Source organism: Clostridium senegalense JC122, assembly GCF_000285575.1.
In the GTDB taxonomy this organism is placed as follows: domain Bacteria; phylum Bacillota; class Clostridia; order Clostridiales; family Clostridiaceae; genus Clostridium_J; species Clostridium_J senegalense.
Genome location: NZ_HE611050.1, coordinates 372465 through 430135, shown reverse-complemented (window position 1 = coordinate 430135; position 57671 = coordinate 372465). Strand labels below are relative to the sequence as shown.

Annotated in this window: 59 protein-coding genes and 1 pseudogene (1 of these 60 only partly in view); 56 read left to right on the top strand and 4 right to left on the bottom strand. The window is 27.2% G+C overall.

The features are described from left to right. The 25 genes and pseudogenes from fliG to CSGHG_RS02500 form a co-directional block, all read left to right on the top strand. A protein-coding gene (fliG, locus tag CSGHG_RS02620; RefSeq protein ID WP_010292410.1) for a flagellar motor switch protein FliG crosses the window boundary here: on the top strand, positions 1 to 118 show its 3' portion. Its footprint begins 899 nt before the window's first position; the window shows 118 of its 1017 coding nt (coding positions 900-1017); its start codon lies beyond the left edge, outside the window; its stop codon occupies positions 116 to 118. Next, the gene (locus CSGHG_RS02615; protein WP_010292408.1) at positions 102 to 863 is read left to right on the top strand and encodes a FliH/SctL family protein; all 762 of its coding nucleotides are present in this window, start codon (positions 102 to 104) and stop codon (positions 861 to 863) included. Before fliG ends, CSGHG_RS02615 begins: the two co-directional genes overlap by 17 nt. A 17-nt stretch (positions 864 to 880) precedes the next feature. Next, positions 881 to 2194 (top strand): flagellar protein export ATPase FliI, encoded by a 1314-nt coding sequence (gene fliI / locus CSGHG_RS02610; RefSeq protein ID WP_010292406.1) that lies wholly within the window; start codon positions 881 to 883, stop codon positions 2192 to 2194. A 93-nt stretch (positions 2195 to 2287) separates the two neighbouring features. Then, positions 2288 to 2725 (top strand): flagellar export protein FliJ, encoded by a 438-nt coding sequence (fliJ, locus tag CSGHG_RS02605; RefSeq protein WP_010292404.1) that lies wholly within the window; start codon positions 2288 to 2290, stop codon positions 2723 to 2725. 5 nt (positions 2726 to 2730) lie between these two features. Then, entirely contained in the window at positions 2731 to 3981 is a 1251-nt protein-coding gene (locus CSGHG_RS02600; protein ID WP_010292402.1) for a flagellar hook-length control protein FliK, read from the top strand. Positions 3982 to 4023: 42 nt separating this feature from the next. Next, positions 4024 to 4815 carry a flagellar hook capping FlgD N-terminal domain-containing protein gene (locus CSGHG_RS02595; RefSeq protein WP_010292399.1) on the top strand — a complete coding sequence of 264 codons (792 nt, stop codon included), beginning with the start codon at positions 4024 to 4026 and terminating at the stop codon, positions 4813 to 4815. A gap of 26 nt (positions 4816 to 4841) precedes the next feature. Next, positions 4842 to 5237 carry a TIGR02530 family flagellar biosynthesis protein gene (locus CSGHG_RS02590; protein WP_010292397.1) on the top strand — a complete coding sequence of 132 codons (396 nt, stop codon included), beginning with the start codon at positions 4842 to 4844 and terminating at the stop codon, positions 5235 to 5237. Positions 5238 to 5329: 92 nt separating this feature from the next. Continuing rightward, positions 5330 to 6313, top strand: a complete 984-nt coding sequence (locus CSGHG_RS02585) for a flagellar hook-basal body complex protein (RefSeq protein WP_010292394.1) — start codon at positions 5330 to 5332, stop codon at positions 6311 to 6313. Positions 6314 to 6806: 493 nt separating this feature from the next. Then, positions 6807 to 6998: a flagellar FlbD family protein gene (locus CSGHG_RS02580; protein ID WP_010292393.1), complete on the top strand. Its 192-nt coding sequence runs from the start codon at positions 6807 to 6809 to the stop codon at positions 6996 to 6998. A gap of 12 nt (positions 6999 to 7010) precedes the next feature. Beyond that, positions 7011 to 7814: a motility protein A gene (locus tag CSGHG_RS02575; RefSeq protein WP_010292391.1), complete on the top strand. Its 804-nt coding sequence runs from the start codon at positions 7011 to 7013 to the stop codon at positions 7812 to 7814. Further along, a complete protein-coding gene (locus CSGHG_RS02570; RefSeq protein ID WP_010292389.1) occupies positions 7807 to 8535 on the top strand; it encodes a flagellar motor protein MotB in 729 nt (242 codons plus the stop codon). Before CSGHG_RS02575 ends, CSGHG_RS02570 begins: the two co-directional genes overlap by 8 nt. A 4-nt stretch (positions 8536 to 8539) precedes the next feature. Further along, a complete protein-coding gene (locus CSGHG_RS02565; RefSeq protein ID WP_010292387.1) occupies positions 8540 to 9046 on the top strand; it encodes a flagellar basal body-associated FliL family protein in 507 nt (168 codons plus the stop codon). A 9-nt stretch (positions 9047 to 9055) separates the two neighbouring features. After that, positions 9056 to 9355, top strand: a complete 300-nt coding sequence (gene fliO, locus CSGHG_RS19670) for a flagellar biosynthetic protein FliO (protein ID WP_010292386.1) — start codon at positions 9056 to 9058, stop codon at positions 9353 to 9355. Positions 9356 to 9439: 84 nt separating this feature from the next. Beyond that, entirely contained in the window at positions 9440 to 10252 is an 813-nt protein-coding gene (fliP, locus tag CSGHG_RS02555; protein ID WP_026022194.1) for a flagellar type III secretion system pore protein FliP, read from the top strand. 11 nt (positions 10253 to 10263) lie between these two features. Continuing rightward, complete coding sequence (gene fliQ, locus CSGHG_RS02550) at positions 10264 to 10527, top strand: flagellar biosynthesis protein FliQ (protein ID WP_010292382.1); 264 nt, start codon at positions 10264 to 10266, stop codon at positions 10525 to 10527. Between the two features lie 18 nt (positions 10528 to 10545). After that, the gene (locus tag CSGHG_RS02545) at positions 10546 to 12387 is read left to right on the top strand and encodes a fused FliR family export protein/FlhB family type III secretion system protein (protein ID WP_010292380.1); all 1842 of its coding nucleotides are present in this window, start codon (positions 10546 to 10548) and stop codon (positions 12385 to 12387) included. Between the two features lie 132 nt (positions 12388 to 12519). Next, positions 12520 to 14583: a flagellar biosynthesis protein FlhA gene (flhA, locus tag CSGHG_RS02540; RefSeq protein ID WP_010292378.1), complete on the top strand. Its 2064-nt coding sequence runs from the start codon at positions 12520 to 12522 to the stop codon at positions 14581 to 14583. Further along, positions 14583 to 15724, top strand: a pseudogene (gene flhF, locus CSGHG_RS19665) (flagellar biosynthesis protein FlhF). The gene flhA and the pseudogene flhF overlap by 1 nt, the downstream one beginning before the upstream one ends. Then, positions 15718 to 16587: a MinD/ParA family protein gene (locus tag CSGHG_RS02530; protein WP_010292376.1), complete on the top strand. Its 870-nt coding sequence runs from the start codon at positions 15718 to 15720 to the stop codon at positions 16585 to 16587. Before flhF ends, CSGHG_RS02530 begins: the two are co-directional and overlap by 7 nt. 10 nt (positions 16588 to 16597) lie before the next feature. Beyond that, positions 16598 to 17263 carry a flagellar brake protein gene (locus tag CSGHG_RS02525; RefSeq protein ID WP_010292373.1) on the top strand — a complete coding sequence of 222 codons (666 nt, stop codon included), beginning with the start codon at positions 16598 to 16600 and terminating at the stop codon, positions 17261 to 17263. Then, positions 17247 to 17978 carry a FliA/WhiG family RNA polymerase sigma factor gene (locus CSGHG_RS02520; RefSeq protein ID WP_026022192.1) on the top strand — a complete coding sequence of 244 codons (732 nt, stop codon included), beginning with the start codon at positions 17247 to 17249 and terminating at the stop codon, positions 17976 to 17978. Before CSGHG_RS02525 ends, CSGHG_RS02520 begins: the two co-directional genes overlap by 17 nt. Before the next feature lie 11 nt (positions 17979 to 17989). Then, entirely contained in the window at positions 17990 to 18478 is a 489-nt protein-coding gene (locus CSGHG_RS02515) for a DUF6115 domain-containing protein (protein WP_010292369.1), read from the top strand. A gap of 77 nt (positions 18479 to 18555) precedes the next feature. After that, positions 18556 to 18681 carry a hypothetical protein gene (locus tag CSGHG_RS24535; RefSeq protein ID WP_268869834.1) on the top strand — a complete coding sequence of 42 codons (126 nt, stop codon included), beginning with the start codon at positions 18556 to 18558 and terminating at the stop codon, positions 18679 to 18681. After that, positions 18678 to 19451 carry a flagellar hook-basal body complex protein gene (locus CSGHG_RS02505; protein ID WP_010292367.1) on the top strand — a complete coding sequence of 258 codons (774 nt, stop codon included), beginning with the start codon at positions 18678 to 18680 and terminating at the stop codon, positions 19449 to 19451. The genes CSGHG_RS24535 and CSGHG_RS02505 overlap by 4 nt, the downstream gene beginning before the upstream one ends. A 22-nt stretch (positions 19452 to 19473) precedes the next feature. Next, positions 19474 to 20259 (top strand): flagellar hook-basal body complex protein, encoded by a 786-nt coding sequence (locus CSGHG_RS02500; protein WP_010292365.1) that lies wholly within the window; start codon positions 19474 to 19476, stop codon positions 20257 to 20259. A 66-nt stretch (positions 20260 to 20325) separates the two neighbouring features. On the opposite strand, the gene CSGHG_RS02495 is transcribed toward CSGHG_RS02500, so the two are convergent. Further along, entirely contained in the window at positions 20326 to 21966 is a 1641-nt protein-coding gene (locus CSGHG_RS02495) for a putative manganese-dependent inorganic diphosphatase (RefSeq protein ID WP_010292363.1), read from the bottom strand. 1105 nt (positions 21967 to 23071) lie between these two features. Here CSGHG_RS02495 and CSGHG_RS02490 point away from each other — a divergent pair. Beyond that, positions 23072 to 25603, top strand: a complete 2532-nt coding sequence (locus CSGHG_RS02490) for a cation-translocating P-type ATPase (RefSeq protein WP_042316001.1) — start codon at positions 23072 to 23074, stop codon at positions 25601 to 25603. Between the two features lie 46 nt (positions 25604 to 25649). Here CSGHG_RS02490 and CSGHG_RS02485 read toward each other — a convergent pair whose 3' ends face one another. Further along, positions 25650 to 26078, bottom strand: a complete 429-nt coding sequence (locus CSGHG_RS02485) for a hypothetical protein (protein ID WP_010292356.1) — start codon at positions 26076 to 26078, stop codon at positions 25650 to 25652. Positions 26079 to 26346: 268 nt separating this feature from the next. Between CSGHG_RS02485 and CSGHG_RS02480 the strand changes: the two genes are divergently transcribed. Continuing rightward, the gene (locus CSGHG_RS02480) at positions 26347 to 28641 is read left to right on the top strand and encodes an AAA family ATPase (RefSeq protein WP_010292354.1); all 2295 of its coding nucleotides are present in this window, start codon (positions 26347 to 26349) and stop codon (positions 28639 to 28641) included. Beyond that, the gene (locus tag CSGHG_RS23000) at positions 28628 to 28804 is read left to right on the top strand and encodes a hypothetical protein (RefSeq protein WP_155844724.1); all 177 of its coding nucleotides are present in this window, start codon (positions 28628 to 28630) and stop codon (positions 28802 to 28804) included. The genes CSGHG_RS02480 and CSGHG_RS23000 overlap by 14 nt, the downstream gene beginning before the upstream one ends. A 65-nt stretch (positions 28805 to 28869) precedes the next feature. Here CSGHG_RS23000 and ychF read toward each other — a convergent pair whose 3' ends face one another. After that, on the bottom strand, positions 28870 to 29967 hold the full coding sequence (gene ychF, locus CSGHG_RS02470) for a redox-regulated ATPase YchF (RefSeq protein WP_010292352.1): 1098 nt from the start codon (positions 29965 to 29967) through the stop codon (positions 28870 to 28872). Positions 29968 to 30362: 395 nt separating this feature from the next. Here ychF and CSGHG_RS02465 point away from each other — a divergent pair, with 395 nt between their 5' ends. The 27 genes from CSGHG_RS02465 (at position 30363) to CSGHG_RS02340 (ending at position 54605) form a co-directional block, all read left to right on the top strand. After that, positions 30363 to 30581 carry a hypothetical protein gene (locus tag CSGHG_RS02465; protein ID WP_010292350.1) on the top strand — a complete coding sequence of 73 codons (219 nt, stop codon included), beginning with the start codon at positions 30363 to 30365 and terminating at the stop codon, positions 30579 to 30581. 702 nt (positions 30582 to 31283) lie between these two features. Beyond that, positions 31284 to 32207 (top strand): 16S rRNA (cytosine(1402)-N(4))-methyltransferase RsmH, encoded by a 924-nt coding sequence (gene rsmH / locus CSGHG_RS02460; protein ID WP_010292347.1) that lies wholly within the window; start codon positions 31284 to 31286, stop codon positions 32205 to 32207. 27 nt (positions 32208 to 32234) lie between these two features. Next, positions 32235 to 32726, top strand: a complete 492-nt coding sequence (locus tag CSGHG_RS02455) for a septum formation initiator family protein (protein WP_010292345.1) — start codon at positions 32235 to 32237, stop codon at positions 32724 to 32726. Between the two features lie 377 nt (positions 32727 to 33103). Then, the gene (locus CSGHG_RS02450) at positions 33104 to 35293 is read left to right on the top strand and encodes a stage V sporulation protein D (RefSeq protein WP_010292344.1); all 2190 of its coding nucleotides are present in this window, start codon (positions 33104 to 33106) and stop codon (positions 35291 to 35293) included. Between the two features lie 396 nt (positions 35294 to 35689). Beyond that, entirely contained in the window at positions 35690 to 37135 is a 1446-nt protein-coding gene (locus CSGHG_RS02445; RefSeq protein ID WP_010292343.1) for a UDP-N-acetylmuramoyl-L-alanyl-D-glutamate--2,6-diaminopimelate ligase, read from the top strand. A gap of 3 nt (positions 37136 to 37138) precedes the next feature. Then, positions 37139 to 38524 carry a UDP-N-acetylmuramoyl-tripeptide--D-alanyl-D-alanine ligase gene (locus tag CSGHG_RS02440; RefSeq protein ID WP_010292340.1) on the top strand — a complete coding sequence of 462 codons (1386 nt, stop codon included), beginning with the start codon at positions 37139 to 37141 and terminating at the stop codon, positions 38522 to 38524. A 1-nt stretch (position 38525) separates the two neighbouring features. Further along, positions 38526 to 39479, top strand: coding sequence for a phospho-N-acetylmuramoyl-pentapeptide-transferase (gene mraY / locus CSGHG_RS02435; protein ID WP_010292338.1), 954 nt, complete (start codon positions 38526 to 38528; stop codon positions 39477 to 39479). Positions 39480 to 39486: 7 nt separating this feature from the next. After that, the gene (gene spoVE / locus CSGHG_RS02430; RefSeq protein ID WP_010292335.1) at positions 39487 to 40611 is read left to right on the top strand and encodes a stage V sporulation protein E; all 1125 of its coding nucleotides are present in this window, start codon (positions 39487 to 39489) and stop codon (positions 40609 to 40611) included. Positions 40612 to 40864: 253 nt separating this feature from the next. Beyond that, entirely contained in the window at positions 40865 to 41278 is a 414-nt protein-coding gene (locus CSGHG_RS25000; RefSeq protein WP_081496263.1) for a cell division protein FtsQ/DivIB, read from the top strand. A gap of 29 nt (positions 41279 to 41307) precedes the next feature. Beyond that, positions 41308 to 41628, top strand: a complete 321-nt coding sequence (locus CSGHG_RS21675) for a cell division protein FtsQ/DivIB (protein ID WP_010292334.1) — start codon at positions 41308 to 41310, stop codon at positions 41626 to 41628. A 15-nt stretch (positions 41629 to 41643) separates the two neighbouring features. Next, positions 41644 to 42366, top strand: a complete 723-nt coding sequence (locus CSGHG_RS02420) for a DUF881 domain-containing protein (protein WP_010292333.1) — start codon at positions 41644 to 41646, stop codon at positions 42364 to 42366. An 11-nt stretch (positions 42367 to 42377) separates the two neighbouring features. Beyond that, a complete protein-coding gene (locus CSGHG_RS02415; protein WP_010292332.1) occupies positions 42378 to 42719 on the top strand; it encodes a small basic family protein in 342 nt (113 codons plus the stop codon). A 10-nt stretch (positions 42720 to 42729) separates the two neighbouring features. Continuing rightward, positions 42730 to 43446 carry a DUF881 domain-containing protein gene (locus tag CSGHG_RS02410; protein WP_010292331.1) on the top strand — a complete coding sequence of 239 codons (717 nt, stop codon included), beginning with the start codon at positions 42730 to 42732 and terminating at the stop codon, positions 43444 to 43446. A 359-nt stretch (positions 43447 to 43805) separates the two neighbouring features. Continuing rightward, positions 43806 to 44471, top strand: a complete 666-nt coding sequence (locus CSGHG_RS02405; protein WP_010292329.1) for a YggS family pyridoxal phosphate-dependent enzyme — start codon at positions 43806 to 43808, stop codon at positions 44469 to 44471. A 29-nt stretch (positions 44472 to 44500) separates the two neighbouring features. Further along, on the top strand, positions 44501 to 44968 hold the full coding sequence (locus tag CSGHG_RS02400) for a cell division protein SepF (protein ID WP_010292327.1): 468 nt from the start codon (positions 44501 to 44503) through the stop codon (positions 44966 to 44968). 15 nt (positions 44969 to 44983) lie between these two features. Then, positions 44984 to 45253, top strand: coding sequence for a YggT family protein (locus tag CSGHG_RS02395; RefSeq protein ID WP_010292326.1), 270 nt, complete (start codon positions 44984 to 44986; stop codon positions 45251 to 45253). A gap of 3 nt (positions 45254 to 45256) precedes the next feature. Next, the gene (locus CSGHG_RS02390) at positions 45257 to 46033 is read left to right on the top strand and encodes a YlmH family RNA-binding protein (protein WP_010292325.1); all 777 of its coding nucleotides are present in this window, start codon (positions 45257 to 45259) and stop codon (positions 46031 to 46033) included. A gap of 18 nt (positions 46034 to 46051) precedes the next feature. Next, positions 46052 to 46651: a DivIVA domain-containing protein gene (locus CSGHG_RS02385; protein ID WP_010292323.1), complete on the top strand. Its 600-nt coding sequence runs from the start codon at positions 46052 to 46054 to the stop codon at positions 46649 to 46651. Between the two features lie 178 nt (positions 46652 to 46829). After that, complete coding sequence (gene aroB, locus CSGHG_RS02380; RefSeq protein WP_010292322.1) at positions 46830 to 47918, top strand: 3-dehydroquinate synthase; 1089 nt, start codon at positions 46830 to 46832, stop codon at positions 47916 to 47918. A gap of 1 nt (position 47919) precedes the next feature. Next, on the top strand, positions 47920 to 48612 hold the full coding sequence (locus tag CSGHG_RS02375) for a 5'-methylthioadenosine/adenosylhomocysteine nucleosidase (RefSeq protein ID WP_010292321.1): 693 nt from the start codon (positions 47920 to 47922) through the stop codon (positions 48610 to 48612). 10 nt (positions 48613 to 48622) lie between these two features. Continuing rightward, a complete protein-coding gene (aroF, locus tag CSGHG_RS02370) occupies positions 48623 to 49417 on the top strand; it encodes a 3-deoxy-7-phosphoheptulonate synthase (protein ID WP_010292320.1) in 795 nt (264 codons plus the stop codon). A 12-nt stretch (positions 49418 to 49429) separates the two neighbouring features. Next, on the top strand, positions 49430 to 50743 hold the full coding sequence (gene aroA / locus CSGHG_RS02365) for a 3-phosphoshikimate 1-carboxyvinyltransferase (RefSeq protein ID WP_010292318.1): 1314 nt from the start codon (positions 49430 to 49432) through the stop codon (positions 50741 to 50743). 78 nt (positions 50744 to 50821) lie between these two features. After that, a complete protein-coding gene (locus tag CSGHG_RS02360; protein WP_010292316.1) occupies positions 50822 to 51427 on the top strand; it encodes a TraR/DksA C4-type zinc finger protein in 606 nt (201 codons plus the stop codon). 114 nt (positions 51428 to 51541) lie between these two features. Further along, the gene (gene lspA / locus CSGHG_RS02355) at positions 51542 to 51994 is read left to right on the top strand and encodes a signal peptidase II (protein WP_010292315.1); all 453 of its coding nucleotides are present in this window, start codon (positions 51542 to 51544) and stop codon (positions 51992 to 51994) included. Beyond that, complete coding sequence (locus tag CSGHG_RS02350) at positions 51994 to 52914, top strand: RluA family pseudouridine synthase (protein WP_010292314.1); 921 nt, start codon at positions 51994 to 51996, stop codon at positions 52912 to 52914. The genes lspA and CSGHG_RS02350 overlap by 1 nt, the downstream gene beginning before the upstream one ends. Positions 52915 to 52927: 13 nt before the next feature. After that, complete coding sequence (gene pyrR / locus CSGHG_RS02345; protein WP_010292313.1) at positions 52928 to 53464, top strand: bifunctional pyr operon transcriptional regulator/uracil phosphoribosyltransferase PyrR; 537 nt, start codon at positions 52928 to 52930, stop codon at positions 53462 to 53464. A 22-nt stretch (positions 53465 to 53486) separates the two neighbouring features. Beyond that, positions 53487 to 54605, top strand: coding sequence for a THUMP domain-containing class I SAM-dependent RNA methyltransferase (locus CSGHG_RS02340; RefSeq protein ID WP_010292311.1), 1119 nt, complete (start codon positions 53487 to 53489; stop codon positions 54603 to 54605). 44 nt (positions 54606 to 54649) lie between these two features. Here CSGHG_RS02340 and CSGHG_RS02335 read toward each other — a convergent pair whose 3' ends face one another. Further along, positions 54650 to 56389 (bottom strand): Rqc2 family fibronectin-binding protein, encoded by a 1740-nt coding sequence (locus CSGHG_RS02335; protein WP_010292309.1) that lies wholly within the window; start codon positions 56387 to 56389, stop codon positions 54650 to 54652. A gap of 456 nt (positions 56390 to 56845) precedes the next feature. On the opposite strand from CSGHG_RS02335, the gene dapF reads away from it, so the two are divergent. Further along, on the top strand, positions 56846 to 57667 hold the full coding sequence (gene dapF, locus CSGHG_RS02330) for a diaminopimelate epimerase (RefSeq protein WP_026022189.1): 822 nt from the start codon (positions 56846 to 56848) through the stop codon (positions 57665 to 57667). The last annotated feature ends 4 nt before the right edge of the window (positions 57668 to 57671 follow it).

Genomic DNA, 57671 nt, shown 5'->3' with positions numbered 1-57671 from the left:
AGTAAGGCTTGTTGAAGTTGAAAAAGCTCAACAAAAGGTTGTTGCAATAATAAGAAGATTAGAAGATGCTGGTGAAATACAAATAGCAAGAGGTGGAGAGGATGCAATCATCTTATAATATTATTAAAAATAAAGATGTTATAACAGAAGGAAAAAAAGAAATCTCTGCCATTAATTTCAAACTTATGGATAAAGAAAAAGAAAATATAAAAGAAAATAAGGAAACTATTAATATAGTTAATAATGATGAACTTTTAAAAAGTATGGAAAATATGGCTGATAGCATTATAAAAAATGCTCAAATAAAAAGCGACAAAATTTTAGTTAAGGCATTAGAAGATGCTAAAGAAATAGAGAACAATGCTTTTGAAAAAGGAAGTTTAGAGGGATATAATAATGGTTTTGAAAAAGGCTATAATGACGGAATGGAAAAGTCTTTAAATGAGGGTGCTCTTATAATAGAAAGTGCTAATGAAGTACTTGCAAATGCTAAAAAAGAATATAAAAAGTATGTTGAAGAAAAAGAAGAGCATTTTAGACAGCTTGTTTTAACTTCTGTGAATGAAGTGTTAAAAAAGGAATTAAGTAATGCTGAGGCATTAAATAATATTGTTTATGATATTCTTTCAAAGGAAAAAAATGAAAACTATTTTATTATAAGATGCAACTGTAAATATAAAAATTCATTAGAAGATGAAAAGCTTAATATGATTAACAGGTTAGCTTTTAATGGAGATATATTTATTGTAGAGGATAACTCACTAGAAGATGGAGTTGCCATTATAGAAAAAGAAAATGGAAAAGTTGAAACTGGTATTGATTATATTATGAGTAAACTAAAAGAATTAATTATGGAAAGATAGCTAAAAGGTGATATTAAATGTTAACTTTAAATTTTAACAAGCTAGAAGAAAAAATTAGAAATGCTGATTATTATTACAAAGAAGGAATAGTAGTAAATGTTATAGGTTTAACTATAGAAGTAAAAGGTATAAGAGCTTTTGTAGGAGAAGTGTGCAAAGTTTATAATCAGCTAAATGAAGCTGTTGCAAGTGAAGTGACTGGATTTAGAGGAGATAATGTAATATTAATGCCTTTAGGTGAATTAAAGGGTATTGCTCCAGGATGTAGAGTTCTTCCTACAGGAAAACCATTAAGTGTTAAATGTAGTGATGAATTACTTGGAAAGGTATTAAATGGACTTGGAAATCCATTAAATGAGTATGAAATTTCAACTTTTACTAATTATTCCTTAGAAGCTATGCCACCGGATCCTTTAAAAAGACGAAGAATAAAAGAGGTTATTCCAACAGGTGTGAGAGCTATTGATGGATTTTTAACCTGTGGTGAAGGTCAAAGAATAGGAATTTTTGCTGGTAGTGGTGTTGGTAAAAGTACAACTTTAGGTATGATTGCTAGGGAAGCGCAGGCAGAGATAAATGTTATTTGTCTTATAGGAGAAAGAGGAAGAGAGGTCCTTGATTTTATAGAAAAAGATTTAGGACCAGAAGGGTTAAAAAAGTCAGTAGTAGTATGTGCTACTTCTGACCAACCTGCCCTTGTAAGATTAAAAGGAGCATTTACAGCTACAGCAATTGCAGAATATTTTAGAGATAAAGGAAAAAAAGTAATTTTAATGATGGATTCAGTAACACGTTTTGCAATGGCACAAAGAGAAGTTGGACTAGCTATAGGTGAACCGCCGGCTACTAAAGGATATACACCATCAGTGTTTGCTATGTTGCCTAAATTATTAGAACGTAGCGGGATGTCTGATAAAGGTTCAATAACAGCTTTCTACACAGTGTTAGTAGATGGAGATGATTTTAATGAACCTATTGCAGATGCTGTTAGAGGTATATTAGATGGGCACATTGTTTTATCTAGGGCGTTGGCAGCTAAAAATCACTATCCAGCTATAGATATATTAAGCAGTGTTAGTAGACTTATGCCAGAAATATGTAGTAAAGATCATAAAAATGCTTCATCTAAAGCTAGAGATTTATTAGCTACTTATAAAGATGCGGAAGATTTAATTAATTTAGGTGCATATGTAGAAGGTAGCAATCCTAAAATAGATATGGCTATAAAATATAATGATGTTCTTATAAACTTTTTAAGACAAGGGATAAATGAAGAATCAAATTTTGATGAAAATGTGTCTTTTCTTGAGAATACATTTAGTCAGCTATAGAGTACAAGGTAGCTTTAAAACTTATATATTTATCAAATGATAAAATTTAAGATTTGTTTTGGTTAAGAATTGATTTTATATAAGGGGGAACCTATGTCATACAAATTTAAACTTCAAAAGCTATTAGATATAAGAGAAGAAAAAGAAGAGGGTAAGAAAAGAGAGTTTGTACAAGCTATGACTTCTCAAAACTTAGTTGAAAAGAAAATAAAGGAATTTAAAACTGATTATAATCAGTATAAAAATGTTCCTTTAAATTTAAGTACTATAGAAAGAAAAGTGATTCTTAAATATTTAAATACATTAAATATGGCTATAGAAACTGAAGAAAAGGAATTAAAAAAGAGAAAGGTAGCTACAGAGAATAAAAGAAAAGAGTTAGTACAGGCTCAAGTGGAAAGAAAAACTGTAGAAATCTTAAAAGAAAAGGATTATAAACGTTTTAAAGATGAAGAATCAATGAAAGAACAAAAGCAAGCAGATGAATTTGCTTTATATGGTCATATAAGGAAAGTTGCTGAAAGGAGGTGAAAAATATGGAATTGAATTTTTTAAATACCATTAGAAAAGATGCAATAGAAAATTTACCACAAAAAGAAAAAAGTGTATCAAAAGATAAAGAAAACTCTAATACATTTCAAAAACTTTTAGATAAAGGTAAGACTAATACAGATGAAAAGAAGATATGTAATAATGAAAAAGTATCTGGAAGTAATGAAGTGAAAAGCGAGAAGGTTGAAGAAAAATTAGAAGAAAAAGTTGAAGAATGTATAGAAAATTTAGATGAAAATTCTTTAGAAGAGTTAAAAAAGCAAATAGTAAATTTACTAGCTAAGGTATATCCAGATGAAATACAAGTTGAAAATATAAACAATAAAGAATTAAAAGATTTAATTTGTAAATTTATCAATGATAATTGTGATTTTAGTGAAATTTTAAATAAAAATTCTTTAGATGAATCCTTAACAAAGCTATTATCACAGTTAAATATGGATGAAAACATAAACGATAGCAGTATAAAGGAACTAATTGAAAAATCATTGAAAGAAGCTATAAATTCATTTAAAAAAGAAGTAAACAATGCAGAAAATAAAGAAATGCCTAAATTAGTAGTAGATATCAAAGAAAATTCTAAAGACAGTTTAAAGGACAATACTAAGGAAAATAGCAATAAAAATAACAATGATAGTAGTAAAAATCTTTTAAAAAGTGAGTTAATTAAAGAGGATAAATTACTAGAAAAAATAAGTGGTGAAAAACAAGAATTGCCTTTAAATAAGTTTAATAATCTTTTAAGCAAAATAAGTAATAATCCAGTGGAAGACATACCGAAAGATAATTTATTAATTAATAAAACTTCTTTTAATGAGGATATTATTAAATCTATAAAGTATATGAATCTTAATAATATTCAAGATCTAGTTGTGAAAGTCAATCCTAAGCATTTAGGTGAGATTGTAATAAATCTTACTATGGAAGGGGATATGATGAAAGCTCAATTAAAAGCTGTTAATAAAGAAACTGTTGCATTACTTAACGCAAATGTAAAAGAAATTATGGACAAGCTTACAAATGATACAATAAAAATTCAAAATGTTGAAGTATCAGTTTATAACGAAGATACAACATATTTTAATGATGGTAGTTATAAAGAAAATCAATCTAATGAGAATAATAAAGAAAAAAATAATAACATTAATGGTACAGAAAATATAGATGAATCAAATTTAAACAGTGAAAGTGAAAATCAAAATTCTAATAATGATATGTTAAATGTATTAGTGTAAGTTTTGAATTATTTTACTATAAAAGAAAAGGAGGTTTTAAAAGTGCCAAATGTAAGTTTACCTAAAACTGGTAATTCTAGTTTCCAAATGGATCAGTTAAAGAAAGATAGTAAAGCGTCAGCTACAGCTAGCAAAACTGAAAGAGGAACTAATGTTGTTAAACCTGGCGATGATATGAATAAAAATATGTTTTTACAAATATTAGCTGCTGAACTTGCAAACCAAGATCCAACTCAACCACAGGATAATACTCAATATGTAACTCAAATGGCTCAATTTTCAAGCTTGGAACAAATGGCTAATTTAAATACTACTATGAGACTTTCTGGTGCTCAAGGATTGGTAGGAAAGTTTGTAGCATTAAATGCGGCTAATACTAAGGGTGAGCAAGAGGTTGGTGTGGTTCAATCTGTTTATAAAAATGGATCCAATGTATATATAACAGTTGTAACTGCTGAAGGAGAGATTAAGAGCTTTGATTATAATGATGTGTTAGAAGTTGCTGAAATAGATGATCCAACTTTAGATTATATTAACTTTATAAATGGAGCAAATTTAATAGGCAAAGATGTTGAACTTTGGGATAAAGATGTAGATGGAAAAGATCCTGAGGAAGGTAATGAAGAAGGCGATGAAGAAGAAAAGCCAGTTGAAAAACCAGAGAAAAAGAGACCTTATGGTACAGTAACAGAAATATTTAGAGATGAAGAAGGCATAAAAGTAAAAGTACATCTTAAAGATGAAAATGGTAACTTAAAATATGATGAAAATGGGAAACCAGAGATTAAAGATTATCCATTCGATTACATTATGAATATAAAAAAACAACAATAAAATTATAAAAGATTAGAGGTTTTATAATGGGTTATAGAATTATAAATGGAGTTTTGTATCCCATAGGTGATTTTAGTAATTTACAGGATAAAAAAAATATTACTAAAAATGAAGCTAAGGAAAGCAAAAGCTTTGATGATATATTTAAATCAGAAAAAGCCAAAAACCAGGGATTTACTTTATCAAACCACTCTGCAAAAAGACTTAAAGAAAGAAATATAGAACTTAGTGGTGAACTTTTAGATAAAATCAACGAAGGAATAAATAAAGCAAGTGAAAAGGGAAGTAGGGAAGCATTGATTCTTTATAAGGATATGGCCTTAATAGCAAGTATAAAAAATAGAACAATAATAACTGCTATGGAAAAAAGTAAAGATGAAATTAATGTAGTAACTAATGTAGATTCTGTAGTTCTATTATAGTAAAAAATATTAAATAAAGGCTGGACCTTTTTAGGAAGCCTTCTATCTCAATGAACGATAGATTTGAGATGAAATTAAAGGAGGAAGTAAAGATGATAAAATCTATGTATTCAGGCATATCAGGAATGAATGCACAACAAAAAAAGTTAGACGTTATAGGTAATAATATAGCAAACTCAGGAACAACATCATTTAAATCATCAAGAGTTACTTTTCAAGATACAATGCGTGAAACTATAGGAAAAGGTTCTGGACCGGTTTTAGCATTAGGAGGAAGTAACCCAAAGCAAATAGGTATGGGCGTTAATCTTCAAAGTATAGAAGTAAATACAGGACAGGGAAGCTTAAACCCAACAGGAAGACCACTAGATAATGCAATTGATGGAAGTGGATATTTTATAGTTGCAAAAGGTGACATAGATGGTGAAATATCAACGGATACGGCAAAGCCAACAGATGCAGAAAAAGCAATGGAATCATATTATACCAGAGATGGAGAATTTAAAAGAGATAGTTTAGGAAATTTAGTAACACCAAATGGGTATAGAGTTATGGGATATGTTTCATCAGATGCTGGAAGAAAAATAGGTGAAAAATCAGGAAAAGTTGAGTTAAGTTTTGTTGATGCTAATCAAAAGGCTGAAGATTTAAATTTTGAAAAAAAATTGGTTCCATTAGCTATACCAGAAGAAATAGATGGAAAAAAAGTTAGTGGTTTTACTATAGAAAAAGATGGTTTAATAAAAGCTACACTAGAAGATCAAACAGTTACTGTAATAGGTCAAGTTGCTATGGCATCATTTGTAAATGATGGTGGACTTGAAGGGGTAGGTCAAAATATGTATGTTCCAGGTGCAAATTCAGGATCACCAGTAATAAGACCAGCTAAAAGTGAGAAAAGTCCAGCAGAAGAAGCTTATGGAAGTATAATAAATGGTATGCTTGAAATGTCTAATGTAGATTTAGCTGTAGAGTTTACAGAGATGATAGTTGCCAGTCGTTCTTTTCAAGCTTGTAGCAAGGTTATAACAACTGGTGATGAAATACTTCAAGAGCTAGTTAATTTAAAAAGATAAAAAATTAAATTATTAAGGATTTAAATTTAAGAGAAAATTAAAAAGCATTTAAAAGTTTTAATACATTGTCCAACCTGTAAATTAATTTACAGGTTGGATATAAAAATATAAATATTGTTATACATAATACTTATAAATAATATAAAAAGTTTAATAAATTTAGGTTTGAATGTAACACAAATATAGGAAAACAAGCTCCAATTTAAATTTATTCAACACTCTTAAAATATTTTTATGCAAAATGTAGTGTTGAATTCTAAGTGATTCGGAGCATGTCTCACTATTTTAGGTATCCAAGTTTTGGAATGGATAATTTTAAAAGTTAACTTGGAACCTTATAAGAGGAATAACTTAAAGTTAAAATTTATTTATCAATATCTTGTTATCAGCTGATACAAATTTAACATCTTCTAAAAGTGGACAAACTATCTATTAGATTATAATTCCTTTATTTTGTGTTTATATAAATTTGAAATTGAAAAGGGTGAGAGGTATGGTTGAAGTTACAACTTTAAATGAGAAAAAAGTTATTATAAATTGTGATCATATTGAAAAAATAGAATCAGTTCCAGACACAGTTATTACCTTAAGTAATGGTAAGGTTTATTTAGTAAAAGAAAATCGTGATGAAGTAATGAAAAAAATAATTGAATTTAAAAGAAAAATATTTTCAGGAAACTTTTAGGAGGACATAAATATGAAAAAGAACGATATGCTAACAATTATTGGCCTTATCGTAGCATGGGTGCTAGTTATTTATGGAATAATGGATGCAGGAGGTAATGCCAAGATATATATAGATGTAGCGTCTATTGCTATAACTGGAGGTGGATCTATAGGTGCAGTATTAATATCTTATGAAATGAAAGATATTAAAAGACTTGGAAAAGTTATAGGAAAAGCATTTAAAGAAGATGCTAATTCTAAAACAGATATAGTATTGAATTTTACAGAGATGTCAAGAAAAGCAAGAAGAGAAGGATTATTATCCTTAGAAGATGATATATCATCTATAGAAAATCCATTTACAAAAAAAGCATTAAGCATGGTAGTTGACGGAATAGAGCCAGAAGCGATAAAAGAAATAATGGCATTAGAAATTGAACAGTTAGAAACTAGACATTCCCAAGGCTCAGCAATGCTGAAATCATGGGGAGCATATGCTCCGGCTTTTGGTATGTGTGGTACTCTTATAGGGCTTATACAAATGCTATCAGACATGAATGATGCTGATGCTTTAACAAAAGGTATGGGTGCAGCACTTATAACCACATTTTATGGTTCATTAATTGCAAATTTAATTGCATTACCTATAGCAGCAAAATTAGATAATAAAACAGCTTTAGAAGTTGCAAATATGGAAATGATAGTTGAAGGAGTTATTGCAATACAATCTGGTGCAAACCCAAGAATTGTGGAAGATAAATTATTAGCATACTTATCACCGGCAGAAAAAGAAACATTTAAAGTTGAATCAGGTGGTGAGGTAGAGAATGGCTAGAAAAAGCAAAAAGGATATGAGGACTGATGAATGGCTTGGAACTTTTGCAGATACTATGACTCTACTTTTAACATTCTTTGTTCTGTTATATTCTATGTCAACAGTAAATGAACAAAAGTTTATGCAATTGTCTAATTCTTTCCAGCTTATGTTTAATGGTAGTTCATCACAAAATGTGTTAGATTTCAATACATCTAGTGGAGAAGTTCCAATTGTTGGACAACCTGAAATTACAGAAGGTGAAAAAAATAGTAGTCAACATATGCAAGATAATGTATATGAACAGGTTATGGAAATTATAATGGAAAATAATTTAAAATCAGATGTAAATGTTTATGAAGATGAACAAGGTATAAACATTCAAATGAAAGAGACAGTTCTTTTTAATTCTGGAAAGGCGAATCTTTTACCTGAAAGTAAAGAAATATTATCAAAAATTAACACAATAATATCTAACATAAATAATAAAATAATTATAGAGGGACATACAGATAATGTACCTATAAACAGTGATATATATCCTACTAATTGGCATTTATCTTCAGCAAGATCTATAAGTGTAATGCAGTATTTTATAAATGAAAAAGGGAATAAGAATCCAGAAAGATTTATGGCAGTATCTTGTGGTGAATATAGTCCTATAGTGCCTAATGATAGTGATGAGCATAGAGCTCAAAACAGAAGGGTAAATATAATTATTGTTACAAATAAAAAGGAGTAGAATTATGGCTAAAGAAAAAAACAAAAAAGAAAATATTGAAGGTAGTGAAAACAAAAAGAGCAATGTATTAAAAGTTGTCTTAATTATACTTTTATTTTTAATATTAGCTGGTGGATGTATGTTTGCAGGATATTTTTTTGGTACAAAAGATGATGTTCCTGTAATTGGAAATGGGCAACAAGTAATTAGTAATAATTCACTAAAAAATGAAGGATATTATGATTTAGATGAATTCTTAGTAAATTTAGCAGACGAAGGTAAACCAAGATATTTGAAGATAAAAATTTCATTAGGATATGATGAGAAAAACAAGGATTTACTACCAGAAATAGAAAAAAAGAAATCTGCAATTAGAGATTCAATAACAAATACTTTAAGAACTAAAAAAACTACTGATTTATCTCCAGAAGGAGAGGAACAGTTAAAGGATGAATTAATTACAAGAATTAATGAATTATTAAGTACAGGACAATTATACAATGTTTATTTTTCAGAAATATTAGTTCAATAGAGGTTTAGTATGGAAAGTGAAATTATAAAAAGCTTTCTACAACTTATAATATTTTTACCATGTATACTGATTCTCATATATTTACTTGGAAGAGTTACTAGTAAACTTTATGTAACTCCTCCAGGAAAATATATGAAAGTTATAGAAAAACTCTCTTTATCAAAAGAGGGTTCAATTTTAATAGTTAAAATTGGTGAAAAAGTGTGTGTAGTAAGTTCAACTAACAATGAAATAAGAATTCTAAGAGAATTAAATGATGACGAGATAAAACTTTTAGAAGAAAAAATAACAGCTATGAAGAAAGTATAAAAAAATATAGTGATATATGGAAAAATATACGAAAAAACAAAAAGTAATATTCTAAGAAAATTAAAATATAAAAGAGGAATTTATATGAAAAATAGACAAAAAAAATATGTTACCACAATTATGTTGGCGTTAATAATTTCCTTTATAGGATATAAGGCAGTAAGTGCAGCACCTAATAATACAATACCAATTCCTAATATAAACATTGATTTTAAAGGTGGAGAAAATCCTACTGATTTTGTAGAAAATATAAAGATATTATTAGCATTAACAGTACTTACATTATTACCATCAATAATAATAATGACAACAGGTTTTGTAAGAATTGTTACTGTATTATCTATATTAAAAAATGCTATAGGGATTCAGCAATCTGTTCCAAGGCAGGTTATAATAGGTCTTTCACTTTTCCTTACGTTTTTTGTTATGGCGCCTACAATCACAGATATTAATAATAACTCAATAAAACCTTATATGGAGAATAAAATTACCACTGAAGTGGCATACACTAATGCGATAAATCCAATGAGAGATTTTATGTTAAGGCAAACACGAACAAAGGATTTAAAATTATTTTTAGAAGTAGGTAATCTTGAAGATACAGTAAAATATGAAAAAGGAAAAGATAACTTAGAAGTTCCAATATATGACGATGTTCCTCTTTATGCTATAATGCCAGCATTTATGATAAGTGAATTAAGAACGGCATTTGAAATAGGATTCTTATTATTTATTCCATTTTTAGTAATTGATATAGTTACTTCAAGTGTACTTATGGCAATGGGTATGTTTATGCTATCACCAGTAATGATATCATTACCGTTTAAATTGCTATTATTTGTACTGGTAGATGGTTGGAACTTAATAAGTCAATCATTGATTATGAGCTTTAAGTAAGGAGTGATTATATGTCAGAAAATTTGGTTATAGCACTTATGAGAGAACTTATAAAAACTTCGCTTATTTTAGCAGGGCCTATGCTTATTACAGCAACAGTTGTAGGACTTGTTATAAGTATTTTTCAAGCTACTACTCAAATACAAGAGCAAACTTTAACCTTTGTACCTAAGATAGTTGCAGTTGCATTGGTTGGATTATTAACAGCAGGATTTATGGGAAATACTATGATATCTTTTACGAAATATATTTTTTCAGTAATTTCTAATATATAACCTTAGGTGGGATAAATTTTGATAGAATCAGTGAATTTACAACAATTTTTAATATTTATACTAGTATTTACAAGGTTAACATCTTTTATATTTTATGTGCCATTATTTTTTCCAAGTGGTGTTTCACAAAGATATAAGGTAGTTTTATCTTTATTACTAACATTTGTAATGGTACCTATAATCGGAAAAAATGCACCTGAAATTAACAATAATTTATATTTTATAGTTTTAATATGTAAAGAAATATCAGTTGGATTATTGTTAGGGTTTATAACTACTATAGTTTTTCAGATTGTACAAATGGCAGGTCAGTTTTTAGATTTTCAAGTTTCCTTTTCTATGTCAGCAGTATTTGATCCATTGTCAAATGAGACTGCTACAATATTAGGAAGATTTTTTTATATGCTATGCATGATTGTATTTATATTAATAGATGGACATCATTTAGTTATAGCTTCTTTGGCAGAAAGTTTTAACTTAGTAGGAATTGGAGCATTAAGTTTTAAACCAGAAATTTTTACATATATGGTACATGTTATTATAGAATTTTTTTATATAGGATTTAAAATGGCAGTGCCTATAATTTTTATAATAATAATTACAGATTTCACTTTAGGTTTAGTTGCAAGGGTAATGCCACAACTAAATATAATGATGCTAGGTATTCCTATAAAGATAATGCTTGGACTACTTACAGTATCCTTATCGGTGCCAGTATTAATGAAAATGATAATTAACAATTTAGATCAGATGTCTCAGGCTATTAAAGGACTATTTGATGTATTACCATGTATATTAGTATTTTTTGCAAGCGAAGGTGGAGAAAAAACAGAAGATGCTACTCCTAAAAAGAAAAGTGATGCTAGAAAAAAAGGTCAAGTAGCAAAGAGTAAAGAATTTACTTCCGCCATAGGGCTTTTAGGTGTTACCGCAGTAGCTATGTTTTTTCTTGAGGGAGTTTTAAATGGACTTAAAGAAATACTTATAATGTTTTTTTCTCAGTATACCAATATGGAGTTTACTTTAAACAATGTAAGCGGAGTTGTAAAAGTTGTAATTATAAAAATACTTATTATATTTTTACCAGTAGCATTACCAATAATGGTTATGGGAGTAATTGCAAACATTGCTCAAGTAGGCAAAATGTTTACTAAAGAACCATTAAAGCCAAAGTTTGAAAAAATAAATCCTATAAAAGGATTAAAGAATATGTTTTCAATAAAAGCTATTATAGATTTATTAAAAAACATAATTATCATAATTATTATCGGATATGTTGGTTATAAGTTTATAGAATCAAATTATTATCGTATATTAAATTTTACTAATTTAAGATTTGTAGCAATGACTTATGCATTAGGGGACCTTATAGTAGATATTTTGAAAAAAGTAAGTTTAGTAATGATTGTAATTGGAATAGCAGATTATGGGTATCAAAAGTATAAGTTTAAAAAAGATTTAAGAATGACCAAACAAGAAGTAAAAGAAGAATTTAAACAACAAGAAGGAGATCCTATTGTTAAGGGGAAAAGAAGGCAAAAGCAAAGAGAAATGGCTATGCGAAGAATGATGCAAGACATACCGGATGCTACAGTGGTAATAACTAATCCAACTCATATAGCAATAGCATTAAAATATGAGGAGAATAGTGGAGTTGCTCCTAAGGTCATAGGTAAAGGAGCAGATAATATAGCGATAAAAATAAAAGAAATTGCCAAAAACAATGATATCCCAATTATTGAGAATAAACCTTTAGCACGACTTATATATAAAGAAGTAGATTTAGGATTGGAGATTCCATATAACATGTATCAAGCAGTAGCAGAAATTTTAGCTGTTGTTTATAAAATGAAAAAGTAAAAAAGATATTAAATTTTCTCATTTGATAAGTGCGTAAATTTAAAAGTCAATTTATAACCCTATAGATTATTAAAATTATATTAAACATTAAGAAAGTTTCATAATGTTTAAATTAAAGTAGAGGATGATGGCATGGAGGCTTTAAAGAAATTTGATTTAAAAAAGAATATAGATATTATTATAGCTTTTGGTGTTATAGGAATTGTTCTTATGATTATAATTCCATTACCACCACCAATACTTGATATGCTTTTAGCAATAAATATTACTTTATCTGTTATTATTATACTAATTACAATGTTCACTACTAGTATATTACAGCTTTCAGTATTTCCAACATTGTTATTGGTAACAACATTGTTTAGATTAGCACTGAATATGTCCTCAACAAGGCTTATATTAGGTGAGGGATATGCAGGAAATATTATTGAGACCTTTGGACAATTTGTTGTTAAAGGAAATTATTTTGTAGGTATCATAATGTTTTTAATAATAGTAATTATTCAATTTGTTGTTATTACCAATGGTGCAGGTAGAGTATCAGAAGTATCAGCAAGATTTACTCTTGATGCTATGCCAGGTAAGCAAATGAGTATAGATGCTGATTTAAATGCAGGCATGATATCAGAGGAAGAAGCAAGAGTAAGAAGATCAAATCTTCAAAAAGAAGCTGATTTTTACGGAGCTATGGATGGTGCATCTAAGTTCGTAAAAGGTGATGCAATAGCAGGTATTATAATAACAATAATAAATATTGTTGCAGGAATAATAATAGGTGTATTAATGAACGGACTTACTGCATCAGAGGCAGCAAGTAAATATGTAATATTAACTGTTGGAGATGGTCTAGTATCTCAAATACCAGCACTATTAATTTCAACTTCATCAGGTATATTAGTAACACGTTCTGGTAGTGATGAAAACTTTGGTAAGCAATTAAGTGGACAAATTACAGCATTCCCAATGGTTATAGGAATGGCATCAGTAGTACTTTTTATTCTAGCATTAATAGAAGGAATGCCAACTATAGTATTTCTGTTATTATCAGCAGGTACAGCGTATAGTTCATATCTTTTATTTAAAGATGAAAAAGAAAAGACTATAAAAGAAATTGAAATGGAAGAGCAAGAAATAATAGAAACAGAAAAAAAGGAACCAGAAAATGTTATGAATTTAATTTCTGTTGAACCTTTAGAAATAGAAATAGGTTATGGATTAATTCCTTTAGCGGATGATGCCGCTGGTGGAGATTTAGTTCAGAGGATATCTTCTGTAAGAAGGCAGTGTGCTATAGAGATGGGAATAGTTGTACAACCTATAAGAATAAGAGATAATTTAAGATTAAAAAGCAATGAGTATGTAATAAAAATAAGAGGAACAGTTATAGAAAAGGCAGAGATTATGCCTAATATGTTTTTATGCATGGATCCAACCAGTGAAAGTATAGATATGGCTGGAATAAATACTATAGAACCTACTTTTGGAATACCAGCAGTATGGATTAACAAAGATCAACGAGAAGATGCAGAAATTAAGGGGTTAACAGTTGTAGATCCGACAACAGTTATGATAACTCATTTAACAGAAACTATAAAAGCTCATTGTCATGAACTTTTAGGACGACAAGAAACAAAAATGATTTTAGATTCTGTTAAAGAAAAATATTCTACAGTAGTAGAAGAATTAATACCAGATTTAATGACTATAGGTGAGGTGCAAAAAATTCTTCAAAACCTTTTAAAAGAAAGAGTATCAGTAAAGGATATGGTAACTATATTAGAGTCATTAGCTGATAATGCTAGAAATACTCAAGATATAGAGATATTAACTGAATATGTAAGATTTGCACTTTCAAGAAGCATATGTAGTGAACTTGTTGATGAAAGAAAGTCAATAACCGTAGCAACAGTAGATTCAGAGTTAGAAAATATCATAGCTAATAGTATTCAAAAGTCACCACAAGGTTCTTTCCCTGCATTAAATCCGGACATTACAACAAAAATATTTGGTGCAATTAAATTAGTGTTAGATAGCACTTATTTTAATAATAATATACCAGTAATGTTAGTGTCTCCTAAAATAAGACCGGCACTTAGAAAACTTATAGAGATGGTGTTTCCTCAAATTATGGTATTGTCTTTAAATGAAATCCCTAATGATGTAGAAATAAAAGCAGAAGGAGTTGTTTCATTGTAATGATAATAAAAAAATATACAGCCAATAATGTAAATGAGGCTTTAGGAAAGATAAGGCAAGAGCTTGGAAAAGATGCAGTGATAATTAGTCAAAAAAAATAAGAAATTCTGGGATAAAAGGATTATTTTCTAAAAAAATAGTAGAAATAACTGCTGCAGTAGAGTCCCAAGATAATAAAAAAAGTGTTATGGAAGATATAAGCAAAAAAAATCTACATGTATCAGATAATATACAGAATGATTTATTAGAAGCACTAGCAGAGAGAGCAAGTACTAATGAAAAAGAAAAATATGAACCTAATAATAAGACAGATAATAGTGAATTATTAAGTGAGATGGAACAGATAAAAAATATGATAAATACTCTAGTTTTAAATAAGGAAGATAGTTTTGAAAATAAAACAGAAAAACACTTAGAAAAACAGGATATATCAAGGGGAATAATAGAATACTTGTTGCTAAAAGTAAAGAATATTGATGATAAAGAAAAATTAAATAAAATAAAAGAGTTAATAAAAGAAGAGATAATACTAGAAGAAAACTATTTAGATAAAATTATGGTGTTTGTAGGACCTACCGGTGTTGGAAAAACAACAACAATAGCAAAGTTAGCAGGTAAATTAGCACTTTTAGAAAAGAAAAATGTAGGTCTAATAACAATAGATACTTATAGAATAGGTGCCGTTGAGCAATTAAAAACATATGCAGAAATAATGAACATTCCTTTTAATGTAGTATTTAATTTAAAAGATATGGAAAGTGCAATAAAATCTATGGAAAATTGTGATGTTATATTAATTGATACTACAGGAAGAAGCAGTAAAAATACAATGCAATTATCTGAACTAAGAGCTTATGTAGAAAAATCCAATGCTAAAAATATTAATTTAGTTTTAAGTTCTAGTGTTAAAAATACAGATATAAAAGTAATAGCTGATTCCTATAGAAATTTAGGTGTTAATAGGGTTGTAATAACAAAATTAGATGAAACATCAACTTATGGTTCTATATTAAATATATTAAAAGAAGTTAATGTACCATTAAGTTTTATAACTACAGGTCAAAATGTTCCAGAGGATATAAAATTTCCAAGTAAGGAGGAGCTTTTAAGTTTAATAATGGGAGAGAATAGCATATGTTAGATCAAGCATCTAAGCTTAGAGAATTAGCAAATGAGAGTAATAAAATAAAAAAAGATAAAAGTTTATCAACTAAAATAATAACAGTTACATCAGGCAAAGGTGGTGTTGGGAAAAGTAATATAGTAGTAAATTTAGCTATATGCCTACAAAAAATGGGCAAAAAAGTTCTAATATTTGATGCAGATATAGGTATGGGAAATGATGATATTTTAATGGGGTGCTTTCCAAAGTATAACATATTTGATATTATATTCAATGAAAAGGATATTACTGAAATTATAGTAGAAGGTCCATTAGGAGTAAATTTAATATCTGGAGGATCAGGTCTTGGACGAATGGATGATTTAACAGATATACAACGACAAAAATTTTTGAAGAATTTAGAAGGGTTAAGAGGATATGATTATATATTGATGGATACAGGTGCAGGAATTAATAAAAGTGTTTTATCTTTTATATCTTGTAGTGATGATTTCATAGTTGTAACTACACCGGAACCAACATCTTTAACAGATGCGTATAGTCTTATAAAAGCAGTAAGACATTTTAATATTAAAGATAATGGAAATATTATTGTAAATAGGGTATTAGATAATATAGAAGGTGAAAATACGTTTTTAAAACTACAAGGCGCAGCAGAAAGATTTTTAGATGTAAAGTTAAATTTTTTAGGAAAGCTTTCTGAAGACAGTAAACTATTGAAATCTGTAAGGGCACAAAAGCCAGTATATATAGGGTATCCTAACTCATATATTAGTAAAGATATAGATAATATAGCCATGAAAATGGAAGGACTTCTTATTAAAGAAAATAATTCAGGTATCCAAAAATTCTTTAAAAAAATTTTTAATATTATATCATAGGGGGAAAAAAATGAGCATTAATATAAAATTTCATCCAAATACCATACTAGAGGTTTTAACAGAGGAAGGTTATGCTAAAACTACAATTCAAGAAGTTGAAGAAGATACAATAGCAATATTTATACCAACTATAAACAATACTTATTTAACTATGAGACCAGATGAAAAATATGAAGTTATTTATAATGATAGAAAGGGTAAAGTTTATAAATTTAAAGTTGATGTTGTTGGAAGAAAGTATGATGAAGTTCCACTGGTGATATTAGGACAACCATATGATATTAGAAAAATACAAAGACGAAAATATGTAAGAATTAGCCATACAGGTATAGTAAATTATTATATAACTAAGAATTATCCTAAAAATAAACTTAATAGTTATGATATTTTAGATTTTAAAGTTGGATATACAGTAGATTTAAGTGGTGGTGGATTGAAAATTAGAGTAGCAGAAAAGCCACAATTGAAAGATTATATTATAATGCATTTAAATGTAACGGAAGAAATTATAGTTTTAGGGCAAATCGTAAGAATAGAAGAAGACTATGAGAATAAATATGTTTGCGGGGTAGATTTCTTAGAGATAGAAGAACAGGAAAGAGAAAAAGTCATTAGATATATATTTATGGAAATGAGAAGAATGCTTAAGACTTCGGGAGGTGACAATTTTGAATAACCAAACTGAAAAGAAACATGTAGTTGAACAATATATTCCATTAGTAAAGTATATTGCATCAAGAATTATTATGGGTAAAACCAAATATGTAGAATATGAAGACTTGGTAAGCTATGGGATGATAGGACTTATGGACGCATTAAATAAGTTCGATGAGAGTAAAGGTATGAAGTTCTCTACCTATGCAGCTATAAGAATAAAAGGATCAATGATAGATGAGTTAAGGAAAAATAGCCCCATATCTAAAGGGGCTATGGACAAACTAAATAAATATAATGAAGCTGTAGAAAGTTTACAAAACAGATTTTTAAGAGAACCAAATAGTCAAGAAATTGCAAAGGAAATGGGTATATCCTTAAGTGATCTTACTAAAATAGAAAACTATATAAATTATATATCGATTGTTTCTTTAGAAAGTTTAATGTTTAATGATGATGATGACATATCTTTAATAGGAACAATTGAAGATAAAAAAATAATAGGGCCAGAGAAGTCCTTAGAACAAAGTGAATTAATAGAATATCTGGGGAAGGCAATAGACTTATTAAGAGATAAAGATAGACTTATAATTACATTATATTATTATGAAAAACTTACGTTAAAAGAAATAGGAAAAATATTAGAAGTATCAGAATCAAGAGTTTGTCAATTGCATAGCAAGGCTATAATTAATTTAAGAAAAGCACTAAAAAAATTGAAATATGAAATTTATTAAGGGAGTAAAAAATGCTAATAATTTTAGTTTTCATAGCAAGTATAATTATAATTTTCAGTGTAAAGGATTTAAAAAAGAATAAAAATTTCTCTCAAATATTAAATGAAACTGAAGATTCTTTGGATGATATAGATGTAAAAATAGGAAAATTAAGAAGAGAATTTAGTGAAACAATATTAAACCTTCAATTAGAAATTGAAGATTTAAAAAATATTGTTGAAAAAGATTGTAGTAAAGAAGATGGTATTAGATACGATAAAATAAAAGATGAATATATTACTAAAAATGAGATTTATTCAACTAACAAAAATATGAAAAATACTGAACTTAACATAGAAACTAATAGTAATAATTGTACAGTTAGTTTAAGTGAAAATAGTGTGAAAGTTGAACAAATAAAAGCGCTTTATAGTCAAAACTTTTCTGTAGAAGAAATAGCGGACAAGCTAAAACTTGGAAAGGGGGAAGTACTATTAATAGAAGAATTATATCTAAAATAAAAAATACATTTAAGTTTTTATCAGACAAAAAAATATTATTAGGGATAGGTATTGGTATATTAATAGGAGCCTTTTGTATGACTATATCACAAGTTACATATTCATTAAGTGATTCTCAAGTAGAAATGAGAGCGAGAAAATTAGGTATGAAGTATCCTGATGAAGTGAAAGTTATGATTAATAAGGATGAGGTGAAAAAATGATAAGAGGTCTATATACAGTAGCATCTGGATTAATAACTAGTGAAGCAAAACAAAATTCAATAATGAATAATATGGCAAATGTTAATACACCTGGATATAAGGCAGAAAAATTAGCAATAAAGTCCTTTGATGAAGTTATGATTTCTAATAAAGATAAATTAGTAGCAAGAAAAAATTACAAAAACAATATTGGAACATTAAGCAATGGTGCAGAAATAAATGACAAGGTTACTTACTTTGAACAAGGATTTGTTAAGGATACAAGTAGCCCAACGGATTTTGCAATAGAAGGTAATGGGTTTTTTATGGTACGTCAAAGGGGAAATAATGAAGTAGCATACACTAGAGACGGACATTTTTCAATAGATGGAAATGGATATTTGGTAAATCAAAGTGGAGATGTTGTTTTGGGAAGAAGTTCTGCTACAGGAAATTTAGAACCTATAAATGTAGGAAAAGGTGATTTGAGCTGTGATAAGTTAGGTAACATTAGGGTAGATGGAAACTTAAAATATCAGTTTGAAGTTGTTGATTTTCAAAATTACGATAACCTAACTAAGATTGGCCATAATATATATTCTACAACAGAGACAGGAATAAGATCTAATGGATTTATAAGGCAAAAGGGATTGGAACAGTCAAATGTTAATACAGTTGTAGAAATGTCAGATATGATGTCTACAATGAGAGGGTTTGAAAGTAACATTAAAACGTTGAAAGTTTTAGATGAAACTTTAGGAAAAGCAGTTAATGATATAGCAAGAAGATAGATTTAAAGGTGGTGAATTATAAATGTTTACTTTGTTATCTACAAATAAAAGTGCTATGATGGCACAGCAAAATAAATTAGATATATTATCTAATAATATAAATAATGTTAATACTTCTGGTTATAAAAGATTAGATGTTCAATTTGAAGATTTATATCAAGACTCATTAAATAGAAATGGATATCCAATAACTGATAGGAAAAATAATTTAACATATGGAACTGGTGTAAAATCTGGAAAGGTTGTACGACAATTTCAACAAGGGGCCCTTCAAAATACAGGCACAGCATCACATTTAGCTATAGATGGAAATGGATTATTTAAAATATATACTGCTGATGGAAAAGAAGCATACACAAGAGCTGGTAGCTTTGCAGTTGATGCTAATGGGAATTTAGCTGATGGGAATGGAAATAGGGTAAGTATAGTTGATGAAAGAGGAAATGAAGTTAATTATCCTGGTGGTCCGATAAAATTAAATGGAAGTGACTTCACTATAGATAAAGATGGTGGAGTTTTAAAGAATATAAATGGAAATTTTGTGAAATTAGGTCAAATAAAAACTTATGGTGTAGTAGGAGATACTTCTTTGATGTCAATAGGAGAAAATTTATATGTTCCTTTAGAAGGTAGTAATATGTATGAAACTACAGATAAAAATATTCTACAGGGATATTTAGAAAATTCTAATGTAAATATTGGTGAAGAGATGAGTGATATGATTTTAACTCAAAGAGCATTTTCTTTAGGCTCTACTGCACTTAAAACTGCAGATGAGATGTGGGGAATGATTAATAGTGTGAGATAAATAAGTTTTATAATAAAATAAGGAAAGTGCCTCAAAATGATAGTTCATTTTAAGAGGCACTTTTTTTTAGTTCATTTTATCTATAGCTTCATTTAACGGTGGAATAACTTGTTTCTTTCTAGAAACAACTCCATCTAGATAAACTGCATTATTTTCAAGTGTAGTATTAAATGCACTAATAAATAGATCTTTATTTCCACATACTAAGAATAAAGAACCACCATTAAAGATATCTGTAATCATTAATGTTATCATTTCAAGATTATTTTCAGAAGCAACAGTTTCCATTAACTCAAGAAGATCATTTTTTATATCTTTAAAGCCTTCAATATAAGTTGTAGTAACTTGGCCTACTCCTATTTTAGTTTCACCTATAGTAAATGTTTTATAGTCTTGGTTTAAAAGATCTTTTGCTGATTTTCCTTCAAGAGAAGTAGCTGCTTTGAACATTTCGTTAGCAAACTCTTCAATATTTATATCAGCAATTTGAGCAAGTCTTTTTAATACTATTTCATCTACTAATGTAGAAGTTGGTGATTTAAGTAATAATGTATCAGAAATGATAGCACCACATAATATCCCAGCAATTTGTCTGCTTGGTCTTATTCCATTTTCAAAATAAATAGAAGCTACTATTGTAGAAGTGCTTCCAACAGGTTCGTTTCTAAAATATATAGGAAGTCCTGTTTGAATGTCTGCAATTCTATGGTGATCTATTATTTCAACAACTTCAGCATCATCTATGCCATCCACAGATTGAGATTTCTCATTGTGGTCCATTAAAATTACTTTTTTCTTTCTTTGATTAATTAAATGATAACGAGAAATAGTTCCTATAACTTTACCATTACTGTCTGTAACAGGATAACATCTATATCTTGTTTCAAGCATAATATCTTTAATTTCATCAATAAAATCATTAACTTCAAAACTTATTAAATTATTTTTTGTCATAACATAACTTACAGGTATACTTTGAGTTATGAGTCTTGATGTAGTAAATGTATCATATGGAGTAACGATTATTGTACAGTTAGCTTCTTTAGCTTTTTCTATTATTCCAGGTAATGGTTCTCTGTTTCCTGTTATAATCATCAAATCAACTTTTTTACTAACAACAAAGTTTTGTATATCTTCTCTGTCACCACATATAACTATATCATTTTCTTCTATTATAGTTTTCTCATCATTTGGAGACATGTTAGCAACGGCAATTTTACCTTTAAGTTGTAAATTTTCATCGCTAAGGTATTCAACTCTTGCAGATAATGTATCTAATATGTTATCAAGCTTTGTGTTGCTTTTAGCAAGTATGTAATTGTCCCAAATATCTAAATAACTAGAAGTTAAGTTAGACACAGATGTTATACCTATTAATCTTTCATTTTCATCAACTACAGGCAGTGTATTACAATTAATTTTTTTCATTATTGACCACGCCATTTTTAAGGAAATATCAGGAGAAATAGGTGCTACTGTATCTATTTCTAAATCAGCTATTTCAGTTTTTACGGTCGTAATAAGTTTTGGTTGTTCTACTTTAAAATAGTCAAGAATAAATTTTGTTTCATTATTTATTTCGCCTAATCTTATTGCAGTTGCAGGAGTTTTTTGAGTTTTATTTTTAAACTCTGCATAGGCAAGAGCAGAACAAATTGAGTCAGAATCAGGGTTTTTATGTCCTGTAATATAAATACTATTTTTCAATATTATTACCTCCTTAAAAATATTTTATAAATTTAACAGTACATATGTAATTGTAAAGGGATAATTTATTAATGTAAAGTATAAATTTTTATGAATATTTTTTTAATACATTTCATATAATCAAAACGACATACATATATTTAGCAATAGAAGAATGATAAGTACTTTTAAGTTTTAATTTCAAAGTATGTTTTTATCACCGTATAACAAATTAGTATAGGATATATATAAAATAATATTCATTTAAATTATATATTATAGATTCAATTATAAAAAGTATTTAAAGTAGAAAACTTGTTTTTTTACATTCATTCTTAATATAGGATTCCAAAATTATAGTTGAATTTATACAACGCAAATTTTGGATACAAAAAATAAAATGAATGCAAGCCTTAAATAAATTAATTATATAAAAATATTTAGAATAAAATTCTATTTAAATTCATAGAAAATTTAAATAGGCTTGTTTCATTATATAGGATTCCAAAGGAACACTTAAATTTATACGTTAAAGATTTTAGATATTGATATAGGGTTTCAAGTTTACTTTTAAAATTACTTGTTACAAAACTTGGATACCTAAAATAGTGAGATATGCTCCGAATCACTTAAAACTCAATACTACATTTTGTATGAAAATATTGTAAATATATTGAATGAATTTAAATTGGAGCTTGTGTATCTTTTACTTCACTATAATATTCTAAAAATAACATTTAAATATCTGTGTTTAAAGTTTTGGAAATCTAAAAAAGTGAGTACAAGCTTTTAAATAGCTTAAGTATATTAAGAATATCAAAATAAAGCTTTATTTTGAGTTTCTTGATAGGGTTCCAAGTTTGCTTTTAAAATTACTTGTTACAAAACTTGGATACCTAAAATAGTGAGATACGCTCCTAATCACTTAGAATTTAACACTACATTTTACATTAAAATATTTTAAAGTTAGTGAATAAATTTAAATTGGAGGTTGTTTCCCTATAGTAATTTAGCATTTAAGCTTGTGTCATTATATAGGATAGAATTTTAATTTTAATCCTATATCATTCATAACCATAGTTATGCAAAAGAATATAAAGGGGGGATAAAATTGTATGATAAGGAAATGAGAGGACTTACAAATGATGAAGTAGAAAAAAAGATTAAACAATTTGGCTTAAATGTTCTTCAAAGTAAAGAAAAAATATCAGCAATAAAAATATTTTTAAGTCAGTTTAATGATTTTATAATATGGGTATTAATTGGAGCTACTGTAATTTCAGGTGTAATGGGGGACTTAGCAGATGCAATAACAATACTTATAATAGTTTTTATGAATGCAATACTTGGATTTGTTCAAGAATTTAAAACTGAAAAATCCTTAGAAGCTTTGAAAGAAATGGCAGCACCAACAGCAAAAGTAATAAGAAATGGCAAAGTTGAGATAGTTAATTCTATGTATTTAGTGCCAGGAGATCTTTTAATATTAGAAAGCGGAGATAAGGTACAAGCTGATGCAATTCTTTTAGAGGATAATTCTTTTATGGTAGATGAATCTTTACTTACAGGAGAATCTGTTGGAGTTTATAAGAATTCAAAGGAAAACAAGTCTAATGAAGTTTATATGGGAACTACAGTATTAACAGGAAAAGGTATAGCAAAAGTATTACTTACAGGAATGAACACAGAAATGGGAAAAATAGCTCACATGTTAAATAGTATAGACACTGAAAAGTCTGTATTAAGAGAAAAATTAGATGCTCTTGGTAAAATTTTAGTTGTAATGTGTCTAGTAATCTGCACTATAGTAACTGTATTAGGAATTGTAAGAGGTCAAGATCCATATACTATGTTTTTATCAGGAGTAACTTTAGCAGTTGCAGCAATACCAGAAGGATTAGCTGCAATAGTTACAGTTGCGCTAGCATTGGGTGTTTCAAGGATGCTTGATAGACAAGCTTTAGTAAGAAAACTTCCAGCAGTAGAAACATTAGGATGTACTTCAATTATATGTACAGATAAAACTGGAACCCTTACAGAAAATAAAATGGTTGTAAAAAAGTTTTATTTTGATGGGAATATATATGATGAAAGTAAGAATCAAAATGAAATACTAAAAAAAATATTTGTATATTGTAATAACTGTGATTATAATTTTCAAGGTTTAAACATAGATAAATGTCTTTTTGGAGATCCAACAGAAACTGCATTAATAAAAGCATTTTTCAAATCTCCAAAAGAATTGCAAAAGTTTATTTCAAAAGTTAGAAGAGAATTTGAAATTCCATTTAATTCTACGAAGAAAATGATGTCTGTAGTTGTAAATGAAGATGGTAAGGAGACATGTTATGTAAAAGGTGCACCAGAAATGTTACTTAATAAATGCACACATATATTAATAAATGGCAATGTACAACCTTTTACTTATACTTATAAAAAAGCAGTTGAAAAGGCTATAGATGACATGTCTTATGATGCTCTAAGGTGTATTGCAGGCGCTTATAAAACTGAGAATATAATAAAAAAAGAAAATGATTTAGAATGTAATCTAATTTTTGCAGGTATAGCAGGTATAATAGACCCTCCAAGAAAAGAAGCAAAAGATTCTGTAATTGAATGTAAAATGGCAGGTATAAAACCTATAATGATAACAGGAGATCATAAAAATACAGCTTATGCTATAGGAAAACAATTAGAAATTTGCAATTCCTTAGAGCAAGTTATAACTGGAGAAGAATTAGATAGATTTTCTGACAAACAATTAAAAGATAATATAGATAGTTATAGAGTTTTTGCAAGGGTTAACCCTAAACATAAATTAAGGATAGTTAAAACTTTTAAATCAAAAGGAAAAATTGTAGCTATGAGTGGTGATGGTGTAAATGATGCTCCAGCAGTAAAAGAAGCAGATATAGGGGTTGCTATGGGTATATCTGGAACAGATGTAACAAAAGAAGCTGCATCTATGATTTTATTAGATGATAATTATTCTACAATAGTAGCTGCTGTAGAAGAGGGAAGAAAGATATATGATAATATAAGAAAATTTATAAGATATCTTTTATCTTGTAATTTAGGTGAAGTACTTACTATGTTTTTAGCTTCATTATTTTATCTAGAGACTCCATTGCTTCCAATACAAATCCTTTTTGTAAATCTAGTAACAGATGGACTACCAGCTATAGCCTTAGGAGTAGATCCAGGAGATAAAGATATTATGATGCAAAAACCAAGAGAAAAAAATGAAAGTATATTTGCAAGAGGATTAAAAGAAAAAATTATATTAAGAGGTAGTTTAATAGGTATTTGTACAGTTATGGCATTTATTGCTGGAAAATACTATGGAATGAGTTTAGAAACATGTAGAACTTTAGCATTAGGAACATTAATAATGTCTCAACTTATACATGTTTTTGAATGTAGGTCTGAAAGGTACTCTTTATTTGAGATAAATCCTTTTACTAATATGTATTTAATAGGTGCTGTAGGATTATCTTTATTATCTTTAATTTGCATTGTTTATATGCCAATATTCCAAAAGATATTTAAGACAGTATCATTAGATTTAGGACAATGGTTAATAATTCTTTTCTTCTCAGGGACGATAGCTTTTATAAATAGTTTATATATATATTTGAGCCATAAAAATAAAAAATAAATAAAATAAAAATTTAAATAAATAAAAGGAGATTAAAAATCTCCTTTTATTTATATCGTCTATCAGCTTTAACACGCTGTACTTTTTTAGGTATTTCACCATTAGATGGTACTAGTTCACTTTTGTTAGTCATGTTTACAATATTAATTATAGAAATAAATTCATCCTGCTTTTTCTTTCTTTTTTTCTTTTTATCCGGTTTTAACCCTTGAATAATTACAGAATGGCCTTGAGATATGTTCATAAAGGCAGGTTTTTTAAACCATCTTCTCTTTTTATAATAACAAGTATTAACTCCACTTGAAGCCATTGCTTTAACAACTAAAGTTGCAGTAATTGTATTTATAATACCTAAAAAGCTTTTCTGTTCTACTTTAATAGATAAAATTCTTCCTTGTAATTGAGTTAGTCTATCCCCATATCTATTTAAGTACGCGCTAGTATAACTTTGAGATAACTTATCTTTAAATCCCATATAAATAACTCCTTTTCAGTAATAATATATAGCTTTATCTAATAATTTAAATAATAATTACGAATAAATTTATTATATATTAAGTCGTACTAATTAACAAGTTTAAATTGTAAACGAAAATTATGCAATAGAATAGTGTTAAATATATATTTTATTATGTGTATTTTTATGAAATTTATAGATTTTATTTTAAAATTGATAAATTTGTTCCAAAAACATCGTTGTTAGAATATTAATATAATAAGTGATTACTAACGGGAGGGGAGCCATGAAAAAGAAATTAACTCCAAAAGAGGTTATGTTCAAATTTGATGTAAATAAGGTTCCATTTAAAAATAACATGTCTATGATTCCACAATATGAAAAAGCATATAAGAAAATAAAAGCAGCAATTGAAATAGAAAAAGAAGGGTATAATGTTTACTTAGTGGATGAGTACTCTAAAGATAAAATGGATAATATAATAAATTATGTAAAAGAGATATTTAAAAATTACGAAGCGCCAGATGATATATGTTATGTAGTTGAAGATGACATAAAAAAACCTGTACCTATGTTTGTAAAAAATGGGAATGGAAATTTATTTAAAAAAACTTTGGAAAAATTTCAGGATGTAATAGCAAATAAAACTTTTGAATTTTATACAAATTCTATAAGCAAGGAGAAAGAAAACCTTGTAGAGAAAATACAGAAAAAAAGAAGTGAAATGATTTCTTCACTGGTAACAGTATCTAAGGAAAATGGATTTGATATAAAATCTAGTGAAGGAGGGTTCACATTTATACCTCTAAATGAAGAAAAAGAAATGACTGAGGATGAATACGAAAACCTAGATGAGGAAACCAAAGAGGATATGTTATCTAGAGTAAATAATTTAAAAATAAAAACTAAAGAGATAATAGAAGAACTTAGAGACATGGAAATAAAAGAACTTGAAAAGATAAAAGAAATAATGAGGGAATATCTTTCAAATATAATAGAAAAAGAAGAAAAGAAATATTCTAAGTTATTAGAATCAGATGTCAAAGTTAAAGAGTATTTAAAATTTGTATCAAATAAAATATTAAATGAGTTACTTGAAAATTATACTGTGAATTATGAAGATGATGAAGAAAAAATTAATGAAATAATTTTTAAATATATTGTAAATGTAGTAGTAGATAATTCTCATAATAAAAAACCCCCAGTAATATTTGAAGAAGATCCAAGTCTAAATAATTTAATAGGAAGTATAGAATATGAAAATCACAATGGTATATATATATCAGACCCTTCCTTAATAAAAGCAGGCAGCATAATAAAGGCAAATGGTGGATGTTTGATAATAAGACTGAATAATCTTCTTAATAACCCACAATCATACTATTATCTAAAAAAAGTTTTATTAAATGAGAAGGTAGATTTAGACTATAATAAGGGATATTTAGAATTATTAGCATTAAGTGGACTAAAACCAGAGCCAATAAAAATATCACCAAAGGTTATTTTAGTGGGAGATTATGAATTTTATGATGTTCTTTATAGAAATGATGAGGATTTTAAAAAAATATTTAAAATAAGAGCAGAATATAATCCAATTATAAAAATAAATAAAAATTCTAAAAAAGCACTTATAGGACAAATAAAAATGTTTTGTAAAAATAATAATACTAGAGAATTAACTGAAGAAGCTATAAAAGAAGTAGCTAAGTATTTATGTAGAAAAGCTGAAAGTAAAAATAAGTTATATTTTGAAAATGATGAGGTCGGTAGTCTTATATTGTTAGCTAATAATTATGCAAAAGAAAATAATAAAGACATAATAGATAAGGATGATATTTTATCTGTTGCTTATGAGGATGAATTGATAGAACTAGAATTTCTTGAAGGATATAAAGAAAAAAGAAGTCTAATACAAGTTAATGGTAGTAAAATTGGACAAATAAATGGATTATCAGTAGTCGGGACTGGTTATGTAAGTTTCGGTCGACCATTAAAGATAACTTGTAGTTGTTATAAGGGGGATGGAAATATTATAGATTCCCAAAGAGATGCAAATTTAAGTGGTCACATACACAATAAAGCTATAAGTATATTAAAAGGATATATGAGTGCATTAAATGGGGGATATAAAAAATTACCAGTAGATTTTCATCTAAGTTTTGAACAAGTTTATGGAGTAGTAAATGGAGACAGTGCATCAGTAGCAGAAGTTATTTGTATGTTATCAGCATTAACTAAAATTCCTATAAAACAAAATATAGCTGTTACTGGTTCTATAAATCAGTTTGGTGATGTTCAACCAATTGGTGGAGTGAATGAAAAAATCGAAGGTTTTTTTAAGGTATGTAAAACAGTAGATGTGATAGAAAATAAATGTGTATTAATACCAAAATCTAATAAAGATGACTTAGTACTTTGTGAAGAAGTAGAAGAGGCAATTAAAGAAGGAACATTTTCTATATATACTATGGAAAATATCGAAGATGCAATTAAAGTGTTAATGGACAAAAGAAATTTGAGTTTAGATAAAATAAAAAAAATAATAGATAAGGAGCTCTTAAATTACAATGAAAAAAAATAAGAACCCTGATATTACAGTAAGGTTAAATAATTTTAAAATAAAAACTTATTTAGGGAGAAAACCTAAAATAATAGTTAAAGATTTACAAAGGAACAAGAAATATAATTTTAATTTATGGAAAATAAAAAATTTAAATATAGCAAGAAAATTATTAAACAAATAGAAATAAAAACACAACAAAAATTAATTTTTGTTGTGTTTTTATTAGTTGTATGCTTTTTAATTATGCTAAACATTAAATCTAAAGTTAACAACGTCTCCATCTTGCATTACATATTCTTTTCCTTCAAGTCTAAAATGACCATTTTCTTTAGCTGAAGCTTCAGAACCACACTCAACTAATTTATCATAAGAAACTACCTCAGCTCTGATAAAACCTCTTTCAATATCGCTATGGATTTTACCGGCAGCAGCAGGTGCTTTAGTTCCGTTTTTAATAGTCCAAGCTCTAACTTCTTGAACACCTGCAGTTAAATAGCTAATAAGTCCTAATAATTTATAGCTAGCTCCTATTAATTTATCAAGACCTGATTCTTCAAGACCATATTCTTCAAGCATTGAAAGCTTTTCTTCTTCATCAAGAGTTGAAAGTTCCTCTTCTAATCTTGCACAAATAACCATAGCTTCAGAATTTTCATTGCTAGCATACTCTTTAACTCTTTTTACTAAGTCATTTTCAAGATTTCCGTTCATTAAATCATCTTCACTTATATTGCAAGCGTATAAAACTGGTTTTGAAGTTATTAAGAATAATCCTTTTACAAATGCATCTTCGTCTTCTGTAACCTCAAGAGTTCTTACAGGTTTATTGGCTTCTAAGTGTTTTTTTATTCTTTCCATTAATTCATATTCAGCTTTTGCTGTTTTATCCCCAGATCTAACTAGTTTTAGAGATTTTTCCATTCTTCTATCTAAAACTTCTAAGTCAGAAAAAATTAATTCTAAGCTTATAGTTTCAATATCTCTAATTGGATCAACAGATCCATCAACATGCACTATGTTTTCATCTTCAAAGCATCTTACAACATGTACTATAGATGCAACCTCTCTTATATGAGATAAAAACTTATTTCCAAGTCCTTCACCTTTACTAGCACCTCTAACAAGACCAGCTATATCATAAAATTCTATTGCAGTATGAACTTTTCTTTTTGTATTATACATTTTCTCAAGGACATCTAGTCTTTTATCTGGTACACTAACAACTCCTACGTTTGGTTCAATAGTACAAAATGGGTAGTTAGCAGATTCTGCTCCAGCTTTAGTTATAGCATTGAAAAGAGTACTCTTTCCTACATTAGGTAATCCTACTATTCCTAGTTTCATATGTAAATTCGTTCCTTTCCATAAAAAAATATTCAAATTATAAAAATTTATATTTGCTCTTATCATATAGTTTTAAAATTATTTTTTTCTTGAATTCATAACAAAAATTTCATGAATAAATTTAAATTAGAGCTTGTTTTACTATAATAATATTAAAGATTTAATCTATATTACTATAGTAATGTCTAAATATAAACTATAAAACTCTTTTAAAATTATACTCTAGAACAAATTTAATTTCAAGAAAACTTGTAATTTCCATAAGTCTTTTAATGTTGAGCTTATTATAATAAGAAAAAACAAAATAAAAAGGAGTTTATACATAATAATTAGAAATAAATATAGGATACAAAAGTGTAAATTAAAATAATATTAGAGGTAAGGGGATTACGTTAATGAGAAAAATTAAACATTTAGTTTTAGGTGAAATTATTACGTTGTCATTTTTTATTGTGACAGCTAAATTATTTTGGATGGGAAGTTTTCCTGTACATGAAGAATTTGTAATTTTATGCTTAGTGATTATAGGGGGAATAATAATTATGTGTACATATATTATTTTTGACAAGCTAGAGGAAATAAAATGTGATATTAATAAATTGAAAGATAAATAATTATAGGAAAACAACCTTACATTTAGATTTATTCAATAATTTAAATGTATCTTTATGAAAAAATGTGTCATTGAATTCTAAGTATTTAAAACTATAATCTAAATAATAAATAAAATTTTAATACATATAATAAATAAAAAAATGTAAAATTAAAAAGATATTTATAGAAAAATAAGTACTTAATAAAAAGAATACTATATTTCGACAAAAAATATACGAAATATATATATATATAAAGGAAAAAACAAGAAAAAAACTAGAATATTTTTAAAGGTATTTTAATATAGTGATAGAATATTTTATGATATAAATATTTAATAAAGTTTAAATTTTAAATACATATGTAGTATTATATTATATAGAGATATTTTAAAAACAAGTATCTAACTACTATATAGTACAAAGTTTTAAAATTTGAAATTAATTTATAATCCTATGTATTTAATGAAATAAAACAATTTAAAATTTATTTATATAAAAATTTGTTTTTATTGATGAATATAGAATTATTATATAAACTTCAAATAATTTTATAATTATTTAAGCAAATATTTTAAAGGATAAATTCATATTAAAACTAAAAATAGATAAGTAAATAATTAATTTTAAAAATTTTTTAATTATAAATCTTTTATAGTTTTTATTGTATTATTATATTATTATATAAGATAATAAAGAACTAACATTTAAGGAGATATAGCAATGGATTTTAAACATGTATCAGTGTTACTAGATGAATGTATAGAAGCACTTAATATTAAAGAAGATGGAATATATGTAGACTGTACTTTAGGCGGTGGAGGTCATTCAAGTGAAATATTAAAAAAATTATCTGAAAAAGGTAGGTTGATAGGTATTGACCAAGACAAAGATGCTTTAAAGGCAGCAAATGAAAGATTAAAGGAATACAAAAATACAACATTTGTTCATAATAATTTTTACAATATAAAAGAAATTTTAGAGAAACTTAACATAGAAAAAGTAGATGGTATACTTATGGACTTAGGCGTATCTTCATACCAGTTAGATAATGCTGATAGAGGTTTTAGTTATATGAAAGATGCACCTTTAGATATGAGAATGGACAGAGAAAATTCATTATCTGCATACAATGTAGTTAATGATTATAGTGAAGAGGAACTTGCAGATGTAATAAAAAGTTTTGGAGAAGAAAGATTTGCAAAGAGAATTTCAAATTTTATTGTAAATAGAAGACCTATTGAAACAACATTACAACTTGCTGATATTGTAATGGCTGCAATTCCAGGTAAATTTAAAAAAGATGGAGGACATCCAGCTAAGAGAACTTTTCAGGCAATAAGAATTGAAGTTAATAAAGAACTTATGATACTTAATAAAGCGATAGAAGATTCCGTGGAGGCTTTAAATAGTGATGGTAGAATTGCTATAATAACTTTCCATTCTTTAGAGGATAGAATAGTTAAAAACAAATTTAAAGAATTAAATGATCCATGTAATTGCCCTAAAGAGTTACCATTTTGTGTATGTAATAAAAAACCAATAGTAGATTTAGTAAGTAGAAAACCAATTGAGCCATCAAAAGAAGAACAAGAAAACAACTCTAGAAGTAGAAGTTCTAAATTAAGAGTAGCTAGAAAAATTTAGTTCTAAAATTAGTGTGGGGGGAGTAAAATGGTAGTAGAAAAGGACAAAACAATTGTAAATGGAAGCAATGCATTAAAAACAACTGTTGCCGTAGAACGTAAAAAAGTTGAGAAACAAAAAAGAACTGGGGTAAAAGTAGACAAGCAAAAGATTATAAGAAAAAGACTTGGATTTATAAGAAATGTAGCATGCTCATTTGTAGTAGGAGTGTTTATTTTGTCCAGATATTCAACAATATATAATACACAAATACAAATAAACGATAAAAAAGACGAGATTTCTAAATTAAAAGCTGATAACGAATCAATAAAGGTACAACTTATTAAATTTAATAATTTGGCTTATATAGAAGATGTTGCTGTAAATAAATTAGATATGAAAAAACCAGAAGCATCTAAAGCACTATATATGGATTTAGAATCTAAAGAAGTCTCAACTAAAAATGATAATGCTAATAAAGATTTATCCGATTCTTCTACAAAAAAAATTTTTGAAAAACTTAAGAAATTATTATTTTAAGACTTTTTACTATAAAGTTACTTGTTATATTTAGGTGAAAAGAATGTAGATTATATAATAAAAATTTTTAACATAATTTTAAATTGTTAATTTATGAGAGGGAAAATTTCTATATTCAGTTGTAACTTTGATTAATAAGCTAAAAATAAAATTGGTATAGAAAATTTAATGTAATAAATGCTTATTACATTAAATTTTTATATTAGGTGTATTAATGTTTAAAAGTTATATAAGGCTATGTTTTAGTTTTTAATGTAAAATATTTACAAATATTCAATAATATACAAACAAAATACACTTAATATCCAAGAGTACTTTTGGTGAAAAGTTTTAAATTAAAAATGTTTTAGCAAAAGTAATGTTTTGGGGGAATGTGTGTGGCTAAATCAGAGTTAAGAGATAAAATAAAAATAAAGAAAAGAGTAATAGGGTTAATTAGTTTAGCATTTGTAATATTTATTACTTTGATTATTAGGCTTAGTTACATAATGATTGTAAAAGGCGATGATTATAAAGATAGAGCAATAGTTCAATGGACAAGTGATGTAAGAGTAAGTGCTAAGCGTGGAAGAATATTAGACAGAGATGAAAATGAGCTTGCGGTAAGTGCCAATGTATATAGAGTAGATTTAGACCTTAATGCTCTTAGAGATTCTTTGGAAAGTAAAAAATTAACTATGGAAGATATTGCACCAGATGTAGCTGAAATATTAGATATGGAACCTAAAAAAGCTTTAAAAATAATGACTAAAAGGTTGCCTAATGGGAAATTAATGGGAAGCGCTATATTAAAAAGGAGAGTTGAAAAAGAAGCTGTAGATAAAATTAATGCATATCAACAAAAAAAAGATATAATAGGTTTTGTCATAACCCCAGATACAAAACGATATTATCCTAATAATAATTTTGCATCCCATGTACTAGGGCATACAAATTCAGATGGTGATGGATTAACTGGTGTAGAGTTATATTACAACAAGTATTTGTCAGGGGTTCCTGGAATTAAAATTGATGAGCTAGATACTAAAGATGAGAGTATTTCAAATAGTATATCTAATTATACTAAACCTGTTGATGGAAAAGATGTAGTGTTAACTTTAGATGAAAATATGCAATTTTTTGCAGATAAGGCTGCTTCTCAAGCTTTAGAAGATAATAGTGCAAAAGCAGTATCAGTTGTAATTATGGATCCTAATAATGGGGAAATATTAGCAATGACTAATAAGCCAGATTATAACCCTAATTCTCCTTGGCAAGAAGGTCTTAGCAATGATGAAACTCAAAAGGTTTGGAGAAATAGATGTATAAGTGATACATTTGAGCCAGGATCTATTTTTAAAGTTGTTACAGCTACAGCAGCTATAGAAACTGGCAATGTTAAAGAAAATGATAGCTTTGTATGTAGCGGTGGTATGACTGTTGGAGGAAGAAATATACATTGCTGGAAAAGGATAGGACATGGGACTTTAACTTTTCAAGAAATAATAAAGAATTCATGTAACGTTGGTTTTATGACTTTAGCAGAGAGGATGGGAAAGGAAAACCTTTCTCAATATATTGAAAAGTTTGGTTTTGGTAAAAAAACTGGTGTAGACTTACCAGGAGAAGCCTCTGGTATAATAAAACCTGTGGATAAAATTACAACAGTAGATCTTGCTACTATATCATTTGGACAAAGTAATACTTTATCTATAATGCAATATATGCAAGCATTTAATTCTATAGCAAATGGAGGAAAACTTATTACTCCACATGTTATGAAAGAAATAATTCATTATGAACCAAGTGGGGAAAAGGTTATTGATAGCACTTATGAACCTAAAATTATAGAAGGAAATTTTAAAGAAGAAACTATGAAACAGATGAGGGATAATTTAGAAGCAACAATTTCATCTGGTGGAGGTTCTAAATGTTATATAGAAGGATATAAAATAGGTGGAAAGACAGGTACAGCTCAAAAGGTTGTTAATGGTGTATATGGACAAGGAAAGTATGTATCTTCTTTTGCTGGCATGTTTCCAGCAGATAACCCTAAGGTTACAGTTTTTGTATCAATAGATGAACCGGATCCATCAATGTATTATGCAGGACAAATAGCAGCACCCGTAGGAAAAATGATATTTACAGATATAGCTAATTATTTAGGGGTTAAGCCTGAATATAGCGAAGACTCCGATAAAGGGAAATTAAAGGATGTAAGTATCCCTGAAATTAGAGGCGTGAAAAAACAAGATGGCGTCAAAATTCTTAAAGATTTAGGGTTAAAATATAGAGTTGAAGGTGAAGGTGAATTTATAGTTGATATAAATCCTAAACCAGGCATTTCTGTAAAAGAAGAAACAGAATTATTAGTATATGTAGGAAATGGAGAAGAAAATGATGAAAAAGTTCTAGTTCCAGATATTACTGGTTTAACACCTGAAAAAGCTGAAAATATATTAAAAGAAATAGGACTAGAAGTTGAATTTCAAGGTGAGGGGCTTGTAATAGAACAAAGCATAGCTAAAAATCAAATAGTTTCTAAAGGAACAGTAATAACAGCACATTTATCAATACTTGATGATTAATATGGTGATTTTATAAGGCATGTACAATTTTATGTAATTTATATTAAGTATAGGTTAATTAGATTAGGATAAAGTAATGGAATTTTATTGATAACATTTAAAATATGGTGTATAACTATATATATTGATAAATTTATATGGTAGCATGCATAAGGTATGCTACCTATTCCCTTGTTATAGATAAACAATTAAAAATGTAATAGTTTTTGTATAAGTAAAATATAGGTTAAAAACTTTATATTAAGGTTGATTTACATAATAGTTATGAATGAATTATTTTAGAAAAAAATTAAGTTTATAAAATGAAAATAGTAATAGATTAAAGTTTAAAGTGTATATCTATAGTTAGGGTAATTAAAATAAAAAGATAAGAAGTTTATATAAAGGAGTGGAAATATGAGGCTATCTAAACTTTTAAATAATATAGAGTATAAAATAGTAAAGGGAAATAGTGATATTAATGTAAAGGCTATTCAATATGACTCTAGAAAAATAAAAAATGGAGATGCTTTTTTTTGTATAGAAGGCTTTGTTGTTGATGGACATGATTATATAAAAGCTGCTATAGAAAAGGGAGCAAAAGTTATCATAGTACAAAGAAATATAGAAATTAGTGAAGATGTTACTGTTGTTTTAGTTGAAAATAGCAGAAAAACTCTTGCAATAGCAGCTGGAAATTACTATGATAATCCAAGTGAAAAACTAAATATTATAGGTATTACAGGAACTAATGGTAAAACTACATCAACTTTCATGATTAAATCTATATTAGAAAAGTGTGGTCATAAAGTAGGGTTAATAGGCACAATTGCAAATTACATAGGAAATGAAAAATTGAAAAGTGAAAGAACAACACCAGAATGTTTAGAACTACAAGAATTATTTAAAAATATGGTAGATAATGGGGTTACCCATTGTGTTATGGAAGTATCTTCTCACTCATTAGATCTTTATAGAGTATATGGAGTTAAATTTAAAGAAAGTATTTTTACAAACTTAACACAAGACCATTTAGATTTTCATAAAACTTTTGAAAATTACTTTAATGCAAAATTAAAATTGTTTTTAGCAAGTGAAATGTCAATAATTAATATAGATGATAGTTATGGAAAACAAATCAAAGATATAGCAAATAATAAAATTATAACTTATTCTATTGATGAAGAGTCCGATTTGAAGGCATATGATTTAAATCTTCATTCAAGAGGTATAGAGTTTAAAATAAATTATAATAACAAAGTTGAAATTATTAATCTTAGTATACCAGGAAAATATAATGTTTATAATGCACTAGGTTGTATAGTTGCAGCTTTAAATGAAGGTGCAACTATAGAAAACATAAAAGAAGGACTAAAGTCTATAATGGTGCCTGGTAGATGTGAAATAGTGACATTGAATCATGATTTAGGTTATGATGTTATAATAGATTATGCACATACTCCTGATGGTTTAGAAAAAATTCTAAAATCTGTTAAAGAGTTTACTACAGGAAGACTTATATCTGTATTTGGATGTGGTGGAGATAGAGATAGCGTAAAACGACCAATAATGGGGAAAATAGGCGCAACATTAAGTGATATAGCAATAATAACTTCAGATAATCCAAGAACAGAAGATCCTTTTAAAATAATTGAGGATGTAAAAAGTGGTATAAAAAGTGATAACTATATTGTTATAGAAAATAGAAGAGATGCTATAAAAGAAGCTATGAAAATGGCAAAGAAAAATGATATTATAGTTATAGCAGGAAAAGGTCATGAGGATTATCAAGTACTAAAGAATAAAACAATTCATTTTGACGAAAGAGAAGTAATAGAAGACATCATAAAGGAGTTGTATTAGGTCATGGAATATTTATCAATTAATGAAATTGTTAATGCACTTAATGGTAAATTAATTTTAAATGGAAATATAGGAAATTTTAAGTCTGTATCCATAGATAGTAGAAAAGTAGAAAAGGGCAATATATTTTTTGCTTTAAAAGGAGAAAATTTTGATGGACATAATTATTTAAAACAGTGCTCTGAAAATGGAGCTGGATTATTAATTGTTCATAATGAAAATTTTAAAAAAGCAGACATAAAAGAATATACATCAGTGATTTTAGTAGAGGATACACGAAAAGCATTAAGAGATTTAGCAGAATACTATAGAAAAAAAATAAATATAAAAGTTGTTGGAATAACTGGATCTACAGGTAAAACTTCTACAAAAGATTTAGTAGCAGCAGCTTTATCAGAAAAATATAAGGTTTTTAAAACTAAAGGAAATTTTAACAATGAAGTAGGACTGCCTCTTATGGTATTTGACATCGATAATTCTTATGATATAGCTGTTTTAGAGCTTGGCATGAGCAACTTAGATGAAATTCATAGATTAACAAAAATAGCAAGGCCAGATGTTGCAGTTATAACAAATATAGGAATTTCTCATATTGAAAATTTAAAAACTAGAGAAAATATCTTAAAGGCAAAGATGGAGATAGTAGATTTTTTTGAAAAAGATAATATTTTAATTGTAAATGGTGATAATGATTTATTATCAACAGTAAATTCTAATAAATTTATTACTGAAAAAATTGGTATAGAAAGTGATTATAATTTTAAAGCTTGTAACATAATTATAGGTGAAGAAAATATAAAATTTAATGTGTTAGAAAATAATTCTTTAATTGATGAGAAATTTAAAATTAATGTATTAGGAAAACACAATGTGTTAAATTCATTGCTTGCAATTGCTGTAGCAAGAAAGTTTAATGTAAAATACAGTGATATAAATAAAGGGTTTGAAAATTTAGAAGCTACATCTATGAGACTAGATATTGAAAAATGCAATAAATTTACAATAGTTAATGATGCTTATAATGCTAGTCCAGATTCAATGGAAGCTGCAATAGATGTACTTAAAAATTTAAATGGAAAAAGAAAAATAGCAGTTTTGGGATCTATGAAAGAGTTAGGTGATGAATCATATAAAGCACATATGGATGTTGCTAAATATGCAAAAGATAATAATGTAGATATGTTATTAGTGATAAGTGAGTATTCAAATGCTTTTGAAGAAGGATTTGGGAATAATATAAAAATATTTACTTCTAAGGAAGAGGCTATAAACTTTTTAAAAAATAATATTCAAGCTGAAGATGTGTTACTTGTAAAAGCATCTAGATCAATGAAATTTGAGATTATTGTAGATGCAATGAAAAAGTTTGATGCTAAGGAGGTGATATAAAATGAGTAAAGTTATATATTCAGTTCTAATAGCGTTAATAGTTACTTTACTTTTATCACCAGTTATGATTCCTTTACTTACTAAATTTAAATTTGGTCAAAGTATTAGAGAAGAAGGTCCCAAAAGTCACTTAAAGAAGGCTGGTACACCTACAATGGGTGGTATAATATTTATTTTAGCTACAGTTATAACTATGGTTATAATATTAAGAGATGTTAAACCAGAGGCAATGATTGCCCTTATTTCATTAGTTGGATTTGGTATTATAGGTATTATTGATGATTCTTTAAAGATAATACACAAGCATAATGAAGGATTAAAATCTTATCAAAAGATGATATTATTAGTTGCATTAGCTATTTTCTTAGGATATTATTCATCACAAAGAATGGGTACAGACATAATAATTCCATTTATAAATAGAACTATAGATTTAGGATCTTTCTTTATTCCATTTATAGTATTTTACTTTGCAGCAACAACAAATGCCGTTAACTTAACTGACGGACTAGATGGACTTGCAAGTTCTGTTTCATTATTAGTAATGACATTTTTTGCATTAGTTAGCTTTGGTATGGGATATTATAATTTAGCGATTTTTTGCGGAGTTTTAGCAGGAGCTTTATTAGGATTTTTAAGATACAACTCTTATCCAGCACAAATTTTTATGGGAGATACTGGTTCTCTAGCATTAGGTGGTGCAATAGCTGCAGTAGCAATGGTGCTAAAATTAGAAATATTAATTTTGATAGTTGGAGGAATTTATGTTTTAGAAGTTTTATCCGTTATAATACAGGTAATATCATTTAAGCTAACAGGAAAAAGAGTATTTAAGATGAGTCCAATACATCATCATTTTGAATTATCAGGATGGCATGAAAGTAAAATAGTTGCTGTATTTTCTATAATTACAGTAGTTCTTTGTTTAATAGGTTTCTTATCAATTACACCTTAAAATAGTATTGGGGGAAATAAAATATGAAGAAAACCAAAAAAAACTAGGGGAAATTGATTTTATACTTTTTGCTATAATTTTGACTTTAGTATGTTTTGGCGTGATTATGGTTTATAGTGCTAGCTCATATTCTGCAGCATTTAAAAATAATAATGCAGAACTTTATCTTTGGAAGCAATTGATGTGGGCTTCTTTAGGAGTTATAAGTATGATAGTCACTATGAATGTAGATTATCATAAATACAAAAGATATACAGGTAAGCTAATGATAATAACAATAGTATTGTTATTACTAGTGTTTGTTTTTCCACCAGTTAATGGTGCTAGAAGATGGATAAGTCTTGGTCCATTAGGTTTTCAACCATCTGAAATAGCAAAATATGTTGTTGTACTGTTTATAGCAATGTTTATAGATAGAAAAGGTGAAAAAATAAAAAGCTTTAAAGAAGGGATATTCCCTTGTTTAGCTGTAGCAGGTGTTTATGCAGGGTTGATATTAGCAGAAAAGAACCTAAGTATTACAGCTATAACAATGATGGTAGCACTTGTTATGCTACTAATATCAGGTGTTGAAATAAAAAAATTTGCAAAGATATTTTTGCCGATTGTTGCACTTGGAGTAGTGGCTATAATATTTGAGCCTTACAGATTAAGAAGAGTAACTGGATTTATGGATCCATGGAAAGATGCTCAAGGAGATGGATATCAACTTATACAATCTTTACTTGCTCTAGGATCCGGTGGACTTACAGGAGTTGGTATAGGACAGTCAAGACAAAAGTGCTTCTATATACCAGAACCTCATACAGATTTTATATTTGCCATTGTAGGAGAAGAATTAGGTTTTATAGGATGTACATTTGTAGTAATCCTTTTTATACTATTTTTATGGAGAGGTTTAATTGCAATTTTAAAATCTAAAGATATCTATGGCACAATGCTTGCAACAGGAATAGTTGCTATAATAACATTACAAGCTATTATAAATATAGCAGTTGTTACAGTTTCAATGCCTACAACAGGGGTTCCTCTCCCATTTATAAGTTATGGAGGTTCGTCCTTGGTTATAAATATGACTGCAATGGGTATATTGTTAAATATTACAAGGCAAAATAATTATAAGAGTTTATAAAATAATATGATTTAAAAATAAAATTGACATGGTTTATGTCAATTTTATTTGCTTTTATGGAACAATTTAATAATACTATTAAATTGATTTTTATAATGAATTTAATTTAAAATAGTGTTATCATATAAGTGGTGTTCTATGAAAATTTAAAAAAATGTATAAATGGTATATAATTAACTATAAATCAATAAAATGTAAATTTATGAAAAATAGGTGAAGAAGATATGCTGACTGTAAAAAATAAAAAAAATCTATTTTAGAAAATAAGGAAGAGCTGTTAAAGAAAAAGAAGAAGATTAAAAGAATTAAAAGAACCACAACTTTTTTAATAATTCTTATTAGTATCCTTATAACTTTATGTTTAAAGTTACCTTATTTTAATATAGCTTCAATAGAGGTTGAAGGTAATCAAAATTTAAAAACTGACTATATAATAGAAGCCTCTAAAATTACCGTTGGTAGAAACATATTTTTAACCAAAAAAAGTGAAGCAATATCAAATATAAAAAATAATCCATATGCCACAAATGTTAAAATAAAAACTAAATTTCCTAATAAAATAAATATTGTAGTTACTGAAAGACAAGCAAGCTTTTATATTAAATCAAAAGATGAGTTTTTTATTATTGATAAAGATGGTATAGTTTTAGAAAAAGTAAAAAAATAGAGAATAACAATCTAATTTATATAAATGATTTGGAGTTTAAAAATTTAGAATTAGGTGGTAAAATAGAACTTAAAAATCCAGAACGAATATCAACAATAAATAATTTATGTAATACAATTTATGAATATAATAAAAATGAGAAGAGAAAAATAAATACTGTAGGATTAAATAATTTTGTAGATATAAAATTATATTGTGATGGTGATTTATATATAAATATTGGAACAGAAGAAAATCTAAATGAAAAACTTACTAAAGCTATCAATATATTAAAAAATGAACAGTTACAGGGAATAAAAGGATATGTAGATGTAAGTTTTGATGGTAATCCGGTTATATATAGAAATTAATAGGAGGGCTTAAAATTGAAGAAGGTAACTAACCAACTTATAGTAGGTAGCATATTTTTAGTTTTAGGTTTTTTAGTAACAGTACAAATAAAAACTTTAAACAAACAGATTGCTGGAAAAGATGATGCGACTAATAACAGTGAAATATTAGTAGAAAATGAGCATTTAAAGAAAGAAAAAGAAGATCTTCAAAAAAAGATAGATGAATTAACCTTGAAATCTAAAGAATTTGAAAGTGCAGCAGCTGGTAGAACAGAAGAGAGTACTTTATTACTAGATGAGTTACAACAAAGTAGATTACAAAGTGGAAATGTAGATGTTAAGGGACCAGGTATAACAGTATATATAACGCCTAAAAGTAATTTATTTAATAACAGCATAGAAGTTACTCCAATTAGCGATTTGGATTTGTTATCAATTGTGAATGAGTTAAATGCTGCAGATGCAGAAGCTATTTCTATAAATGATATAAGACTTACAAGTAGAAGTGGAATAAGAAGTGCAGGTAGTAATACTATTGTTATAAATAATGAAAGAATCTCACCTACAGCAAGGGTAGTGATAAAAGCAATAGGTAATAAAAAACTTTTAGAAGGTGCCATTAATTTTCCAGGTAATATACCATCAAAACTTCAAAAGACTTGTGATGTGACTTATGAAATGAAAGATGATATTGTGGTTAAAAAAACCAATGAGACTCAACAGTTTCAATATGTAAAACAAGTTGACAATGAATAAGGGGTGATTAAATGATAATATTTATAGGATTGGTTTTAGGAATAATACTTGGTGTTGTTTTTAATATAAATATTCCAGTGAAATTCTCACCTTACATATCAGTGGCTATATTTGCTTGTATAGATTCGGTTTTTGGAGCAATAAGAGCTATGGTTAATAAAAATTTTAGAGCTGATGTGTTTATATCAGGATTCTTTGGAAATGCATTGCTAGCGGCAGCAATGGTGTATTTAGGCGAAAAACTAGGTATACCAGTGTATTTAGCTGCAATAATAGTATTTGCAGGAAGAATATTTAACAACTTTGCTATAGTAAGAAGGTTGCTTTTAGACAAAACTAAGTTCCATAATTGAGGTGATGTAAGTGCGAAATAATGAAGCAACTCTATTTGTATTTATAGCATCAATAATTGTTGGCGTTTTAATTTCCATGAATATAGAAATAGGGGATAATACTAGATATCTTGATATGGATCAATATGAAGAAGCGTACAATGAAAAAGCTAATTTGCAAAGAGATATTATATCATTGCAAGACCAACTAGATTCCTTAGAAAAAAAGATGAAAAAATACGAAGAAAGTTCTTATTACACATCTGAGGTAATGCATGAAATAGATAAAGAACTTAAGGATAATAAGCTAATATTAGGAACATCAAAGGTAAAGGGAGAAGGAATAAAAATAACATTAAATGATGCTCCACAAGTTGCTTTTGGTCAAAAGTATACATCTGACATGTTGATTCATGATAAAGATATCATTAAAGTTATAAATGAATTAAGAAATGCAGGTGCAGAAGCTATCGCTGTTAATGACTATAGGGTGATATCTAACAGTTATGGATTTTGTGCAGGTTCTAATATAAATGTAGGGGGAATAAAAGTAGTAGCTCCATTTTATATAACTGCAATAGGGAATAAGGATGTTATGGAAAACTATTTGACAACTCAAGAAAATCACGTTAAAGCATTAAAAAGAAGAGAATGTTATGTTAATATAGAGACTTTGTCATCTTTAGAAATTCCAGCTTATAGTGGTATTATAAAAAATAATTATTTAACTGAAAATATGGAAAAATAGTATCAAATATTTATGTATTTTGAAGGAGTTTTTGTTTAAAACGAAGAATATAATAAATATATTGATAAATATTGAGATTTTTTAACAAATTTATATTTTTACGTAAAATATTTAAGGTAATAATTTAATTATTTATATTTATAAAATTAATGAATTTAGGTTAGAATTGTTGAATGGTAAAACGAATAGCATTATAATAAAAAAATAGATAAATTTTCTAAAAAACTAATATCAATTAAGAAAAATAAAAATAATAGCTTAAACTTTATAAATTTTATTCGAAATATAATATATAATTAAATTTAATTTATAAATCGGCTTAAAATAGAATAATATGCTTGTTTAAGGAGGATATTATAATGACAATAAAGGAAAATTATAAAAATGTAGTTAGCGAATTACCTAAGGACATTGTCCTTGTAGCTGTTTCTAAAACAAAACCTGTAGAAGATATAAAAGAAATGTATGATGCTGGCTGCAGAGAATTTGGGGAAAATAAAGTTCAAGAACTTATTAAAAAATATGAAGAACTTCCAAAGGATATTAGTTGGCATTTAATAGGCCATTTACAAAGAAATAAAGTAAAATATTTAATTAATAAGGTAAAACTTATACATTCATTAGATAGTATAAGATTATTACAGGAATTAGAAAAACAATTTTCAAAATCAAGTGTTATAGCAAATACGTTAATTCAAATCAACATAGGTAGGGAAGAAAGTAAAACCGGTATAATGTTAGAACAGTTAGAAGAACTTTTACAAGAAGTTGAAAAATGTGACTTTGTAAAGGTAAGAGGGATTATGGCAACTATACCTAAAGGTGATGAAAAAACATGTAGGAAATATTTTTCGGATATGAAAAATATTTTTGATAATTTAAAAGAAAAAAAATTCAAAAATGTATCTATGGAATATTTATCTATTGGAATGAGTGGAGACTATAAATATGCTATTGAAGAAGGCAGTAATATGGTTAGAATAGGCTCAGCTTTATTTGGAAAAAGAGATTACGATTTAAATTAAATTTATTTAAAGTGGGAGGAGACATATTAATGGAAGGAAAAATTTGGGATAAGTTTGCCAATGCAATAGGAATAGGAGTTCAAGATGATTTAGAAGAAGGAGAAGAAGAAGTTTCAGCAACAAGTGAAGAAATTTTTGAAGAGAATGAATTAGATATTGAGAACTTTGGAACAAATAAAAAACAAAATAAAATAGTAAATATACACACAGCTACTTCAGCAAAAGTTGTAATAATAAAGCCACAAAATTATGATGAGGCTAAATCAATTGTAGATAATTTAAAAAGTAGAAAAATAGTTTTAGTAAATATAAATGGTATAGAACAAAAGGTTGGACAAAGAATATTAGATTTTTTAATAGGTGCAGTATATTCCTTAGAAGGAGATCTTCAACAAGTTGAAAAAGGTGTGTTTATTTTATGCCCTTCAAATGTTGAAGTAACAAACGATTTGAAAAATGAGTTGTCAAGTAAAGGGCTTTTTGGTTTGCAAAGATAATGGAGGGTTAAACTAGTGCTTATAATAAGAATAGTAAGTATGTTTTTTGAAGTAATAAAGGTAGCAATACTTGTAGAATGTTTATTATCATGGATACCCAATGCTCGTTATGGGAAAATAGGGACTATAGTTCGAACTATTACTGAGCCAATAATGGTTCCATGTGAAAAAATTAATGATAAACTTTTCAAAGGATTCCTTTTAGATTTTTCGCCAATCATTGCATATTTTTTAATTTATATTATAGAAAATATAATATTAAGGCTATTAATGGTAATACTATAATATATGATAAATAAAAAAGAATTTTTAAATTGTTTTAATGGATGTGATGAAAGCATTATATATAAATTATATGATAAAATTTTATTAGCTGAGAAAACTAATAAGGTAGTTTATTCAAGGTTTTTTATATATAAGGGCATCTATAATAAACTTAAATCCATGGAAAAAAGTATTGATGCAAAAATATATTGCAATGGAATATTTGACGAATGTGAAAGAGTAATGATTTCTATAAGTAGTTACGAAATACCAAGTTATTATCCTATGGTATTATTAAAAATAGTAAATAAATCAAAATTCAAAAATTTAAGTCATAAAGATTATTTAGGATCTATAATGGCTCAAGGAATAAAAAGAGAACTTTTAGGGGATCTGATAGTTCAAGATAATAGTGCCTATGTTCCCGTAGTAGAAGAAATTGTAGATTTCTTAATATTAAATCTTAATTCTATAGGAAAGTGTCCTTGTGAAGTTATTGAACTACAGGATAATGTTTTAAATATACCTAAAATAAACTTTGAAGAAAAAATTGTAATAGTTACTTCTTTAAGATTAGATAATATTATAAGTAGTATTTGTAATATATCTAGAAGTAAGGCATTAGATTTAATACAATGTGGCAAAGTTTTAATAAATTATGCAGAAGAAACTAAAAAAGATAAGATTATAATTAAAGAGGATATAGTAACTATTAGAACTTATGGAAAATTTAAAGTAGGAGAAGTTATAGGGAAAACAAACAGTGATAGATTTAAAATTTCCATAAAAAAGTACAATTAATTAGGGGTGAGTTAAATTATGAAGTTAACTGCAATGGACATTAACAATAAAGAATTTAAAAAAGTTATGAGAGGTTATAGTACGGAAGAAGTAGAGGAATTTTTAGAAAAAATTGCAGAGGACTATGAAGCTATATATAAGGAAAATACAACATTAAAGGAAAAAATAGCAGTTTTCCAAGATAAGTTAGAACATTATAGCAAAATAGAAAGTACTATACAAAGTACCTTGTTGCTAGCTCAAAATGCTGCTGAGCAAGCAAAAGTAACTGCAGAAAATGAGGCAACTTTAATTGTTAAAAATGCAAATGAAACAGCAAAGAGAATTTTAGATAAATCACATAATGACGTGCTTCAAATAAATGACGATTTTGATAAAACAAAACAAGAATTTTTAAAGTTTAGAACTAAGTTTAGAAACTTTATGACAAGTCAAATAGAAATGTTTGAAACATTAGAAAAAGATTTTGATAAAAATTATAACATTTCTAGTGCTGTAGATGAAGTTTTACAAGAGGTTGCAATAGAAAATATTAAGGAAATAGATTCTAATACACAAGAAATGGCTTATGATGCTAAGGAATTAGATGAAATAAAAAGTTTTTTTGTAAATGAATAAGAAAATAAGACTTTTAGGGTAGAATTACTTTAGAAGTCTTTTTGTTATTTAAAGTTTAAATATGTAAATAATTTTATTATATGGTTTTCTAATATGATATAATATACATATATTTTAAATGAATAAGTAATATTTTGTAAAAAAATAATTTATAAGATTTATGTAAGAGGTGATAATTATGAAGGAAATCACTGTGAAAAGCAATATTAGACCTTATAAAGTATACCTGGATAATGATTTAAATAAACTATATTTAGCTTTAAGTGAAAATAAAATCAAAAATACAGATAAGTTTATTATTATAACTGATAGTAAAGTATACTCTATATATAAGAAAAATATTAAATTTTTCATGAAAAAATTTAATTATAATATTTTTGTTATGGGCGAAGGTGAAAAAAATAAAAATTATGAAACCATAAATAGAATATATAATTTTCTTATTGAAAATAATTGTGATAGAAATACAGTTCTATTTGCTTTTGGTGGCGGAATAGTTGGTGATATAACAGGTTATGTAGCTGCCACATATATGAGAGGTATAAAATATGTTAGTATTCCAACTACGCTTTTGTCTCAAGTGGATAGTTCAGTAGGTGGAAAAGTTGCATATAACTTAAATAATGTAAAAAATGTTATAGGCACTTTTTATGATCCAGTTTTTGTTTTTGTATCTGTAAATTTTTTAAAAACTTTAGAGAAAAAAGAATTTATAAATGGATTATGTGAAGTTATTAAGTATGGAGTTATAAAAAAACAAGAAATTTTAAAATACATTACTGATAATTTAAAAGGTATATTAGAACTTGAAAATGATAAATTATTACATATAGTTAAGGAATGTATAAAAATTAAATCAGAAGTAGTTGAAAGTGATTATAATGATTTAGGATATAGAAATATATTAAATTTTGGTCATACTGTAGGCCATGGCATAGAGATTGATTCAAAACATAGAATAAGTCATGGAATAGCAGTAGCACTTGGTATGTTAGTTGCAATAAAAATATCTGAAGATAAGTTAAATTTAAGTGAAAAGTTTTATGAGGAATTAGAAGTCCTTTATAAAAAAATAGATATTCCTACAACATATAAAGTTGACAATAGAAAAGGATTTTTGTATTCTATAAATCATGATAAGAAAATGGAAAATAATAAAATTAAATTTACTCTTTTAGAAGATATTAATAAATGTTCAACTAAAATAGAAGTTAATGAAGAGGAAATTTTAAAAGCAATTGATAAAAGTATAGGGAGGAATTTTTAAAATGGTAATAGGAATTATAGGAGCAATGGACGAGGAAGTAAAAGGTCTTATAGATGAAATGGATATAGAAAGCCAAAAAGTTAAAGCAATGATGGAATTTAACAAAGGAACATTATATGGTAAAAATGTTGTTATTGTAAGATGTGGAATAGGTAAAGTTAATGCTGCAATTTGTACTCAAATTTTATGTGATGATTATTATGTAGATAAAGTTATTAATGTTGGAATAGCTGGTGGAATAGGCATGGAAATATATCCTGGAGATATAGTTATAGGTTCAGATTTAGTACAACATGACATGGATACTTCTGCATTTGGAGATAGAATTGGTCAAATACCAAGATTAGACGTTTTTGATTTTAAATGTGATGAAAAATTAGTGAAATTATGTAAAGAAGCATGTAATCAATTGAAAAATCATAAGAGTTTTGTAGGAAGAATAGTTTCAGGTGATCAGTTTATTGGTAATGTTGAAAAAATAAAGTGGTTAAATTCAGAGTTTAATGCATTAGCTTGTGAAATGGAAGGTGCTAGTATAGCACATGCTGCATATCTAAATCATGTTCCTTTTGTAGTAATAAGATCTATATCAGATAATGCTAATAATGGAGCTCATATAGATTATGAAAAATTCAAAGATATAGCAGTAGAAAATTCAAATAACATATTAAGATATATGTTAAAGTCAATGTAGGTGATACTTAATGTTATTGGAAAATAAAAATTCTAAAAAACAAAAAACTGTGACAGTAAGAGATATAGTTATAGGAGGGCCAGAAAAAGTTATAATATCTGGACCATGTTCAGTAGAAGATTATGAAACTATGAGGAAAATAGGTAGTGGATTAAAAAAATGTGGTGTACAAATTTTAAGAGGTGGAGCATTTAAACCGAGAACTTCTCCATATGATTTTCAAGGATTAAAACATGAAGGTGTTAAAATACTTCATGAAGTAGGAAAAGAGTTTGATATGCCAATAGTTACTGAAATTATGGATGCAAGAGATTTAGAATCTTGTGCAGAGCATTTGGATATGATACAAGTAGGATCTAGAAACATGTATAACTATACTCTTTTAAAAGAACTTGGGAATTATAATATACCAATACTTTTAAAAAGAGGAATGAGTGCTACTCTTACAGAATGGTTAAATGCAGCAGAATACATAATAAGTAGTGGAAATTCAGATGTTGTTCTTTGTGAAAGAGGTATAAGAACTTTTGAAACTTATACAAGAAATACATTAGATTTAAACTTAGTTGCTGCTATAAAAGAAAATTATAATATACCAATAATAGTTGATCCAAGTCATGGTACAGGGCGAAGAGAACTTGTAGGGAAAATGTCTTTAGCAGGAATTGTAGCAGGAGGAGATGGCGTTATAATAGAAAGTCATATAAATCCTGATAAAGCTATATCCGATGCCAAACAAACAATATCAATAGAAAACTTAAGTGAAATAATTTCTAATATAAAAAAAATAGAAAATTTATTTTAGGAGAGTATAAATATGGATATATGTATATATGGTAGCAAGAAAAATTGGGATATATCTTTAACTATACCAGGTGATAAATCTATAGGACATAGATCACTTATTATTGGATGCATACCTAAAGGTAAATATAAAATAGAAAACTTTTCTTTTAGTAAGGATTGTTTAACAACTTTAGAAATAGTAAAAAAACTTGGAGTTGTAGTAAGTGAAAAGTCCATAGATAATAAAAGGATTTTATATGTTGACTCTCCAGGTTATGCTAATTTCAATAAAGAAATCGGTACTGTAAATTGCAATAATTCAGGTACTACAATAAGATTGATTTCTGGATTGTTATGTGGAGCAAATATTAAAGCTAGGTTAATTGGTGATGATTCATTGCAAAATAGACCGATGAAAAGAGTCATTGATCCATTAATACGTATGAATGGAAGTATTGAATCTAAAAATGGAAAGCTTCCATTATTAATAAATAAAAATGCTGGGTTAAATGGAATAGAATATAATATGACAGTTCCATCAGCACAGGTCAAATCATCCGTACTAATAGCAGGTTTTTTAGCCAGTAAAAAAACTGTAGTTACTGAATTTCATAAAACAAGAAATCATACCGAAAAATTATTTAAATATTTAGGTGCAAGCATAAATATTGATGATAATAGGATTTCTATTGAAAATTCAAATATAGAAAGTAAGGATATATTTGTGCCAGGAGATCCATCAAGTGCAGCATTTTTGATAGGAGCTACTATTCTATCTGAAAAATCTAAAATGAAATTAAATAATGTTTTACTAAATGAAGGAAGACTTAAATATGTAGATATATTAAAACGAATGGGAGCTAATATATCTATAAATAGAACTGGTATTTTAAATGAAGAACTTATAGGTGATATTTATGTTGAAAGTTCTAATTTAAATGGAATTACGGTAAAAAGTGATGAAATTCCTAATATAATAGATGAAATTCCAATTTTAAGTGTTTTAGCAGCTTTTGCTAAAGGAAATACTTTATTTGAAAATGTAGAAGAATTAAAGTATAAAGAATGTGATAGGGTAGAAGCTATAATTAAAAATTTACAAAATATGGGTATTGAATCTACTATAGATGCAAAATATAATTTAAAAATTAAACCTATAGATAATATAATAGAAAAAAATATAGAAATAAATTCTTATAATGATCATAGAATTGCATTAGCATTTTTAGTTGCATCAATCAAGAATAATGATAAAACTATAATAAAAAATTATGAATGTACTGATATATCTTTTCCAAAATCACTAAATTATTTTAAAGATGTATTAAAAATAGAAAAAATGTAATAAAAACAGTATAATAAAATTCTCTTATAAACAAACAATAATTAAGACTACACATTAACTTTTAAGGAGTGATGTATTATGAATAAAAATGATCTTAATTATTTTAAAAGTAGACTTATAAGAGAAAAGCAAAAGATACACGAAGTTATAGAAGAATTAAAACCTAAAAAATCAATAAATACTAATGCTGAAATGGCAAGCGAAATATCTGTTTATGATGATCAGACAGGCGATAGTGCAGGAGCATTATTTGATATGACAAGAGATATGGCACTTGAGAATAATGAAAAGACTATACTTACAAAAATAGATAATGCAATCAAGAAAATAGATAATGGAGATTACGGTAAATGTAATTTATGTGGTAAATCAATATCACAGGAAAGACTAAGTTTTATTCCATATGCTGAAAATTGTATAGAATGTGAAAATAAGATTAATGAGGAAATTAAGGTAAAGAATAATTCTATTGAAACCATGAAAAATTTAAAAAATAGTGAAAGGCCGTCATATTATTCATATAAGGCACTAGATAATTCTGTTTATAAATTTAATAATGGATATGAAAGTACTAATGGTTTTATAGATATAGATGGAGAGTATGATAATTATTATGATGATAATTATTATGTTGATCCAATAGAAAGTATTAGTAATACACAATATAAAAATCAATTACCATAGTAGCTTATTAAAATCAAAATGTTAAGGTGTATATCTAAGAATGGGTATACACCTTAATATAAAAAATAAAACAAAAATTTAAATAGTAAGGTTTGTTTTTAGGGGGTGGGTTTTATGATTTTAGAATTGTTGATAGTAATTATAGGATTTTTTGCTGATAGAATAACTAAATTATGGGCATTAGGTTATCTAAAAGGAACAGATGGAATAACCATAATTAATAATATTTTTAAATTTGATTATCTGGAAAATAGAGGCGCAGCTTTTGGAATATTAGAAAATAGGATATGGTTTTTAGTTTTGATAACTACTATTGTAGTTGGAGGAATTATAGTTTATTTATTAAAGGCAAAACCAACATTTAAACTTACAAGAATAGCATTTTCAATGATTATAGCAGGAGCCTTAGGAAATTTTTATGATAGATTGGTTTATAAATTTGTTGTAGATTTTATTTGCGTACATTATAAAGACATATATTATTTCCCGACATTTAATGTAGCAGATATATTAGTGAGTTTAGGCACAATAGCTATAATAATTTGTATAATAAAGGACGAGATTTAATGGAAAAAATACTTTTAAAAGTAGATGAAGATAATATTAATAAACGATTAGATTTATTTATAAGTGAAAATTTAGAGGGAAAGTCTAGGTCATATGTTCAAGGATTAATAGAAGATGAGAAAGTAAAAGTAAATGAAAAAATAAAAAAAAGCAATTATAAGTTAAAATTAGAAGATGTAATAAATATAGAAGTACCACAGCCTAGAGAACTTGAAATAGAGGCTGAAGACATATCATTGGATATAGTATATGAAGATAGTGATGTTATTATTGTCAATAAAGCTAAGGATATGGTTGTTCATCCAGCACCAGGAAATTATAATGGAACTTTGGTAAATGCATTATTATATCATTGCAAAGATTTATCAGGTATAAATGGTGTTGCAAGACCTGGTATAGTTCATAGGATAGATAAGGATACCTCAGGCATATTAGTTATAGCTAAAAATGATAATGCTCATAATAGGTTAGCAGAACAATTTAAAGATCATAGCATAACAAGAACTTATTATGCATTAGTTGAAGGTGTTATCAAAACAGATAGTGGAGTAATAGATGCTCCTATAGGAAGGCATCCAGTAGAAAGAATAAAAATGGCTGTTGTAAAGAATGGAAAGCATGCAGTTACTCATTATGAAGTTATAGAAAGATTTAAAGGTTATACCCTTGTTAAATGTAACCTTGAAACAGGTAGAACCCATCAAATTAGAGTTCACATGAGTCATATAGGTCATCCATTGTTAGGAGATGAAGTATATGGATTCAAAAAACAAAAATTTAAACTGCAAGGTCAAGCTTTACATGCGAAAGATTTAGGTTTTATACATCCAACAAAAGGTGAATATGTTGAATTTTCATCGCAATTACCACAGTATTTTGAAAAGCTTTTAGAGAATTTAAGAAATATTAGTAAAATATAGGGAGGTTTAAGTCTTGGAAGTTAAATCAGTAATATTAGATGATACAGGTATAAAAAGAACTTTAACAAGAATTTCACATGAGATAATAGAAAAAAATAAAGGTGTAGAAGATGTAATTTTAGTAGGAATAAAAACTAGAGGAGTTCCAATAGCAAATAGGATAGCTGAATTAATAGAAAAATTTGAAGGTGTAAAGGTTCCTGTAGGTAGTGTTGATGTTACTCTTTATAGAGATGATTTAACTGAAGTTTCAGCACAGCCAGAAGTGGGAAATACACATATAGATATAGAAATTGAAAATAAAAAAATAATTTTAGTAGATGATGTATTATACACAGGAAGAACTGCAAGGGCAGCATTAGATGCTATAATAGATGTAGGAAGACCTAAAATGATACAATTAGCTGTATTAGTAGATAGAGGTCACAGAGAGCTTCCTATAAGAGCTGATTATGTAGGTAAAAATATACCAACATCAAAGAAAGAAATAATATTTGTGAAGATAAAAGAAACTGACGGCGAAGACTTAGTCAATATATTAGAAGATTAAATAGAACTAGGAGATTAAAAGTATGATGTACGAAATTATTGCTACTACCACATTTGGATTAGAGGCTATAACAGCTAAGGAATTAAAAGAATTAGGATATGAAGATTTAAAAGTTGAAAATGGAAGGGTTATGTTTGAAGGAGATGAGATGGACATAGCAATATGTAACATACATCTTAGAACAGCAGAAAGAGTATTTATAAAAATGGCAGAGTTTACTGCTAAAACTTTTGAAGAACTATTTCAAGGAACTAAAGCAGTAAATTGGGGATTTCATATTCCTAGAGATGGAAAAATGCATGTAATAGGAAAATCAGTAAAGTCAACATTACATAGTGTTCCAGATTGCCAAAGTATAGTAAAAAAAGCAGTAGTAGAAAGTATGAAAGAAAAATATAATACAAGTTGGTTTAATGAAGATGGTCCAGTATATAAAATTGAAGTTTCAATATTAAAAGATGTTGTAACTTTAGCTATAGATACATCTGGTGTTGGACTTCATAAAAGAGGATATAGAGAAAATGCGGGAAATGCTCCTTTAAAAGAAACTTTAGCAGCAGCAATGGTATTAATTGCAAAATATGATGGTTCAAGAATTCTTTTAGATCCATTTTGTGGATCAGGAACTATAGCAATAGAAGGGGCTATGATAGCAAGAAATATTGCTCCTGGAGTAAATAGAACTTTTGAAAGTGAAACTTGGCCTAATATGTCAAAAGAAATGTGGGCGCAAGTTAGGGAAGGTGCTAAAAGAGCGGAAAATAACAAACAAATAGAAGTACTAGCTTCAGATATAGATGGTAGAGTATTAAGAACTGCTATGGATAATGCTAGAAAAGCCGGAGTAGATGATATTATAAAATTTCAAAAGTTGCCAATGCAAAGTGTACGCTCAAGAAAGAAAAATGGACTTATAATAACAAATCCACCATATGGAGAAAGATTACTAGATGAAAATGAAGTAAAAATATTATATAAAGAGTTTGCCAATATGTATAATAATTTAAATGATTGGTCCTGCTACACTTTAACATCTTTTGATGATTTTCAAAAATGTTTTGGTAAAAAAGCAGATAAAAATAGAAAATTATATAACGGAAGAATACAATGTTATTATTATCAATATAATATAAAAAAATAGTAAAAAGGGTTAATTCAAATTTGAATTAACCCTTTTATTATTTTTTATATTTGAGAAACTTTAGGAACTTCTGGTGTAACATAAATTGTTTTATTAGTGTAATAGATAACCATTCCTGGTTTAGACCCAGAAGGTTTTTTCACATGTTTAACCTCTGTATAATCTACTGGAACATTAGAGGAAGTTTTACTTTTACTATAATAACCAGCTAGGTTTGCAGCTTCAAGCAATGTATTTTCAGGAACTTCTCCATTACATTTTATTATAACGTGAGAGCCAGGTATATTTTTGGTATGAAGCCATATATCATTCTTATGAGCAAATTTTAATGTTAAATAATCATTTTGAATATTGTTTTTTCCTACATAAATATCGATGTTATCACTAGATATAAAATGCATTGGTTTAGAAGGCTTCTTTTTACAATTTTTCTTAGATTTCTTAAAGGCAATATATCCAGTTTCTATTAATTCAGTCTTAATGTCTTCAATTTCAGTATAGTTATCTGCATTAACTATATTAGCCATAACTGATTCAAGATAATTAAGTTCATCTTTTGCAATTTCTAATTGAACAACTGCATTTTCTTCTGCTTTTTTTAGCTTTGTATATTTTTTATAGTAAATCTGAACATTTTCAGAAGGTGTTTTAAATTCATTTAAAGGTATAGTTATATATTCCTCTTTTTCACTATAGTAATTTAATACATCTATAGATTTATCACCTTTCTTTATAGAATATATGTTAGCAGTTAATAATTCGCCATAGAGATTTATATTTTGTTTTTCTTCGCATTCTTTTAATGTATTTTGTAAAATTCTAATTTTTTTCTTCACTCTATCTATATTATTATTAACAATTTTTTGTAAATCATGGCTACGATTATTTAATCTATCATGTTTATCCTTTTCAAAATAAAATTCTTCTATTAATGTTGAAGGGTTTTCATAGGATTTACAATGAAAATTTTCAAGAGAAGTTAATTCTATACAATGAAAATCTTTTAATATGCCATTATTTGAATAAGATGCAAAGAAAAAATCATTTTCTTTTATTCTTAAAAATATGTTTAAAGAAAATTCATAAACTTTTTCTATATTATCTAAACTTAAAGTAATATTTTCTTTATTAAGTCTAAAAACTAATTCTTTAGATAAATTACTGCTAACTCCTGTGAACATCAATGTAAAGAATTTATTGTCTATATCTTTTTCACTATATAACTCAATAGCTCTATTTTTAAAATCTTCTTTAGAAAAATTAAAAGAATTAAGTTTTGGTGATGTTGGTGGGTATTTATATTCTACACCGGCATATAAAACTCTATAAGTGTTTATATCAGCAGTTATATGTTTTATACTATCCATAACTATATTATCTCTTTGTCTAACTAAAGAAATATTACTATGTCTTCCCATTATTTCTACAATAAGAGAATAAACACTATTAAAGCCTAATTCATCACTACTTTCAAAATCTAATACTACAAGTCTATCACTATCAATTTGAGTTATATTTGTTAAAGTAGCTGTATTTAGATATTTTCTAAGAACCATACAAAACATTGGTGCTTTTAATGGGTTTTCTTTATTATTATTCGTTATGTTAATTCTAGCAAAATTAGAACTCGCACTAATAAGTAATTTTTTCGTTTTTCTATCTTTTTTTAATGTTAATATTATTTCATCCTTCTCCGGTTGATTAATCTTTTCAACTCTACTATTTAAAAAATCTTTTTTTAATGCATCCACGATACTATGCAGAAAAATTCCATCTAATGCCATGTAAATCATCCTTTCTTATGGAATTTAATATATGAAATAAATAACTATTATAAATAAAAGTTATTTAAATTTTTTATAAAAATATATTTATAGTATACCATTAACAAAGATAACTATGGTAGGATTTTTGAAATTTGTGAATGAATCGTGTTATTATATAATTAATATATTAAAATATATAGGGAAACAAGCTCCAATTTAAATTTATTCAATAACTTTAAAATACTTTCACACAAGATACAGTGTTGAATTTTAAGTGATTCGAAGCATGTCTCACTATTTTAGGTATCCAAGTTTTGGAATGGATAATTTTAAAAGTCAACTTGGAACCCTATATTAAACAATTAAATTTCAAACATAAAAAGGTATGTGCATATAAGCAGATATTTTTAATGAAAACTTAAATTACTATATTTATTAAGAAATTAAAATGAATAGGGGGAAATGATTATGACTATAAATTTTATCAAGATGCATGGTGCAGGTAATGATTTTATAGTTTTTGAAGATTTTAAAAATCAATATAATGATTTATCAATTATAGCTAAGAAATTATGTAATAGAAGATTTGGAATAGGTGCAGATGGAATATTAGTTGCAAGAAAAAGTCAAGTTGCTGATATAGAGATGATAATAATAAATGCAGATGGATCTTATGCAGCTATGTGTGGAAATGGAATAAGATGCTTTGCAAAGTTTGTTTATGAACAAGGCTATGTGAGTAAAGAAACTATTAGGATACAAACTGGTGATGGAATAAAAATTGCTGACTTGATTTTTAGTAAAGGTGATATTCAAGGGGTAAAAATAAATATGGGTAAACCATCGTTTGAGTGTAAAGACTTTAAAGCTAATTATAATGAAAAAATAATAAATAAGAAGTTTAATGTTGATGGTAAAGAATATACATTAACATCACTACTTATGGGGGTTCCGCATACTGTTATAATAGATGAAAATAATAATTTTAATGTAAATGAAGGTTGTAAAATTGAAAAGCATGAAACATTTATAGAAGGAACTAATGTTAACTTCTGCAAAATTAAAAATGATAGCCATATAGAGGTGAAAACTTGGGAAAGAGGAGCTGGTCCAACATTAGCTTGTGGAACAGGCTGTTGTGCATCTGTAGTTGCTACTAATAAACTTGGACTTGTAAAAAAAAGTGTTACTGTTGATGCACCAGGTGGAAGACTTTTTGTAGAAATAACAGATAATGGAGTAATGATGACAGGTCCAGCAGAAAATATATGCGCTGGTAATACTTATATATTATAAAAAA

What these genes read in the sequence shown, in the direction of transcription:
- CSGHG_RS02615 (WP_010292408.1), top strand. Translation starts at nt 102, where the DNA reads ATGCAATCATCTTATAATATTATTAAAAATAAAGATGTTATAACAGAA.
- fliI (WP_010292406.1), top strand. Translation starts at nt 881, where the DNA reads ATGTTAACTTTAAATTTTAACAAGCTAGAAGAAAAAATTAGAAATGCT.
- fliJ (WP_010292404.1), top strand. Translation starts at nt 2,288, where the DNA reads ATGTCATACAAATTTAAACTTCAAAAGCTATTAGATATAAGAGAAGAA.
- CSGHG_RS02600 (WP_010292402.1), top strand. Translation starts at nt 2,731, where the DNA reads ATGGAATTGAATTTTTTAAATACCATTAGAAAAGATGCAATAGAAAAT.
- CSGHG_RS02590 (WP_010292397.1), top strand. Translation starts at nt 4,842, where the DNA reads ATGGGTTATAGAATTATAAATGGAGTTTTGTATCCCATAGGTGATTTT.
- CSGHG_RS02585 (WP_010292394.1), top strand. Translation starts at nt 5,330, where the DNA reads ATGATAAAATCTATGTATTCAGGCATATCAGGAATGAATGCACAACAA.
- CSGHG_RS02580 (WP_010292393.1), top strand. Translation starts at nt 6,807, where the DNA reads ATGGTTGAAGTTACAACTTTAAATGAGAAAAAAGTTATTATAAATTGT.
- CSGHG_RS02575 (WP_010292391.1), top strand. Translation starts at nt 7,011, where the DNA reads ATGAAAAAGAACGATATGCTAACAATTATTGGCCTTATCGTAGCATGG.
- CSGHG_RS02570 (WP_010292389.1), top strand. Translation starts at nt 7,807, where the DNA reads ATGGCTAGAAAAAGCAAAAAGGATATGAGGACTGATGAATGGCTTGGA.
- CSGHG_RS02565 (WP_010292387.1), top strand. Translation starts at nt 8,540, where the DNA reads ATGGCTAAAGAAAAAAACAAAAAAGAAAATATTGAAGGTAGTGAAAAC.
- fliO (WP_010292386.1), top strand. Translation starts at nt 9,056, where the DNA reads ATGGAAAGTGAAATTATAAAAAGCTTTCTACAACTTATAATATTTTTA.
- fliP (WP_026022194.1), top strand. Translation starts at nt 9,440, where the DNA reads ATGAAAAATAGACAAAAAAAATATGTTACCACAATTATGTTGGCGTTA.
- fliQ (WP_010292382.1), top strand. Translation starts at nt 10,264, where the DNA reads ATGTCAGAAAATTTGGTTATAGCACTTATGAGAGAACTTATAAAAACT.
- flhA (WP_010292378.1), top strand. Translation starts at nt 12,520, where the DNA reads ATGGAGGCTTTAAAGAAATTTGATTTAAAAAAGAATATAGATATTATT.
- CSGHG_RS02530 (WP_010292376.1), top strand. Translation starts at nt 15,718, where the DNA reads ATGTTAGATCAAGCATCTAAGCTTAGAGAATTAGCAAATGAGAGTAAT.
- CSGHG_RS02525 (WP_010292373.1), top strand. Translation starts at nt 16,598, where the DNA reads ATGAGCATTAATATAAAATTTCATCCAAATACCATACTAGAGGTTTTA.
- CSGHG_RS02515 (WP_010292369.1), top strand. Translation starts at nt 17,990, where the DNA reads ATGCTAATAATTTTAGTTTTCATAGCAAGTATAATTATAATTTTCAGT.
- CSGHG_RS24535 (WP_268869834.1), top strand. Translation starts at nt 18,556, where the DNA reads ATGACTATATCACAAGTTACATATTCATTAAGTGATTCTCAAGTAGAA.
- CSGHG_RS02505 (WP_010292367.1), top strand. Translation starts at nt 18,678, where the DNA reads ATGATAAGAGGTCTATATACAGTAGCATCTGGATTAATAACTAGTGAA.
- CSGHG_RS02500 (WP_010292365.1), top strand. Translation starts at nt 19,474, where the DNA reads ATGTTTACTTTGTTATCTACAAATAAAAGTGCTATGATGGCACAGCAA.
- CSGHG_RS02490 (WP_042316001.1), top strand. Translation starts at nt 23,072, where the DNA reads ATGAGAGGACTTACAAATGATGAAGTAGAAAAAAAGATTAAACAATTT.
- CSGHG_RS02485 (WP_010292356.1), bottom strand. Translation starts at nt 26,078, where the DNA reads ATGGGATTTAAAGATAAGTTATCTCAAAGTTATACTAGCGCGTACTTA.
- CSGHG_RS02480 (WP_010292354.1), top strand. Translation starts at nt 26,347, where the DNA reads ATGAAAAAGAAATTAACTCCAAAAGAGGTTATGTTCAAATTTGATGTA.
- CSGHG_RS23000 (WP_155844724.1), top strand. Translation starts at nt 28,628, where the DNA reads ATGAAAAAAAATAAGAACCCTGATATTACAGTAAGGTTAAATAATTTT.
- ychF (WP_010292352.1), bottom strand. Translation starts at nt 29,967, where the DNA reads ATGAAACTAGGAATAGTAGGATTACCTAATGTAGGAAAGAGTACTCTT.
- CSGHG_RS02465 (WP_010292350.1), top strand. Translation starts at nt 30,363, where the DNA reads ATGAGAAAAATTAAACATTTAGTTTTAGGTGAAATTATTACGTTGTCA.
- rsmH (WP_010292347.1), top strand. Translation starts at nt 31,284, where the DNA reads ATGGATTTTAAACATGTATCAGTGTTACTAGATGAATGTATAGAAGCA.
- CSGHG_RS02455 (WP_010292345.1), top strand. Translation starts at nt 32,235, where the DNA reads ATGGTAGTAGAAAAGGACAAAACAATTGTAAATGGAAGCAATGCATTA.
- CSGHG_RS02445 (WP_010292343.1), top strand. Translation starts at nt 35,690, where the DNA reads ATGAGGCTATCTAAACTTTTAAATAATATAGAGTATAAAATAGTAAAG.
- CSGHG_RS02440 (WP_010292340.1), top strand. Translation starts at nt 37,139, where the DNA reads ATGGAATATTTATCAATTAATGAAATTGTTAATGCACTTAATGGTAAA.
- mraY (WP_010292338.1), top strand. Translation starts at nt 38,526, where the DNA reads ATGAGTAAAGTTATATATTCAGTTCTAATAGCGTTAATAGTTACTTTA.
- CSGHG_RS02415 (WP_010292332.1), top strand. Translation starts at nt 42,378, where the DNA reads ATGATAATATTTATAGGATTGGTTTTAGGAATAATACTTGGTGTTGTT.
- CSGHG_RS02405 (WP_010292329.1), top strand. Translation starts at nt 43,806, where the DNA reads ATGACAATAAAGGAAAATTATAAAAATGTAGTTAGCGAATTACCTAAG.
- CSGHG_RS02400 (WP_010292327.1), top strand. Translation starts at nt 44,501, where the DNA reads ATGGAAGGAAAAATTTGGGATAAGTTTGCCAATGCAATAGGAATAGGA.
- CSGHG_RS02390 (WP_010292325.1), top strand. Translation starts at nt 45,257, where the DNA reads ATGATAAATAAAAAAGAATTTTTAAATTGTTTTAATGGATGTGATGAA.
- CSGHG_RS02385 (WP_010292323.1), top strand. Translation starts at nt 46,052, where the DNA reads ATGAAGTTAACTGCAATGGACATTAACAATAAAGAATTTAAAAAAGTT.
- aroB (WP_010292322.1), top strand. Translation starts at nt 46,830, where the DNA reads ATGAAGGAAATCACTGTGAAAAGCAATATTAGACCTTATAAAGTATAC.
- CSGHG_RS02375 (WP_010292321.1), top strand. Translation starts at nt 47,920, where the DNA reads ATGGTAATAGGAATTATAGGAGCAATGGACGAGGAAGTAAAAGGTCTT.
- aroF (WP_010292320.1), top strand. Translation starts at nt 48,623, where the DNA reads ATGTTATTGGAAAATAAAAATTCTAAAAAACAAAAAACTGTGACAGTA.
- aroA (WP_010292318.1), top strand. Translation starts at nt 49,430, where the DNA reads ATGGATATATGTATATATGGTAGCAAGAAAAATTGGGATATATCTTTA.
- CSGHG_RS02360 (WP_010292316.1), top strand. Translation starts at nt 50,822, where the DNA reads ATGAATAAAAATGATCTTAATTATTTTAAAAGTAGACTTATAAGAGAA.
- lspA (WP_010292315.1), top strand. Translation starts at nt 51,542, where the DNA reads ATGATTTTAGAATTGTTGATAGTAATTATAGGATTTTTTGCTGATAGA.
- CSGHG_RS02350 (WP_010292314.1), top strand. Translation starts at nt 51,994, where the DNA reads ATGGAAAAAATACTTTTAAAAGTAGATGAAGATAATATTAATAAACGA.
- CSGHG_RS02340 (WP_010292311.1), top strand. Translation starts at nt 53,487, where the DNA reads ATGATGTACGAAATTATTGCTACTACCACATTTGGATTAGAGGCTATA.
- CSGHG_RS02335 (WP_010292309.1), bottom strand. Translation starts at nt 56,389, where the DNA reads ATGGCATTAGATGGAATTTTTCTGCATAGTATCGTGGATGCATTAAAA.